Source organism: Methylotuvimicrobium sp. KM2 (genome assembly GCF_038051925.1).
GTDB lineage: Bacteria > Pseudomonadota > Gammaproteobacteria > Methylococcales > Methylomonadaceae > Methylotuvimicrobium.
On record NZ_CP150634.1, the window covers coordinates 2,594,557 to 2,652,227 of the forward strand.

Annotated in this window: 51 protein-coding genes (2 of these 51 only partly in view); 22 read left to right on the forward strand and 29 right to left on the reverse strand. The window is 47.6% G+C overall.

Annotated elements, in window-relative coordinates; genetic code table 11:
- The 6 genes from WJM45_RS11000 to WJM45_RS11025 form a co-directional block, all read left to right on the forward strand.
- Nucleotides 1-171, forward strand: the final stretch of a protein-coding gene (locus WJM45_RS11000; RefSeq protein ID WP_341325154.1) for an NAD(+) kinase. Its footprint begins 711 nt before the window's first position; 171 of the gene's 882 nt are visible here — the last part of the coding sequence; its start codon lies beyond the left edge, outside the window; its stop codon occupies nucleotides 169-171.
- A 9-nt stretch (nucleotides 172-180) separates the two neighbouring features.
- Nucleotides 181-1,872, forward strand: coding sequence for a DNA repair protein RecN (gene recN, locus WJM45_RS11005; RefSeq protein ID WP_341325155.1), 1,692 nt, complete (start codon nucleotides 181-183; stop codon nucleotides 1,870-1,872).
- Between the two features lie 17 nt (nucleotides 1,873-1,889).
- On the forward strand, nucleotides 1,890-2,915 hold the full coding sequence (locus WJM45_RS11010) for an agmatine deiminase family protein (protein WP_341325156.1): 1,026 nt from the start codon (nucleotides 1,890-1,892) through the stop codon (nucleotides 2,913-2,915).
- Between the two features lie 409 nt (nucleotides 2,916-3,324).
- On the forward strand, nucleotides 3,325-4,212 hold the full coding sequence (locus WJM45_RS11015) for a carbon-nitrogen hydrolase (RefSeq protein ID WP_341325157.1): 888 nt from the start codon (nucleotides 3,325-3,327) through the stop codon (nucleotides 4,210-4,212).
- 528 nt (nucleotides 4,213-4,740) lie between these two features.
- A complete protein-coding gene (locus WJM45_RS11020) occupies nucleotides 4,741-5,775 on the forward strand; it encodes an IS110 family transposase (protein WP_017841646.1) in 1,035 nt (344 codons plus the stop codon).
- Between the two features lie 399 nt (nucleotides 5,776-6,174).
- On the forward strand, nucleotides 6,175-9,636 hold the full coding sequence (locus WJM45_RS11025) for a mechanosensitive ion channel domain-containing protein (RefSeq protein ID WP_341325158.1): 3,462 nt from the start codon (nucleotides 6,175-6,177) through the stop codon (nucleotides 9,634-9,636).
- A gap of 193 nt (nucleotides 9,637-9,829) precedes the next feature.
- Here the strand turns inward: WJM45_RS11025 and WJM45_RS11030 are convergent, their stop codons facing one another.
- From WJM45_RS11030 to WJM45_RS11045, 4 genes are all read right to left on the reverse strand, one after another.
- Nucleotides 9,830-10,114, reverse strand: a complete 285-nt coding sequence (locus tag WJM45_RS11030) for a hypothetical protein (RefSeq protein ID WP_341325159.1) — start codon at nucleotides 10,112-10,114, stop codon at nucleotides 9,830-9,832.
- A 109-nt stretch (nucleotides 10,115-10,223) separates the two neighbouring features.
- A complete protein-coding gene (locus WJM45_RS11035) occupies nucleotides 10,224-11,522 on the reverse strand; it encodes a transposase (RefSeq protein WP_341325160.1) in 1,299 nt (432 codons plus the stop codon).
- Nucleotides 11,523-11,674: 152 nt separating this feature from the next.
- Nucleotides 11,675-12,865 carry an NnrS family protein gene (locus tag WJM45_RS11040; RefSeq protein WP_341325161.1) on the reverse strand — a complete coding sequence of 397 codons (1,191 nt, stop codon included), beginning with the start codon at nucleotides 12,863-12,865 and terminating at the stop codon, nucleotides 11,675-11,677.
- Nucleotides 12,849-13,652 carry a ferritin-like domain-containing protein gene (locus WJM45_RS11045; protein WP_341325162.1) on the reverse strand — a complete coding sequence of 268 codons (804 nt, stop codon included), beginning with the start codon at nucleotides 13,650-13,652 and terminating at the stop codon, nucleotides 12,849-12,851. Before WJM45_RS11045 ends, WJM45_RS11040 begins: the two co-directional genes overlap by 17 nt.
- Before the next feature lie 29 nt (nucleotides 13,653-13,681).
- Between WJM45_RS11045 and WJM45_RS11050 the strand changes: the two genes are divergently transcribed.
- From WJM45_RS11050 to WJM45_RS11060, 3 genes are read left to right on the forward strand one after another with little or no spacing between them, the layout of a single operon-like run.
- On the forward strand, nucleotides 13,682-14,047 hold the full coding sequence (locus WJM45_RS11050; RefSeq protein WP_341325163.1) for a VanZ family protein: 366 nt from the start codon (nucleotides 13,682-13,684) through the stop codon (nucleotides 14,045-14,047).
- 32 nt (nucleotides 14,048-14,079) lie between these two features.
- Nucleotides 14,080-14,679: a GNAT family N-acetyltransferase gene (locus WJM45_RS11055; RefSeq protein WP_341325164.1), complete on the forward strand. Its 600-nt coding sequence runs from the start codon at nucleotides 14,080-14,082 to the stop codon at nucleotides 14,677-14,679.
- Nucleotides 14,669-15,532: a carbon-nitrogen hydrolase family protein gene (locus tag WJM45_RS11060; protein WP_341325165.1), complete on the forward strand. Its 864-nt coding sequence runs from the start codon at nucleotides 14,669-14,671 to the stop codon at nucleotides 15,530-15,532. The genes WJM45_RS11055 and WJM45_RS11060 overlap by 11 nt, the downstream gene beginning before the upstream one ends.
- 10 nt (nucleotides 15,533-15,542) lie before the next feature.
- Here WJM45_RS11060 and rpoS read toward each other — a convergent pair whose 3' ends face one another.
- Genes rpoS through WJM45_RS11075 form a run of 3 tightly spaced genes read right to left on the reverse strand, consistent with a single transcriptional unit; the run spans nucleotide 15,543 to nucleotide 17,863 of the window.
- A complete protein-coding gene (gene rpoS, locus WJM45_RS11065; RefSeq protein ID WP_341325166.1) occupies nucleotides 15,543-16,526 on the reverse strand; it encodes an RNA polymerase sigma factor RpoS in 984 nt (327 codons plus the stop codon).
- Between the two features lie 45 nt (nucleotides 16,527-16,571).
- Entirely contained in the window at nucleotides 16,572-17,363 is a 792-nt protein-coding gene (locus WJM45_RS11070) for a peptidoglycan DD-metalloendopeptidase family protein (protein WP_341325167.1), read from the reverse strand.
- Entirely contained in the window at nucleotides 17,363-17,863 is a 501-nt protein-coding gene (locus tag WJM45_RS11075) for a DnaJ domain-containing protein (protein ID WP_341325168.1), read from the reverse strand. Before WJM45_RS11075 ends, WJM45_RS11070 begins: the two co-directional genes overlap by 1 nt.
- A 272-nt stretch (nucleotides 17,864-18,135) precedes the next feature.
- Between WJM45_RS11075 and mobB the strand changes: the two genes are divergently transcribed.
- Together mobB and glp are read left to right on the forward strand one after the other, a co-directional pair.
- Nucleotides 18,136-18,666, forward strand: a complete 531-nt coding sequence (gene mobB / locus WJM45_RS11080) for a molybdopterin-guanine dinucleotide biosynthesis protein B (RefSeq protein WP_341325169.1) — start codon at nucleotides 18,136-18,138, stop codon at nucleotides 18,664-18,666.
- A complete protein-coding gene (gene glp, locus WJM45_RS11085) occupies nucleotides 18,659-19,906 on the forward strand; it encodes a gephyrin-like molybdotransferase Glp (protein ID WP_341325170.1) in 1,248 nt (415 codons plus the stop codon). The genes mobB and glp overlap by 8 nt, the downstream gene beginning before the upstream one ends.
- Before the next feature lie 47 nt (nucleotides 19,907-19,953).
- Here the strand turns inward: glp and WJM45_RS11090 are convergent, their stop codons facing one another.
- Entirely contained in the window at nucleotides 19,954-20,277 is a 324-nt protein-coding gene (locus tag WJM45_RS11090) for a rhodanese-like domain-containing protein (RefSeq protein WP_341328933.1), read from the reverse strand.
- A gap of 665 nt (nucleotides 20,278-20,942) precedes the next feature.
- On the opposite strand from WJM45_RS11090, the gene WJM45_RS11095 reads away from it, so the two are divergent.
- Nucleotides 20,943-21,107, forward strand: a complete 165-nt coding sequence (locus WJM45_RS11095) for a hypothetical protein (protein ID WP_017839339.1) — start codon at nucleotides 20,943-20,945, stop codon at nucleotides 21,105-21,107.
- Nucleotides 21,108-21,391: 284 nt separating this feature from the next.
- Here WJM45_RS11095 and WJM45_RS11100 read toward each other — a convergent pair whose 3' ends face one another.
- Complete coding sequence (locus WJM45_RS11100) at nucleotides 21,392-21,709, reverse strand: H-NS histone family protein (protein ID WP_341325171.1); 318 nt, start codon at nucleotides 21,707-21,709, stop codon at nucleotides 21,392-21,394.
- A 1,003-nt stretch (nucleotides 21,710-22,712) separates the two neighbouring features.
- Nucleotides 22,713-23,402 (reverse strand): DUF2914 domain-containing protein, encoded by a 690-nt coding sequence (locus WJM45_RS11105; RefSeq protein ID WP_341325172.1) that lies wholly within the window; start codon nucleotides 23,400-23,402, stop codon nucleotides 22,713-22,715.
- Nucleotides 23,403-23,555: 153 nt separating this feature from the next.
- On the opposite strand from WJM45_RS11105, the gene WJM45_RS11110 reads away from it, so the two are divergent.
- The 9 genes from WJM45_RS11110 to WJM45_RS11150 all read left to right on the forward strand — a co-directional run bounded on the left by WJM45_RS11110 (nucleotide 23,556) and on the right by WJM45_RS11150 (nucleotide 36,670).
- Nucleotides 23,556-26,381 (forward strand): 2-oxoglutarate dehydrogenase E1 component, encoded by a 2,826-nt coding sequence (locus WJM45_RS11110; protein WP_341325173.1) that lies wholly within the window; start codon nucleotides 23,556-23,558, stop codon nucleotides 26,379-26,381.
- 1 nt (nucleotide 26,382) lies between these two features.
- Nucleotides 26,383-27,630, forward strand: a complete 1,248-nt coding sequence (odhB, locus tag WJM45_RS11115) for a 2-oxoglutarate dehydrogenase complex dihydrolipoyllysine-residue succinyltransferase (protein ID WP_341325174.1) — start codon at nucleotides 26,383-26,385, stop codon at nucleotides 27,628-27,630.
- Nucleotides 27,631-27,643: 13 nt separating this feature from the next.
- Nucleotides 27,644-29,080 (forward strand): dihydrolipoyl dehydrogenase, encoded by a 1,437-nt coding sequence (gene lpdA, locus WJM45_RS11120; RefSeq protein WP_341325175.1) that lies wholly within the window; start codon nucleotides 27,644-27,646, stop codon nucleotides 29,078-29,080.
- Between the two features lie 650 nt (nucleotides 29,081-29,730).
- Entirely contained in the window at nucleotides 29,731-31,314 is a 1,584-nt protein-coding gene (locus WJM45_RS11125) for an IS66 family transposase (protein ID WP_341325176.1), read from the forward strand.
- Between the two features lie 154 nt (nucleotides 31,315-31,468).
- On the forward strand, nucleotides 31,469-31,858 hold the full coding sequence (locus WJM45_RS11130) for a hypothetical protein (RefSeq protein ID WP_017839332.1): 390 nt from the start codon (nucleotides 31,469-31,471) through the stop codon (nucleotides 31,856-31,858).
- A 194-nt stretch (nucleotides 31,859-32,052) separates the two neighbouring features.
- A complete protein-coding gene (locus tag WJM45_RS11135) occupies nucleotides 32,053-33,417 on the forward strand; it encodes an NAD-dependent succinate-semialdehyde dehydrogenase (RefSeq protein ID WP_341325177.1) in 1,365 nt (454 codons plus the stop codon).
- A gap of 725 nt (nucleotides 33,418-34,142) precedes the next feature.
- Entirely contained in the window at nucleotides 34,143-35,441 is a 1,299-nt protein-coding gene (locus WJM45_RS11140; RefSeq protein WP_341325178.1) for a transposase, read from the forward strand.
- A 62-nt stretch (nucleotides 35,442-35,503) separates the two neighbouring features.
- Nucleotides 35,504-36,130 (forward strand): class I SAM-dependent methyltransferase, encoded by a 627-nt coding sequence (locus WJM45_RS11145; RefSeq protein WP_341325179.1) that lies wholly within the window; start codon nucleotides 35,504-35,506, stop codon nucleotides 36,128-36,130.
- Nucleotides 36,131-36,226: 96 nt separating this feature from the next.
- Nucleotides 36,227-36,670 carry a hypothetical protein gene (locus WJM45_RS11150; RefSeq protein ID WP_341325180.1) on the forward strand — a complete coding sequence of 148 codons (444 nt, stop codon included), beginning with the start codon at nucleotides 36,227-36,229 and terminating at the stop codon, nucleotides 36,668-36,670.
- Nucleotides 36,671-36,749: 79 nt separating this feature from the next.
- Here the strand turns inward: WJM45_RS11150 and WJM45_RS11155 are convergent, their stop codons facing one another.
- The 3 genes from WJM45_RS11155 to WJM45_RS11165 all read right to left on the reverse strand — a co-directional run bounded on the left by WJM45_RS11155 (nucleotide 36,750) and on the right by WJM45_RS11165 (nucleotide 38,081).
- A complete protein-coding gene (locus WJM45_RS11155) occupies nucleotides 36,750-37,022 on the reverse strand; it encodes a Txe/YoeB family addiction module toxin (RefSeq protein ID WP_341325181.1) in 273 nt (90 codons plus the stop codon).
- Nucleotides 37,003-37,275 (reverse strand): type II toxin-antitoxin system Phd/YefM family antitoxin, encoded by a 273-nt coding sequence (locus WJM45_RS11160; protein WP_026130013.1) that lies wholly within the window; start codon nucleotides 37,273-37,275, stop codon nucleotides 37,003-37,005. The genes WJM45_RS11155 and WJM45_RS11160 overlap by 20 nt, the downstream gene beginning before the upstream one ends.
- A 245-nt stretch (nucleotides 37,276-37,520) precedes the next feature.
- Nucleotides 37,521-38,081 carry a YigZ family protein gene (locus WJM45_RS11165; protein WP_341325182.1) on the reverse strand — a complete coding sequence of 187 codons (561 nt, stop codon included), beginning with the start codon at nucleotides 38,079-38,081 and terminating at the stop codon, nucleotides 37,521-37,523.
- A 140-nt stretch (nucleotides 38,082-38,221) separates the two neighbouring features.
- Here WJM45_RS11165 and WJM45_RS11170 point away from each other — a divergent pair, with 140 nt between their 5' ends.
- Complete coding sequence (locus WJM45_RS11170) at nucleotides 38,222-38,893, forward strand: DUF6655 family protein (protein ID WP_341325183.1); 672 nt, start codon at nucleotides 38,222-38,224, stop codon at nucleotides 38,891-38,893.
- Between the two features lie 195 nt (nucleotides 38,894-39,088).
- Here WJM45_RS11170 and ylqF read toward each other — a convergent pair whose 3' ends face one another.
- From ylqF to lpxK, 16 genes are all read right to left on the reverse strand, one after another.
- The gene (ylqF, locus tag WJM45_RS11175; RefSeq protein WP_341325184.1) at nucleotides 39,089-40,009 is read right to left on the reverse strand and encodes a ribosome biogenesis GTPase YlqF; all 921 of its coding nucleotides are present in this window, start codon (nucleotides 40,007-40,009) and stop codon (nucleotides 39,089-39,091) included.
- A gap of 53 nt (nucleotides 40,010-40,062) precedes the next feature.
- A complete protein-coding gene (locus tag WJM45_RS11180; protein ID WP_341325185.1) occupies nucleotides 40,063-40,383 on the reverse strand; it encodes a hypothetical protein in 321 nt (106 codons plus the stop codon).
- Nucleotides 40,380-41,168 (reverse strand): DUF2272 domain-containing protein, encoded by a 789-nt coding sequence (locus WJM45_RS11185; RefSeq protein WP_341325186.1) that lies wholly within the window; start codon nucleotides 41,166-41,168, stop codon nucleotides 40,380-40,382. Before WJM45_RS11185 ends, WJM45_RS11180 begins: the two co-directional genes overlap by 4 nt.
- A 63-nt stretch (nucleotides 41,169-41,231) precedes the next feature.
- On the reverse strand, nucleotides 41,232-42,191 hold the full coding sequence (gene miaA / locus WJM45_RS11190) for a tRNA (adenosine(37)-N6)-dimethylallyltransferase MiaA (protein WP_341325187.1): 960 nt from the start codon (nucleotides 42,189-42,191) through the stop codon (nucleotides 41,232-41,234).
- Between the two features lie 443 nt (nucleotides 42,192-42,634).
- Nucleotides 42,635-44,452 carry a DNA mismatch repair endonuclease MutL gene (gene mutL, locus WJM45_RS11195; protein ID WP_341325188.1) on the reverse strand — a complete coding sequence of 606 codons (1,818 nt, stop codon included), beginning with the start codon at nucleotides 44,450-44,452 and terminating at the stop codon, nucleotides 42,635-42,637.
- A 181-nt stretch (nucleotides 44,453-44,633) separates the two neighbouring features.
- Nucleotides 44,634-46,052: an N-acetylmuramoyl-L-alanine amidase gene (locus tag WJM45_RS11200; RefSeq protein WP_341325189.1), complete on the reverse strand. Its 1,419-nt coding sequence runs from the start codon at nucleotides 46,050-46,052 to the stop codon at nucleotides 44,634-44,636.
- Between the two features lie 536 nt (nucleotides 46,053-46,588).
- Nucleotides 46,589-47,062, reverse strand: coding sequence for a tRNA (adenosine(37)-N6)-threonylcarbamoyltransferase complex ATPase subunit type 1 TsaE (gene tsaE, locus WJM45_RS11205; RefSeq protein WP_341325190.1), 474 nt, complete (start codon nucleotides 47,060-47,062; stop codon nucleotides 46,589-46,591).
- Nucleotides 47,062-48,531: an NAD(P)H-hydrate dehydratase gene (locus tag WJM45_RS11210; RefSeq protein ID WP_341325191.1), complete on the reverse strand. Its 1,470-nt coding sequence runs from the start codon at nucleotides 48,529-48,531 to the stop codon at nucleotides 47,062-47,064. Before WJM45_RS11210 ends, tsaE begins: the two co-directional genes overlap by 1 nt.
- 34 nt (nucleotides 48,532-48,565) lie before the next feature.
- Nucleotides 48,566-49,726 carry an HD domain-containing phosphohydrolase gene (locus WJM45_RS11215; protein ID WP_341325192.1) on the reverse strand — a complete coding sequence of 387 codons (1,161 nt, stop codon included), beginning with the start codon at nucleotides 49,724-49,726 and terminating at the stop codon, nucleotides 48,566-48,568.
- 380 nt (nucleotides 49,727-50,106) lie between these two features.
- The gene (gene recJ, locus WJM45_RS11220; protein WP_341325193.1) at nucleotides 50,107-51,852 is read right to left on the reverse strand and encodes a single-stranded-DNA-specific exonuclease RecJ; all 1,746 of its coding nucleotides are present in this window, start codon (nucleotides 51,850-51,852) and stop codon (nucleotides 50,107-50,109) included.
- Nucleotides 51,853-52,342: 490 nt separating this feature from the next.
- Entirely contained in the window at nucleotides 52,343-53,437 is a 1,095-nt protein-coding gene (gene thrC, locus WJM45_RS11225) for a threonine synthase (protein ID WP_341325194.1), read from the reverse strand.
- 6 nt (nucleotides 53,438-53,443) lie between these two features.
- On the reverse strand, nucleotides 53,444-54,754 hold the full coding sequence (locus tag WJM45_RS11230; protein ID WP_341325195.1) for a homoserine dehydrogenase: 1,311 nt from the start codon (nucleotides 54,752-54,754) through the stop codon (nucleotides 53,444-53,446).
- 43 nt (nucleotides 54,755-54,797) lie between these two features.
- Nucleotides 54,798-55,982: an alanine transaminase gene (gene alaC, locus WJM45_RS11235; protein WP_341325196.1), complete on the reverse strand. Its 1,185-nt coding sequence runs from the start codon at nucleotides 55,980-55,982 to the stop codon at nucleotides 54,798-54,800.
- A gap of 692 nt (nucleotides 55,983-56,674) precedes the next feature.
- Nucleotides 56,675-57,451 carry a 3-deoxy-manno-octulosonate cytidylyltransferase gene (gene kdsB / locus WJM45_RS11240; protein WP_341325197.1) on the reverse strand — a complete coding sequence of 259 codons (777 nt, stop codon included), beginning with the start codon at nucleotides 57,449-57,451 and terminating at the stop codon, nucleotides 56,675-56,677.
- Nucleotides 57,448-57,639: a Trm112 family protein gene (locus WJM45_RS11245; protein ID WP_341328934.1), complete on the reverse strand. Its 192-nt coding sequence runs from the start codon at nucleotides 57,637-57,639 to the stop codon at nucleotides 57,448-57,450. Before WJM45_RS11245 ends, kdsB begins: the two co-directional genes overlap by 4 nt.
- Nucleotides 57,620-57,671 carry the 3' end of a tetraacyldisaccharide 4'-kinase gene (gene lpxK / locus WJM45_RS11250; RefSeq protein ID WP_341325198.1) on the reverse strand. It continues 956 nt past the right edge of the window, so only the last 52 of its 1,008 coding nucleotides appear in the window; its start codon lies beyond the right edge, outside the window; the stop codon is at nucleotides 57,620-57,622. The genes WJM45_RS11245 and lpxK overlap by 20 nt, the downstream gene beginning before the upstream one ends.

Genomic DNA, 57,671 nt, shown 5'->3' on the forward strand with positions numbered 1-57,671 from the left:
CAAATCAATGCTTTGGTCACCTGCGATCATCTTGAAATACCCGAAGTATTGATCAGTGATAAAATTTTGATAAAAAAAGACCCGAAACCGATTAGAATTCTCCATCCCGAAGGACACGATTTTTTTGAAATCCTCAGAAAAAAACTCAACTGGAGCGGCGGTTATCCTTAACCCATTCTCATGCTATTAAATCTTTCCATTAACGACCTAGCTGTCGTCAAAACATTAGACTTGGATGTGAACGCCGGAATGTCGGTTTTAACAGGCGAAACCGGCGCCGGAAAATCGATTTTACTGACCGCACTTGGCTTAGCACTGGGCGATCGAGCCGATTCCGGCTATATTCGACCGAACAGTAAACGTGCTGAAATCAATTTGGAATTCGATTTATCCGATGCCCCTCTGGCGAAAACATGGCTTGAAGAAAATGAACTGGATGATGATCAACACTGCTTGATTAGACGCATTATCAACCATGACGGTCGATCAAAAGCCTATATCAACAATCGCCCGGTTACATTACAAACTCTACAAGAACTGAGCGAAAAGCTAGTTGAAATACACGGACAACATGCGCATTTGACTTTACTTCATAGCGATGAACAACGCCGACTGCTAGATGTGTTTGCCGGCAATCAAGTCCTTTTGGAACAGGTCAATACCTATTTTCAACAATGGCAGCAAAACAATCGGGAGTTACAGGCCCTGAAAAAAGCCAGTGTCGATAGTATCGAGCGCGAGGAATTATTGCGCTACCAACTCGACGAATTGCAACAACTCGACTTGAACCACTTCAATTATGCCGAAATTGTGGATGAACATAGTAAACTAGCGCATTTGGAAGAAATTCTATCGACCGGACATCGGCAACTCGATTTGCTCTACGAAAACGACGAACAATCGCTCAATCGTCTGCTGCTGCAATCGACTCATGCTTTGAACGATTTAACGCGTTTTGCGCCGGATATCGAATCTATCAACGGCATTTTAAACGAAGCACAAATTCAGATTGAAGAAGCCGCTCACCAATTGCGTCGTTATTTGGACAACCTAGAAGCCGACCCATTGAGACTGGAAGTGCTGGAAAATCAAATCGGCATTATTCAAAGTCTCTGCCGTAAGCATCATGTTCAGCCGGAAGAATTGCCTGAGCTAGCTACCAATCTCGAACAAGAACTCAACAACCTGACGCACAGCGGCGAACGAATCGAAGAGTTGACCGATAAAGTTGAAAAGCTGCTCGCTAAATACGGCGAACTAGCGGATCAATTGACACGACAACGCCAACAAGGCGGCCGGCAGTTGCAAAGCCGAATTTCGGCGATGATCAAAGAGCTCGGCATGCCTCAAGGCGAATTTATCGTGAAAATTTCGCCGCTGGATAACTCGCTTCCGCGCGCCGATGGTCAAGATAAAGTGGAATTTTTAGTGAGCGCCAATCCGGGGCTTCCGGCCAAGCCCCTGGCAAAAGTCGCATCCGGAGGAGAGTTATCACGCATTAGTTTGGCGATTCAAGTCACGACTAGTCACGACAAAACCACGCCGACGATGATCTTCGACGAAGTCGACTCCGGAATCGGCGGCGGCATTGCCGAAATTGTCGGACAAAAGCTACGCGCCTTGAGCCTCAATCGACAAGTCATGTGCGTTACACATCTACCTCAAGTCGCATCGCAAGCCCATCATCATTTGTATGTCTCCAAAAATAACCGGAGCGATATCACGACATCCAATGTCAGGCCGCTAGCCCCCGAAGAACGCGTCGAAGAAATCGCTCGCATGCTCGGCGGCGTTAACATTACCGAAAACACCTTGGCCCATGCCCGAGAAATGCTTTTTCAATCGATCTCCGACACTTCGTCGACTTTATAACATAGGAAAAACAAAAAATGATCCGTTTTCCAGCAGAATGGGAAAAACAATCCGCCGTACTGATTGCATGGCCTGATCAATCCGGCGATTTCGGGGGGAATCTCAACGACGTCGAACAAAGCTATCGCTTCATCGCCGAAACGATCTGCCGTTATGAATCGTTGATCATCTTGTGCAAGAGCGCTGTTCAGCAACGACATATCGAAACGCTGTTACCAGTCGAAAAATCCGGTATCCGTTTCATACATGCCGATTACAACGACATCTGGGTTAGAGATACGGCATTTCTGACCGTCGAAAAAGACGGCAAGCCGCTATTGCTAAATTTCCGTTTCAACGGCTGGGGCGGCAAATACGAACATGCGGCCGACAATGCCTTGAATCGGAATCTACTGAAACACGCCCCGTTCGCAAGCAACCCGCATCTCGACATCGACATGGTACTCGAAGGCGGCAGCGTCGAAAGCGACGGCGAAGGCACGATATTGACGACCAAACAATGCCTGCTCAATCCGAACCGGAATCCGGAATTGAACAGGGATCAAATCGAGGCGCAATTACAAAAGCATTTCGGCGCCGAGCGCGTATTGTGGATCGATCAGGAAAATCTCGACGGCGATGACACCGATGCCCATATCGACACGCTCGCCCGCTTCTGCAGTTCCGACACAATCGCCTATACCAGCAGCAACGATCCGTCCGAGAAGCATTACCAAAGCCTAAAAAACATGGAGGCACAGCTTAAGGCCATGAAAATGATTAGCGGCGAACCGTACAAGTTGGTTGCGCTGGATTTGCCGAAACCGATTTTCGACGCAGACGGCAAGCGTTTACCCGCCAATTACTCGAACTTTCTGATCATTAATGATGCTGTCATGGTTCCAGTTTACGACGATCCAATGGATCAAACCGCCGTCGATAAACTAGCCGAATGTTTCCCTCAACACGAAATCATTGCCACGCCCTGCCGGCCGATCGTGCATCAATACGGCAGCCTGCATTGCATGACGATGCAGTTTCCGGCAACTATCTCGACAAATTAAGGAATAAGGATTTCGTGATAAATAACGTCGAGGAACTACGGGCTTTGCTGAGGGTATAACTGCGCCCGGTGATTGGCGATATATACCCATCGCAGATCAAAATTCGGCACCGGGGGCCCGTCAAAGGACGCCGTGAATACATCCATGTAGGCTCTATGCCAGCTCCATGCTGGCAAAGCCTTAGCCGAGCACCCCGGCGCCTCCTGAGGCACTGCCGAAACTTGAAGTGCGAAAGGTATAATATTGAATTTTTAGAACCGAAGTCATATCTCACAATCATGAAATAGAACATCATCGTCCCGTCAAGCTCTGCTTGTGTACACGCCAAGCAGAGCTTAGGCTATATACATTCCCAAGCTAGAGTTTGGGAATGAGAGATTTTTCCATACCGCATTCATACATCAAAATCATGAGCTCGAACATCATCGTCAGCGCGATTCAACAACCTTGTAACGCCGACAAAGCCGGCAACCTGAATCTTTCGATCGACTTAATCAAAGAGGCTAAACAATCCGGTGCTAACTTAGCCGTTTTGCCGGAATTACATTTAGGCCCGTATTTTTGCCAGAACGAAGATTTTAACCGCTTCGCCACGGCCGAACCGATTCCAGGGCCCAGTACCGAAATACTGTCTCAAGCCGCCAAGGATCAAGAAATCGTCATCGTATCGACAATATTCGAAAAGCGCGCACCTGGCCTTTATCATAACACTGCCGTGGTTTTCGACACAGACGGCAGCATTGCCGGCAAATACCGCAAGATGCATATTCCCGACGATCCCGGTTATTATGAAAAATATTACTTCACGCCCGGCGACATCGGTTTCAAACCTATAGAGACCTCGATCGGTAAATTAGGCGTGATGGTTTGCTGGGACCAGTGGTATCCGGAAGGCGCGCGTTTGATGGCACTGGCAGGCGCCGATATTTTGATTTATCCGACCGCGATCGGTTGGGATCCGGCCGATACTAACGAGGAAAAGCAGCGCCAACTCGATGCCTGGATCACGATTCAACGCGCGCACGCGGTCGCTAACGGACTACCGGTCGTTGCCTGCAACCGCATCGGATTCGAAGCATCGCCGGACGATGCCTCGACAGGTATCGATTTCTGGGGAAGCAGCTTCATTACCGGACCGCAAGGCGAATTTCTCGCGCAAGCCGGAGCTAGCGAGCAAATCATCTTAACCCAGGAATTGGACCGCGCGCGTAACGAGCGCGTCAGGCAAATATGGCCTTATCTGCGCGACAGAAGAATTGACGAGTACGGCAATTTAATTAAACGATTTATCGATTAATTTTCCTAGGAGCCTGTCCGAGAACAGACCGATCTTCTGCGGACAGGCTCCTAGAAAAAGCATTTCACCATGAAGGTAATTATTCACACCCCCTCGTTCCCACGCTCCAGCGTGGGAACGCATACCGATCTTGCCTCGGCAACCAAGGTGTGGGTTCCCACAGAGGACCGTAGTATACCTTTCGCACTTCAAATTTCGGCAGTGTCTTAGGAGGCGCCGGGGTGCTCGGTCCCTCACCTAACGCTAGGTGAGGGACCAGCATGGAGCTGGCATAGAGCCTTGTATGATTAATTTAAATGAATTTTAGCTAGGAAATACTTTAAGCTTTACCGAGTTCATTGGGAGGCCGCTTGAGCCTGAGGACTGGATTAAACCAGAGCCTGTCATGTAGATTGGCCCCCGCCCTATTCACCTATACCGCGGAGTATCTGAGGCTTAGAGCCTGCATTCACAAGGATGGTAGGTGCATACGCAGGGTCGGGAACCAATGACTAGTTTACTTTCCTTATCACAGAATAACAATTAAACATGGCAGATCAACAAATTAACAGCGCTTCACTTGACACACAAACCCGTATCTTCGCTGGCGTCGATGTAGGATCTAAAGAACTGGTTTTGGTGGTGCGCAAAAATGGCAAACCTTTCAATCCGCAGAAGTTCTCCAATACCCCAGCTGATCATGCCCGGATGGCCAAGAAACTGAACAAATTGTCCGGCATTATCGTGTGCATGGAAGCCACCGGCAGTTATCATTTCGATTTAGCCGTTGCGCTCCATGATGCCGGCGTCAAGGTAATGGTCATCAATCCCAAGGTCTCTCATAACTTTGCTAAAGTGTTGATGAACAATAGTAAAACAGATGATGTGGACGCGAATACTCTGGCGGTGTATGCCGAACGGATGGATTTTGTGCCTTGGTCCCGTCCTTCGAATGAAAAGATCGCTTTACGTTGTTTCTCACGCCGTATTAATGCGCTAACCGATCAAAAAACAGCAGCAAAGAATCAGTTGCATGCCTTAAGCGCAACAGTTGAAACACCCAAAGCCGTGCTAAAAGATGCACAAGCAGCCATCGATCAATTAGATAAGCGTATCGATCAGTTAACGGCTGGCGCCTTGGCATTGATCGAAAAACATCCGGAACTCAGTCGAGCATTAGTTTTGTTCACGAGCATTAAGGGTATTGCCAATACCAGTGCGATTGCCCTCATGGGAGAACTACTGATTTTGCCTGCGGATATGTCGCACCGTGAGTGGGTCAAGTTTGCGGGGCTCGATCCAAGAGCTTTTGATTCCGGCACGAGTGTCCACAAAAAAACGCGTATATCCAAGGCCGGTAACAGCCAGATTCGCGCCGCCCTGTATATGCCTGTCTGGAGCGCTGTGCAGCATGATCGCCATATTAAGGCGTATTACCAACATCTCCTGGATATGGGTAAATTACCGTTGCAAGCCTGTTGTGCGGTCATGCGTAAATTGTTACATGCGATTCACGGCATGCTCAAGCATGATAAACCATTCGATAACACGCGTTTTTATGCAATTCCGTCAATCGCTGAATAGCAGAAAAATGCCTATTTTTAACTTGATTTTAAACAGAGTATCTACATGGACGTATTCACCCAGCACCTAAATAAGCCAGGATTTTGAATCATTGTCAAAGACCTATGGAATTTAGGTGCTGGATTTAGGTGCAGGGTTCACGGCATCCTTTGACGGTCACCCCGGTGCCGAATTTTAATCTACGATGAGTATAATTATTTATACCCTATCTCGTTCCCACGCTCCAGCGTGGGAATGCATACCGATCTTGCCTCGGCAGCCAAGGTATGGGTTCCCACGGAGGACCGTGGGAACCAGAAATTCACGGCGTCCTGTCAAGCGAGTTACCAAACCGCCACAAAGCCTACTACTTGTATAAGTTATTTTGTGCATATTCCTTATTAAGACGTTCCATCATCAATGAAAAACATCTATTCGACAACCCATCCGATCTCTTCGGCTATTCTTGGCTTGCTCATTTTTACTTTACTAATTAGCTTAATGCCTCAAGCCGTTTTGGCTCAAAGCCAAAACGGCAAACCTATAACATCCGAATATGACCCGGAGAACCTACGCAACAAAATTGAAGCACTCACCGCCCGGGAAGGTCTCGACGAAGGCGTAAAAGCCAAAACGCTTAAATATTATCAGTCCGCTTTAGACAATCTTGCCAATACCGGAGAGTTTAATTTTCGCAGCGAAAACTATCAAAAAGCCCTGCAACAAGCGCCCGACAGAATTAAAACCTTACAAAATGAAATCAAACAAACCCAACAAAAACTGGAGAAACAAAAGCAAGAGGACTTCAGTCACATCCCCATCGAAGAACTCGAGCAACGCCTGATTATCGAAAAAGGCAAAATTAGCAACCTCGACCAACAAATCAAAAGACTCGACGCACTCTTAACCGAACAAAACAATCGTCCGCAGCAAATTCGCCAAGAAACGGTTGAGGCAAAACAAGACCTCGATGCCGCCCGAAATAAGCTCGAAATCCCGCCAACCGCTGTAGAATCGAAACTGGAAATCGAAGCCCGGCACATTTATTTAAAAACCTTGATCGAATCACGCACGGCCGAATTAAAAAAGCTGGAAATCGAGGCTGCCAGCAATCCGCTTAGGACCGAAGCCATCAAATCCGAACTGCAATTGTTGGATATACAGAAGAATTTGCTCGCCCCGGTTATCGCTGCAATAGAAAACACCCTGTCCGAACGCCGCCAACAAGAAGCCAAGGAAATGCAGGAAGCCCTCGACCAAGCCGAACGGGAATTGGCCGATAAACATCCGGTCATACAAGTCGTTACCCGTGACAACATTCAATACAGCCGCGATCTTCAGACCATCACAGCCAAGATAGAACAAAGCGGCGAACAGAAAAACAAAATCGATAGCAAATCCGCCGAAATTGAAACCGATTTCAAAAGTGCCGAACGTAAAATCAGCTTAGCCGGACTCAGTCCTGCACTCGGCAAAATACTTAGAGAACAACGGCGTAATGTACCTACCGCCGGGCAATTCTCATTTCAATCCCAGACCATCCAAGACGAAACCGCTCAAACCGGTCTTGCGCAATTCAAGGTTGAGGACCGACTGAAGCAATTGGCTGATATTGATCAGGAACTACATAGAATCATGGACTCGGAGGTCGACAGCAAGCTACCGGCCAATGAACGAATGATGATACAGGCCGAATTGCGCGTATTACTTAATAGCCAAAAAGATTTACTGAACCGATTATCGATTGCTTACACGACTTATTTGCGAAGCCTCGGCGATCTGGATTTCGCAAGACAACAAATGCTTAGTCAAGCTGAAAAATTTGCCGCTTATCTTGATGAACGTTTGTTGTGGGTACCGAGTTCAGCTCCGATCGATACCCATTACCTCATCGACTTATTCGGTTCATTTCAATGGCTGCTGTCGCCTCTAAACTGGTTAAGCTTTACAAAAGACATCGTTAAAGCCGCACTATCCAAATCGCTATTTAGCGCCTTTTCGATAATAATTCTGATCGCACTCATGACGATCAAGGCTAAAGTCAAACAGCAATTGACAGCCATTTCAAACCGAATCGGAAAAGTCTATACCGACAAATTTTCCTATACATTGATCGCGATGGGCGACATTTTCGTTTTAGCACTGCCTCTGCCCCTCCTGATTTTTTTAGTCGGCTGGTTATTGGTCGACAATCCTCATGTTGCCGACTTTAGTCAAGCAATCGGAGCAGGATTGCAAGCCGCTTCAATACCGTTATTAACGCTTTCGATTTTTTACCGACTGTTCGCACCGGAAGGCGTTGCTCAGCAACATTTTCAATGGAAGGCCAAAAATGCCGGGGTATTTCGCAAACAAATCGCTTGGGTACGATTTGTTGCCGTGCCGAGCGTGTTTCTGACCGAACTGAGCGGAAGCCCCGCTATAGCATCGCATAGCGATAATCTCGGACGACTGGCAGTCATTATCTTAATGCTTTCTTTAGCTGCGTTTTTATTTATTATCCTCAAGCCATCGAAAGGAGTGCTGCAGAATTACCTTGAAACGAATCCGAACGGATGGCTTTATCGATCGCGCTATATTTGGTATCCAGCGTCGGTCGTCATACCCCTAACCATTATCGGATTTGCGGCCGCCGGCTATTATCTAAGCGCTTTGGAATTGCAGCACAAATTGATCGTAACGCTGAGGATGATATTTATCAGTATTATTATTTATGACTTGGTGCTGCGTTGGCTAACTTTGGCTAACCGCCAACTAGCCCTGAAAAACGCACGACAAAAACGCAAGACTGCTGCCGCGCAAAGTTCGAAACCGACAACCACTGGCTCGGAAGATAATGTTGTAACCGCCGAAGAAGAACTGCTGGATATCCCTAAGATCAATGCCCAAACCAAAGCGCTACTGAATGTGTTTATCGGATTTACGCTTATTATCGGATCATGGATGATATGGCGAAATATTCTGCCGGCCTTCGCGTTTCTCGACAACATCACGTTGTGGCAACACCTCGTCATGATTGATAACCAAGAAGCCTATCAGCCTATAACCCTGACCAATTTGTTTCTAGCCGGCCTCTATGCCTTCATTGTCGGTGTTGCGATCCGCAATTTTCCGGGCGTTATGGAGTTGTTGATTTTTCGGCGCATAACGGTCGATGCCGGTTTTCGCTATGCGGTCAATCACTTGGCCAAATATTTATTGATTTCGATCGGCTTTATCGTGGTCGCGAATGAACTAGGCGGCAGTTGGTCTCAGGTGCAATGGTTAGTCGCCGCACTCAGTTTAGGCTTGGGTTTCGGTCTGCAAGAGATCTTCGCGAACATGGTTTCCGGTATTATTATTCTGTTCGAGCGGCCGATACGAGTCGGCGATACCGTGACTATCAGCGATATCAGCGGCAAAGTCAGTCGCATTCAAATGCGTGCCACAACCATCACCGATTGGGATCAAAAGGAATTGATCGTACCGAACAAAGCATTCATCACCGAGAAAATGATCAATTGGACCTTGACCGATCCGACGACACGGGTAGTGATCCCAATCGGTATAGCCTATGGTTCCGATATCGAGCTAGCCCATAAAGTCATGCTGGAAACGGTTAGATCTACACCATTGGTTTTGCAAGATCCAGAACCCAGTGTGTTGATGCTTGGCATCGGCGATAGTTCTTTAGATTTTTCTATACGGGTTTATGTTAGCGAATTGGGTCACCGACTGCCGGTTACCCATGATATTCATTTCCGAATTAATCATGCCTTCCGTGAGCATAATATAGAAATTCCATTCCCGCAGCGCGGCATACATGTCCGCTCGATCGTCGAAAGACCGACAAGCGAGCCGACTCCGATTTTTGAGCCTAATACGAACATTCCGAGCTACTGAAAGGACTTACTCTCTTTTGATCGAAAAACTGTCTAAGACCAAAAGGTATGGGATGCGTCTACCGAGGACCGCACCCTAACCTCCCCGAGTGCTTTCATCATACGAAGTTGATTGCCAGGCCTTCATGAAATGCTATGTACCGGGTCTTTGACAGGCACGCAGTCGGCCGATATTTGTTCTACGGTGGACTAGATCAATCTTCGGTCCATTCCTGCAATGCACCGATGATGCTTTTGGCTTGATCCTTACTGGAAATGTTGAATTTGGATTTTTGCTGGTATTCGCCGTTGCGTTTTTGATAGCGGCGAATCGTATATTTATCGGGGCCGTAGGCTTCTTTCTTGCGATCCCAATCTTGGTAACGATAAATCACCGTCGCCCAAGCGCCTTTACTCAAGACTCTTTTGTCCAATTCCTTAACCGTTTCAATGCCGCCATCTTCATAAGTAACGGTCAATTCATCTACAGTTTCAGCCATACAATCTCCAATAAGTTAATTTTTAAAAACATCCAACTTGCATCGTCTCTTTGTCATAAATGAGCCGGAATTGCCCCATAAGCGCCAACTTAAGCATCTAAGTTATTGATTAATAAGTGCTAACATCTAAAACTCGACTTTCAGTAATGAGCTCCAAAACGCGACCCGGCAAACTCTGAAGCTTTCTCTTGCGCGGACGTTCGCAGAGGCTTTTTATTTGGTCATCAATAAAGCGCTCATTTTTTGAAAAACAATTCGTGAGTCCTGCCTTGATCTCATTGGCGATCGTGCGCCATAAATGCCAATGGGTAATCGAACGATCGCCGGCCATCGTGGTGGCCGCTTGGCCGAAACGGCGTTGCGCGATTTTTTGGGTCACTGCGGCAAACAGTAACTTACCGTGCAAATATAAATCCGCCAGCTTGCTGTCTTTTCGGGCGCGTAGCCGGTCAATATCAAGCAAGCTTTTCAGGCGTTTTATGACCAGCTCCACTTGCCAGCGAACCCGGTAGAGCTCAGCGATTGATTTCGTGTCGAGCAGCGATTCGGGAATCGAGGTAAAAACCAATACCCAGCCGCTCAGCATCAAGGTCTTTTGGCTTGCCGTGCGGCCTTTCTTGCGCGCGTTTTGTTTCGCTTTGCGGCGTGCTTGCGCCGCCTGTTCCGGCGGTAACGGCATGGCATGCACCACGCCTTCGATACGTTTGTCTTGATGACACAGATAAACCGGTATCGCACCCGGCTGACCATTCAAATCGCGTATGCGCTGTTCCCAGTCGATTTTGACACCTTTCGGTTCGTTGCACCGTTCGTAAAGCGTCATGCTGTGCGGATTATAGCGCAGCACGACGTGGCCGCCGCGATCAATGAGCGGGACTAAAGACTTCGGTTGGTTGTAGCCTCGATCAACTAACGCGACATCACCTGCAGCCAACTGGTAATGATCCAAGCTTTCGCCGACTTTATCGGTCGTGACGTTGACCTCGCGAAGTGTCAAGCTCATCAAGTCGATCGCCACATGGAGGCGATACGTCGTTTCGTTCGCTCCCGGCTCTTGCACAGTCGAACCGTCAATCACAATGAAATTCAGCGCACCGTGATTGACCGCTTTATCCAACCCGAACACACTCTTCAGTAACGATTTAATCCACGACACGCAGGCCGCCAATCGCTTGATCACCGCCGTATCGCTCAAATAGCCTTGAAGCTTGGCGACTTCGCCGGCGCAGCTGCGCAACGACAAGTCCTGTCCGCAATACAACAGGACTAACTGCAATAACTGCAGCGGTGATCGGATTTTCCGCGCTCGTGCAAACGCCTGTAATTCATAGGCCCGCTCCTGAAAATCCGTTGGTAGCTCTTGCAAAAAGTCATCAAAAAGCGTATCTGTTAACTGTGGCTGCATCATAGGGATTTTCACTTTCGTCGGTAAAAATACTCTATGTTGTGGCCACATCTTGATTTTTCAACTGTGAATCAAGGCCTTGCGTCTTAAGTTGGCGCTTATGCGGAATTGCCCTATGCTGGTCGTACAATCCCGTAAATATTACCCACTCTTTTCTAATCCGGTTTTCCATCGATTCTAGGCGCCAATAAAATTGGCGCGTATACAAACACAAACAAGGCAAAAGCTGACAACCAAGCCAGTGTCGAAATATAAACAAATTGACCATACCAAGCAGGTAACAAAGCGGGAAGAATAACCCGAACAAAAGCGGATATATTTAATAGAACAAAAGCGCTGACAATGATATTCGAAACCTTCATAACTCGCCCCGTATGCCCTACTGACACTCTGACCATCATGCCCAAGGTCAACACACCAATTCCGCCAAGCGTAAATGCATGCAAAACCAAAGAATAGGAAATTATTGCATAAGCCGCCAAAACAGTTAAGCCGAACCCCAAAATGATCCATCCGTAACCGATATATAATATCCATAACAACGGCACATACCAAACTTGCCGCACATGCCAACCGGCAATACGCACAAGATTGACTACCAAAGCGGCAATTGCACTCACAGCAAGAATGTGCCCGGATATACCGGCCATTTGCAACAAGAAAACCGAGGCGGCCGAAACAATCGACAAAACGTCTAAAAGCGGATTCCGTATCGCGATGACGCCTTTTAACCCGCGCTCGGTAAAAAACGGAAAAACACGTCCGGCAACGACCAGAATCATCACGATGATAATCGCCAAGAGCATGTTGATCCCCAACATGGCCGTGCTTTCATAAATATCAAGCATTTCAAGGTGAACCAAGGCATTAGCCGCCGTCATCAACGCCAACAGAACTATGAAAACCAAGCTCTTGTTATGCCCGGATCGCAGAATCGGTTGACTGACCGAATAAGCCAACACAGGTAAAAATGCAAAATCGGTCAACGCAATCAAGAAATCCGGTAATAACTCGGCATAGAAAGGCAAAATCCGACCATACAACCAAAGTAAACAAAGTCCGGCCAAACGATCACCGCTTGCTGTTGCCTGTCCGGTCCAATTTTTCACGGCAGTTAACAAAAAGCCGGCAATGACAGCCACCGAATAACCAACCAGCATTTCATGAGCATGCCAGATATTTGGTGCATAATAATTTTGAACCGACAACTCGCCTTTATAGATGGCATTCCATAACAAAATCAGCAATAACGCGAATAAACCAGCCAATATAAAAAATGGCCTGAATCCCAAACCAAAGACCGGGTAATCAAATACAGGCGTCGAATTACTATTGTTTTTGTTCATATTCCAGCCAATCCAGTTCAGCATCCGAGAAGCCTGCGATTATACGCATTTCGCGATTAAATGGGCCTTTCGGTTTGCCTTTGAAGTAATGATTGATAAGTTTTTTATAGGTTTCACTAGGGGCGAGCGATTGTTGGCGGCACTGATATTCGAACCATTTCGAACCTAATTGCACATGACCGACTTCATCATTCAAAATTCGGGTTAAAATCGTCACGCCTTGAGCATGACCCAGCGCTTCAAGTTTTTCGATCATCGCCGGCGTTACATCCAGGCCGCGCGCTTCTAAGCAGCGCGGCACGATAGCCAATCTTGCTAACAAGTCGTTCCGGGTATCATGAGCATGATCCCATAAACCGCCATGTGCCGGCAAATCGCCATAATCGCAACCGAGTGTCGCAAGATGGTCGCTTAATAACGTGAAATGTTGCGCCTCTTCATTGGCTACCCGCAGCCAATCTCGATAAAACTCGTTGGGCAAACCGCGAAATCGGTAAATAATATCCCAGGCCAGATAAATTGCAACGAACTCGATATGCGCCAAGGCATGAAAAAATGCCGCAAGGCCTTCCGGAGTCGTCAATTGCCGGCGTGGCATTTGTTTCGGCGGCAGTAACCGAGGTTTATCGGGAAATTGCGTGGCTTCAATAGCTTTGGGCGTGTCTATCGGCTCATAGCCTAGCAAGCCCTCTTCGCAGAACCGCCAAGCCTGACGAGTGTGCAACAGTTTTTCCGGAATCGAGGCTTGAAACAAGCAGCTTTCGGCTATTTGAAATAGATTTTTCATCACTAAACGACTATCAAACGAACTTAACCATGAATAAAATTAGGGATTTTTCACTTTTGGCTTTCTACTGCGGATTTATTTTTTTGCTATCGCATCAACCCTCATTACCGACGCCAATGTGGTTCGAACACCAGGATAAACTCTATCATGCCGGCGCTTATTTTATTCTAGCTTTATTTGCCTGGCGTTTTTTAAAGCATTTTATTTCTAAACCTTGGCTCTTGGCAGTCGTTAGCCTTATTTTCTGCAGCTTATACGGAATCAGCGACGAATGGCATCAATCTTTCGTCGACGGACGTTCCTCGGATATTTATGACTGGATTGCCGATACGGTTGGCGCTGCAATTGCCCTATTCATTCTGTATAAATTCACAACGCGCGCCCGCTTCCGTTAAAATATCCGTTTTGTTAAAAGCAGGTTAACACGATGTCTAACAACATACGCATTGAAAGATGGAGCGGAAAAGATTTGGAGAAATACATCTCCGACCTTGCTCGCCTTCGTATCGAAGTCTTTCATGATTTCCCCTATCTTTACGATGGCGATTACGACTATGAGAAGAAATATTTGCAAACCTATATCGATTGCCCGGAAAGTGTCATCGTACTGGCCTTCGACGGCGATAAAATCATCGGCGCATCAACCGCGATTCCCATGAAATATGAAACCGACGAAGTCAAAAAGCCTTTTATCGAGCACGGCTATAACCCGGACGAAATCTTTTATTGCGGCGAGTCGGTTTTGAATAAAAATTATCGAGGCCTCGGCATCGGCGTCAAGTTTTTCGAACAACGCGAAGCGCATGCGAATGACTTGGGCGGTTTCAAGCATATTTGTTTTTGTTGCGTCGAGCGGCCTGCCGACCATCCCCGCCGCCCCGCCGATTATGTCCCACTCGACAAGTTCTGGAACAGGCGCGGCTATTTCAAGCACCCGGAACTACAAACCACCTACAGCTGGAAAGACCTGGACGATGAAACCGAAACCCCTAAGCTGATGACATTCTGGTTGAAACATGACGATTAAAATAGCGGCTGCGCAATACGATATCGGCTTTCTCGAAAACTGGGCCAATTATCAAAGCAAAATCGAACGCTGGGTTCAGAAAGCCGCCGATGAAGGCGCAAAAATTTTAGTTTTCCCGGAATACGGCAGCATGGAATTAGCTTCGCTTTTTTCGGAAGAAATATACAAGTCGCTGGAAAAACAACTGGATGCCATGCAAAGCCTGCATGACGACTATGTCGACTTATATCGCTCTCTGGCGCAACAATATTCTTGCTATATTCAGGCTGGAACGTTTCCAGTCAAAATCGAAAACGGAGACTATCGAAATCGAGCATACTTATTCTGGCCCGATGGTCGCTACGATTTTCAAGATAAATTGCAGATGACACGCTTCGAAAACGAGCAGTGGTTGATCAAAAGCGGTGAAGCATTAAAATGTTTCGACACCGACTACGGCAAAATCGCGATCAATGTTTGCTATGACAGCGAATTCCCACTGCTGGCTAGAAAACAAGTCGAAGCCGGGGCAAACCTGATTTTGGTACCGAGTTGTACCGATACCGTGGCGGGTTATCATCGTGTGAGAATCGGTTGCCAGGCAAGAGCCTTGGAAAATCAATGCTTTGTCGTACAGTCGCCGACAGTCGGCAACGCCCCATGGTCGGAGGCGGTCGATGTCAATGTGGGGGCGGCAGCGATTTATACGCCTGTCGATCGAGGGTTTCCAGACAACGGTATTGCGGCGATCGGTAAATTAAATGCCACGCAATGGGTCTATGCCGATATTTCATTGACCGGGATTGCAAAAGTCCGTGCAGAAGGCCAAGTCTTTAATTACAGAGATTGGCCTTTGCAAGAAAGATTCATTTAAATCAAATCCATTAGTGGAAAATAGACTCAAAGGAATAGCCGCCGAATTCCAATATTTCTTTGAGTCTTTTTAAACCGTCCATCTGAATCTGCCTGACTCTTTCCCGAGTGACCCCCAGCTCTTGGGCAACTTGCTCCAGAGTCGCCGACTCATGACCGCACAACCCATAGCGCCGACAAATGACTTCGCGTTGCTTTTCCGACAGCTGAAAGATCCAGTTCGTGACATTATCCTTGATACCTTCTTCTTGTAGGGTTTCGGTTGGAGACATACTCCATTCATCCGAAATCGAATCCACCAAGGGTTTATCGAAATCCTTCCCGGCCGGAACATCCACGGAGCTAACACGCTCGTTTAGTTTAAGCATTTTTTCGACGGTTTTGACGGGTTTATCAAGATGACGGGCGATATCTTCGGCATTCGGTTCATGATCAAGAGTTTGCGCTAATTGTCTTTGCGCCTTGAGATAAACGTTCATCTCTTTAACAATATGGATCGGAAGCCTAATCGTACGAGTCTGATTCATGATCGCTCGTTCAATGGTTTGTCTTATCCACCATGTGGCGTAAGTCGAAAACCTGAATCCTCGCTCGGGATCGAATTTTTCAACCGCCCTAATCAAGCCGAGATTGCCTTCTTCGATCAGATCCAGTAAAGGCAAGCCTCGATTTAAATAACGTCGAGAAATTTTTACGACTAGCCGAAGGTTGCTTTCGATCATGATTTTACGAGCCTCTTCATCGCCCCGTAAAACCCTTTTGCCGTACATTTTTTCTTGATCGGCAGTCAGTAATTTCGATCGACCCAGTTCATTCAAATAAAAACGTGTAGCATCGAATGTATAATCATTCTGGGAATCGTCAACGACTACATCTTCAATAACAGATACTTCCTCGAGACACAAACTTTGATCATCTTCATCTTCGAAAACGAGATCATCTGAGAACGCACCGTGCGGTTTAATGGAAGTAACCTCAACGAATTCTTCTTTCATTATTATTAACCCCCAGGTTAATCGGCTATTGCCGAAGTGGTTTCGTCAATTTTTCGGTAAATACTCGAGCGGATTCACCGGATTTCCGTTTTTTCTTATTTCGAAATGCAGCGCGGCTTGCCCCGACGCCGATTTACCAACTTCAGCTATTTTTTGGCCTTTTTCCACATATTCTCCCTCTTCGACCAGCAATAGACTGTTATTGGCATAAGCACTCATGTACGTTTCATTATGTTTAACGATGAGTAGATTTCCATAGCCAATTAAACCTGTACCGCTATAAACGACTTTACCTGTTTCCGTCGCCTTAACCGACTGACCTAAACGACCTGAGATATCTATTCCTTTTCCACCGGATTGAGAAAATTTTTTTAGTACTTTTCCGGTAATCGGCCACTGCCAGTGCAACTTTAACAGTTTTTTCTTATCATTTGAAACTATTGATTTTTTTTGTGACGAATTTCTCTTTTTAACTGGGGCCCGCACTAAGCTTCCCGGGTCATTTGAAGGTTTGACGATAGTAGGTTTTTCGGGACCTGGATCAAACATTTTGAGCGCCTGACCGACCAAAATTTTGTAGGGCGGTTTAATTCCGTTCCAGGCAGCAAGGACCTGATAACCATGCCCAGATCGAAACCCAATTGAATAAAGCGTATCGCCCGGTTGGACGACATAATAAGCGGAGTCAATCGTAGCTTTAGCCGGTTCGGGCCTTGATATGGAAGGGATCGTCGCAACTTCCGAATCCGGTAAAACAACCTGCCCGCAAGAAACAGCCCCCCCGGCAAGCATCAATACCCAGCAGTCACGACGTGCAACTAATTTAAATAAAAACATCAGGCTACATACTTTAATAACAAATCTTTTGCTTGATTGATCTTAGACGACAAATAACCCGACCCCCCTCGATCCGGGTGTAGTTTTTGCATTAACTTTCTATGCGCGGCGATAATATCCTGACGAGTTGCCCCTTGTTTTAGTCCTAAAATCTCGTAAGCTTCTTCGACCGACATCGAGGCATTGCTAGATCTCGAATAATGGCGTGCTTCGCTGCTTTGCTTGCCCGATTTAAACATAAACCAAAGTTTCTGTAATGCTGGGGCATAGTACAGCAAAGCAGGAACAAACCTAGTCAAGACAGCAACCAAGATACCCAAAAATGCTATCAACCAATTAAGCTTTCCTGTCGCGCCAAGATATAGCAAAACCAATCCGATGAAAACGGCGATTATCAGTTTTATATAACGAGCCACAACTTCAGGTGGACGGCTTAAAAACCCGCGTAATAACCAAAAAAAGACCGCTAGCGCCAATAACGCCAAATAGATCCGAATCAAAAATACTCTCCGATTAAAATGATCCGCTTATTGAAATAATTGTAATTATTCAGCATAAGTCATGTATGAGAAGGTGTCAGGCATTGATTTATAAAGCTGTCTGCAACAGGACGTTGCAGTCAGAGCTTACAGGGATGTATTCACGCGTCCTTAGAAATCAATGCCTGACACCAACCTACCGAATACGCTGAATAGCTACAAATAATTGCATATTAAACCTTAAGACCCTATCTTAGTTCCGAATTTTTCCAGATTACAGTAATTAGTCGACCATGCTACAAACTCATATTCCTATCCTCGGTTTCGCTGCATTCAGCGGAACCGGTAAGACCACCTTATTAACACAATTGATACCCATTCTCAAAAATCATAAGCTACGAATCGGTTTAATCAAACACAGCCATCATAATTTCGAGATCGACCAACCGGGCAAGGACAGTTATCGATTGCGCAAGGCGGGGGCCCTAACCGTGCTATTGGCATCAAAACACCGGCGCGCAATCATTACTGAAATCGAACCGGCACAAGAACCTAAGCTTGCCGACCAGCTACAAGTTATCGATCAAGTCAACCTGGATCTCATTTTAGTCGAAGGCTTCAAGGCTGAATTATTTCCAAAAATCGAAATCCATAGACCAGTGCTAAACAAACCACTAATGTATCCGAACGACCCTAGTATTATCGCCGTTGCATCGGATAGCCCGCTCGAATTACCAAAACATTTACTCGGTTTCGACTTAAACAATCCGAACATGATAGCCGACTACATTTTAAACCAATTCTTGGAGCACAAGCATGATTGATGCCTGCATTCAAAAAGAAAACCGTCTGCTGACTCTTGAGGAGACGTTGGCTCGAATCGAATCGTCAATAGAACCGATAATCGACGCTGAGAAGGTTAATTTACACGATGCGTTAGGCAGGGTTTTGGCGGAACCGGTCATGTCTCCTATCAATCTGCCTTATCACAATAATGCTTCAATGGATGGATATGCGCTAGCCAGCTCCGATATCAATCCCGACCACCCGTTCAGCTTAAACCTAATCGGTACTTCATGGGCCGGTCGTCCCTATGACGGAAGTATTTTACCCGGGCAATGCGTCAGAATTTTTACCGGCGGAGTTGTACCGGAAGCACTCGATACCGTTGTCATGCAAGAGCATGTGCAAAGAATCGGCGAAATCGTGCATTTTCCGGCCAAGGTTCAAGCCTTGCAACACGTCAGAATCGCCGGAGAAGATATCGCAAAAAATGCTCTCCTGATAACCGCACCGAAACGACTGTCCGCTATCGACCTTGGCTTGCTGGCATCGGCAGGCATTTATCAAGTCAACGTAAAACGCAAAATTAAAATCGCCTTCCTATCAACCGGCGACGAGTTGACACCGCTTGGTCAATCCTTGGCTCCCGGAAATATATACGACAGCAATCGCTATATGCTGAGCGCATTACTAAAAGAAGAAGCCTTCTCAACTACTGATTTGGGTGTTGTTCCGGACGATAAGGACCGGCTCGAAAATCTGTTGATCGAGGCTGCCGATACTCATGATGCGATTATAACCACCGGCGGCGCTTCAGTTGGCGAAGCCGACTATATCCAAGAAATACTGAACACAATCGGACAGGTTGAACTTTGGAAAATAGCGGTTAAACCCGGAAAACCGCTCGCGTTTGGTTCGATCGGCGATTGCCGACTTTTCGGATTACCCGGAAATCCGGTCTCGGTGGTTTTAGCTTTTCAGCGTATTGTCATACCGGGGCTTCGGCTCATGGCTGGATTATCAGCGGAAAAACCACTGCAATTAACTGCGATTTGTCAGGAATCTATTAAAAAATCCCCCGGCAGACTTGAGTTTATAAGAGGAATTTTATCGCAATCGGATAACGGAGAGCATCAGGTTTGCTCGGCGGGAAAACAAGGCTCGCATATTCTATCAAGCATGAGTCACGCCAATTGCTTTATTGTACTCCCCAGCGATTGCGAAGGCATAAAAAAAGGCGATAGAGTCGTCGTCGAGCCTTTATCAACTTGGATCGATTAAAGGGTGTGCAAAATAACTTCCCGAAAAAGTAAGCATTGCCTCAAATATCAATATCTCGGCACCGAGGCGTCACATTCACAAGACCATGCATCGATTCCGCCTCGTAGATTCAGCAATTTTCGAAACGAATGGCGCTCTAAAAAAGATGCCGCCTGCTGACTACGTATGCCATGATGACATATCACAACAATTTCTTGCTCTGCATCCAGCTCATCCAACCGTTCGGGAATTTGATGTAGCGGAATCAGCACACTGCCTGCAATCCGGGCATAAGCAAATTCATAGGGCTCCCTTACATCAAGCAAAAAAGGCGGGGTATCGCTTTGCAGCTTAACATTTAAGTCGGTGGGTGAAATTTGTTGTACCGGCATATTTATCTTGTATTTTTCAACTTTATTCAAAAAACGATCGCCATTGTAAGCCGTTTATCCTGAATTCGGCAGTTTAACCATGAAGCACATGAAGTTCATGAAGGATTCCAAGAACTTACCAAATCCTTCTCGCTAACCTTTTTGGTGAGCGAAAGTTCTATACAAACGCGTAATAAGCTATTGAATTAACTTCCTATTCTTCATGATCTTCATGGTGAAATGCTTTTTCTAGGTTTATACTTCTCATCAAATTTCTGATTAATGCAACGAAGCGCTGAGCGCGGCTTAAACGCCAATTAAGGGCACCGCGAAGGATTGACGAATACATACAGCGCCAGGAAAGCAAGCGTAGCTTTACATTCATGTAACCTGAATACCGGCAATCCATACCGACAAAACGAAAAATGCCGAAAATACACTAAGTGGTACTTATGACTGGGTACGATGCCCTAAGACGTCACTCTCCTGCACCGAAATTTTACTAGCAAAGTACAAAATCACCCAATTGCGATAACTATAATCGCCCTGTATGAAAAGTTCATTAAACATTAGTACTGCTTTGGTAAACAATCCGTCTATTTTTAATGGTATTGTTTACATCAATCCAGTTCAGTATAGTTAAACCGTAATTTAAACCTTTAACTAGATAAACGAGGATTCATCTAATGAGCGATTTTCAAAAAGACATTTTAACTGGCGCAGTATTTGTCACTGGCGTGCTTGGTTTTGTTTCCGGAGAATTCATACTCTCTTCTACTTTATTCGCCACGGCAGCTATTGCTGGAAACATTAACGCAACCCACAAACGTAATAAAAGTGAGCGTCTGTGATACATATGACTAATAGATGCAAAATCGACAATTCAACTTTTAACTCTAGAGCTTCCAAGGCTAGCTTCTTGGAAGCTCTTTCTCATTAAGCTATTGCGTTATCATTCCCGGCAACAAATAGATATTTTCTATTTCTGGACCCTACACCCCCCTACCGGCTTAGCAATTATTTATAACCATAATTAGCAGCCTCATCATAAAAAGCACAAAAAGCTTAACACCAAGCTTATAGTATTAAGTTATTTTATCGGCTTATAAACTAAGCAGTTTACGTTATAAATTACTTAATCAATTTCGAATTCCGAACGGTCATGACCTTGTTCAACTAAAGTCTGAAGCCATTTAGGCATAACCCCTCGTCCAGTCCATGTTTTGCTAGGGTCGTTTGGATGCCGATATTTAACAGGTACCTTAATGCCTTTTCTAGCGGATTTTTTTTGATCATCAATAAACTCAACCGCCACATTGATCGAGGCGGCAAGTTCTTTTATCTGATTCATAACTTCTTTACGTTTATCTGCTTGCTTAGCTTTAAGTGCTTTTTCAGCATTTAAAATAACTGCCTGCAATTCATCTTCTGAAAGATTTTGAAAATCGGTCATACGTAAATTCTCATTTAATGTAAAAGTTTCAATTAATTTTATTAGGACCTAATGCAACTCAATTAAAAAATAATAAATGCTTAAGTCGCCGGTTTAATAAAAATCACATGAGACAAATAATCATGCTTTTTTTAATAGGTTTTCCAGTGATCAAAGATTAATAGACCAAAAAAGAGATTTTTCTTTATTCAATGAAAAATAGCCGTTAATTGTAACTAAAAAAACATTAAATGAGCAACAATTCAAAACATTAACAAAAAAGAGAAATTATGCTCAACGAGTTTTAAATCAAACTTGGTCTGTTGATCAGATAATCTCGCCTTATTCCAAAAAACTGCATTCTTAGTTAGGCATATGCACAAGATAACTTCCCGAGAGTAATTATCCAGATCTCCTTATCGCTCCCACGCAGAGCGCTCATCGTTATACATATACCTTTCTCACTTCAAATTTCGGCAATGCCTTAGGAGGCTCCGGGATGTTCGGTCCCTCACCTAACGCTAGGTGAGGGACCAGCATGGGACTGACATAGAGCCTACACGGACGTATTTACGGCGTCCTTTGTCGGGCATCCCTGCGCCGAATTTTGATCTCCGACAGGTATAAATTGTAGGGTACACTGCGCGTACCAAAGCCGTGCCCTGGCGGATCGGTTGGCACATGAACATTGCGGGGTTACCATGGTACGCACAGCGTACCCTACGCGGATCGCCTTGCCGCGAGTGTTAAGTAACAGTAAATGGTATCGAGGCCTCATTGGCTAAGATTGCAAAACGGTAATTTTTGACTTATGTATAACGATGAGCGCAGAGCGTGGGAACAATAATTGCCGGGTGTTGAATAGTCACTCCTGAGACAGTAAGGTTTATGGAGGTTAGGTAATCTCGCTTGACATAATCCCTACTGCCGATACCTGTCAATCGAGCCACCTCCTTATAAGCGCAAAATCAGTATCTCTATGCGCATTTTCGGCTTTATTCGTCAGACAAGAAAAAAGTATAGCTTAGTCAGTCATGACCTCGAATTTAATTTCGTTATAAATTAATCCATTTTTATCTATTAACTGAACTATCCAATGCCCTGCATCCGTATAGGTCAATACTCTGTTAGTCGAGACTCTCCAACGATTGCCTTGCGGATTGATCGGTATTTTCCCAACAAGTACACCATCTTTAATCCACTGATGAAAAAAAGATTCGCCTTTCAAATCTTTGAGCTCAGTAAAATAATAGAGATGAATTGGCTTTTTATCTCCGATACTGAAGGGTGGAATCAACTCTTTTACCGGTTCTTTATTAACGATGGCATTAGTTAATAAGCCCCGAGTAATCTTATAATGATTGATTGTCTTAAATCGCCGGTCAACTGGAGCTTCTTTTGTCAACTCAGGAACAACCTCTTTAATCTGATGATTTTTTTCGGAAATCGGTTGATCTTTTTTTTCAATAAGAGAAGATTCTTTCTCTATGACTTCAGACGAAACCTGTTCGGCTTTTTTGTCGACTTTATCTTCTAATCCATTACTTAGATAAAAATAAGGAATTACTATAAATGCAATAGCAATAATCACAGCCAATACGATTCGCCTGACATTCCAAATAACAATTTCGGAAGGCGCCGAGTTTCTCGGCATATTACTTTGTTCGCTTCCGGATCGATTAATTTTGATTACAATTTTTTTTGCATTTGCCATAAACTTATCCCGGTCTTCGTAAGTCAGAACCTTGCGCCGCCACCATCAGTCATGTAGGCTGATTTTTTATAACAACGGCACTTTACTACTTGGTAATATAGCATTTTCCCCCTAAGATATCGGCATCAGCTTCAGATTAAACGGAAATCATCCATGAGCGACCTCCTCAAGTTATTTCAAGAATCTTCCGCACTTTATGGCGGAAACGCCGTATTTATCGAAGACTTATATGAAAAATATCTGCAAAACCCCGACTCGGTCGACCCGAGTTGGAGACACACATTTAAGAAGCTGCATAACGGCATGGCACAGGAAATCATCCATAGCCCGATTGTTGACAGATTCGCCAACCTAGCCCAGCAATCTCAAGGCCGTCTAGCTAAGCTGCAAGGCTTTACCGAAGAAAGCGTAAAAAAACAATCTGCGGTCGCGCGGCTTATCAATCATTACCGGGTTAGAGGCCATCAAATTGCCAACAATAATCCACTGAATAAATCGATTCCTTCCGTTCCGGATCTTGAGCCTGCATATTACGGACTGACCGAGCTCGATATGGATACGTTATTCGATACCGGTACCCTATATGGAGAAGACAGACTTCCGCTCAGAGAAATTCTAGGTAGATTAAAAGAAATTTATTGCGGAAGCATCGGAAGCGAGTACATGCATATCGTGGATACCGATGTCAAACGTTGGATCAAAAACCGTCTTGAAGGCACCCGCGCCAAGCCAAACTTAACAGCCGAAGAAAAACTCTCCATCCACAAGCAGCTGACCGCGGCGGAAGGCATCGAAAAATACTTGCACCGTACATTCGTAGGGCAAAAAAGATTTTCTCTGGAAGGGGGCGAGTCTCTGATCCCTTTTTTAGATAATATCGTGCAACGCGGCGGTGATAAGCAAATCAAAGAAGTCGTCATCGGCATGGCCCATCGCGGCCGCTTAAATGTCCTGGTCAACATCTTAGGAAAAAATCCGAGCGTTTTATTCGAGGAATTCAAAGGGATGCACACATCAACGCCCGGCATGAATTCCGGCGACGTTAAATATCACATGGGCTTTTCCTCGGATATCGCCACCCCCGGCGGACCCATTCATGTCACGTTGGCTTTCAACCCATCGCATTTGGAAATCATCAATCCGGTCGTCGAAGGCTCGGTTAAAGCACGCCAAGATCGTTACGGTCCCAATAGCTTCAACACCATCCTACCTATTTTAATCCACGGCGATGCCGCATTTTCCGGACAAGGTGTTGTCATGGAAACCTTAAACATGGCTGGGACCCGTGCCTATTCTACCGGCGGAACTATTCATGTCGTCATCAACAACCAGGTTGGCTTCACCACCAGCAACCCCCTTGATGCCCGTTCGACCTATTACTGCACCGATATTGCCAGCATGGCGCAAATCCCGGTCTTCCATGTCAATGGTGACGACCCGGAAGCCGTGTCGTTCGTCGCTCAGCTTGCCTTGGACTTCCGTATGACTTTTAATCGGGATATTGTCATCGATCTAATATGCTATCGGCGACTAGGCCACAATGAGGCGGATGAACCGGCAACGACCCAACCATTGATGTATCAAAAAATTCGCAAACATCCGACCACACGCCAAATCTATACCCAAAAACTTATATCCGAAGCATTGATCACACAGGAAGAAGATCAAAATATCGAAAACGACTACGTTTCGATGCTGGAAGCCGGGATGGTAGTCTCCAGGCCGGTTCTCAGTAACAAGGTGTATTCCTACTCGGCGCTATGGGAAAAATACCATCACGCCAAGTGGACGGCTTCTTGTAAAACCTCGGTATCGCTCGATGTACTTCGGTTCTGTAATAAAAAGTCACAGTGCCTGCCGACCGGTTTCGAATTACACCCCAGAGTTGCCAAAATCATGGACAGCCGAAATAAAATGGCCGCCGGCGCTCAACCGCTGGACTGGGGATTTGCCGAAAACATGGCTTATGCAACCTTGCTACTGGAAAAACGCAATGTCCGCTTGACCGGGCAAGATGTGGGGCGCGGTACTTTTTTTCACAGACATGCCGTTTTACATAACCAAATTGACGGCAAAACTTATCTGCCGATCAATCACCTGGATTCCGAACAAGGCCGAGCTTACATTTACGACTCGTTACTTTCCGAAGCAGGCGTATTGGGTTTTGAATACGGCTACAGTACTACCGCCCCTGAAACCCTGGTAATTTGGGAAGCACAGTTCGGCGATTTCGCCAATGGAGCCCAGGTGGTTATCGATCAATTTATTAGTTCCGGCGAAACCAAATGGGGGCGTTTGAGCGGTCTCGTGATGCTGCTGCCGCACGGTTACGAAGGACAAGGCCCCGAGCATTCCTCCGCCCGACTGGAGCGCTATCTTCAGCTTTGTGCCGAACAAAACATCCAGGTTTGCGCACCGACGACTCCGGCACAAATCTTTCATCTACTTCGCCGGCAATTACTCCGCCCTTATCGTAAACCGTTAATCGTCATGACTCCGAAAAGCTTATTGCGTCATAAGCTCGCCGTGTCGACACTGGAATGCCTCACTAAAGGGCGATTCCAAACGGTTATCAGCGAAATAGACCCTATTAAACCGGATAAAGTAACCCGACTGATATTATGTTCAGGCAAAGTATATTATGATCTTTTGGAAGCCAGACGGGAGCACGAACTCGACCATGTTGCCATTGTCAGGATAGAACAGCTGTACCCGTTTCCAAATAATCGGTTTAAACAAGAAATCGAACGCTTCCCGAATTTGGAACACTTGATTTGGTGTCAAGAAGAGCCTAAAAATCAAGGTGCTTGGTATCAGATCCGACACCATTTCGTCGATACGTTGGCAACCGAAATCAATCTGCAATACGCCGGGCGCCCCGCATCCGCAGCACCCGCCGTAGGCAATTTCAAGAAGCATCTTGAACAACAGCAACAAGTTGTTAACACCGCTTTATTTGGAAAACACACAGGAAAATAACATGAGCATTGAAGTCCTCGTTCCTAATCTGCCTGAATCCGTTTCCGATGCCACACTCATTAACTGGCAAAAAAAACCCGGGGATAGAGTCACAAAAAACGAAAATCTCGTCGATCTCGAAACCGATAAAGTCGTGCTCGAAGTGCCTGCGCCCGAATCAGGCGTTTTAACGAAAATCCTGAAAAATGACGGCGACATTGTTGTCGGCAGCGAAGTGCTGGCTATCATCGATCCGCAAGCGACCGCGACTGAAGAGACCGCCGCTCCGCCTGCAAGCGATGCCGACAATGAGCCGCAACAGACCGCCGAAAAAGAACCGGAAGCCGCATCGGCCAACATTCCTTTGAGCCCCGCGGTCCGAAGGCTCGTTGTTGAAAAAAATATCGACCCCTCGGCTATTAGCGGCTCGGGAAAACACGGTCGTATTACCAAAAACGATATTCTCGAATATTTGCAGGACGAACCGGTTCTCGAAACCTCGCCTCGGACAAAAACACCGCCGGAATCCGTGCAAACGGATTCAAAACCGGCCACGATTCCGGCTGCATTAAGACCCGAACAACGAGTCCCAATGACTCGACTTAGAGCAAAGATTGCCGAACGCTTGCTGCAAGCGCAACAAAACGCCGCGATGCTAACGACTTTCAACGAAGTCGACATGCATCATGTGATTGATTTACGAAACCAATATAAAAACCGCTTCGAGCAAACGCACAATATCAAATTGGGCTTCATGTCTTTTTTCGTCAAAGCATCGATCGAGGCCTTGAAAAAATTTCCGACTATCAATGCCTCAATTGACGGTAACGACATCATCTATCACGGCTACTATGACATCGGCATCGCGGTCAGTACACCGCGCGGATTGATTGTGCCGGTTCTTCGCGATGCCGATCAATTAGACTTTGCCGGTATCGAAAAAAATATCGCCGATTTCGGCAAAAAAGCCAAAGAAGGCAACATTAGTTTTGAAGACCTGACCGGCGGTACGTTTACGATAACCAATGGCGGCATTTTCGGCTCGATGCTATCGACCCCGATATTAAATCCGCCGCAATGCGCGATCTTAGGCATGCATGCAATCAAGGATCGACCCGTCGTTGAAAATGGACAAATAGTCGTCAGACCGATCATGTACCTTGCTTTATCTTACGATCATCGCTTGGTCGACGGCCGCGAAGCGGTGCAGTTTTTGGTCACCATCAAAGAATGCCTGGAATCTCCAGCGCACTTATTGCTAAACATATAAACGGTTCACTGTCATGTCAAAACCCGAATCAACTTATGATGTTATTGTCGTCGGTGCCGGCCCTGCCGGCTATGTCGCCGCGATCCGCGCCGCCCAATTAGGATTGAAAACAGCCTGTGTTGATCATTGGACCAATATCAATGGCGATCCAAGTCTGGGCGGGACTTATATCAACGCCGGTTGCGTTTCCTCGATGGCACTGCTCGAGTCGGCCAAGATCTTCGATTTAATGCGGCATGGGCTTGCCGATCATGGCATATCGGTCGAAAACATAAAACTGGACTTGCCGAAAATGATAGACCGCAAAAATGAAAAGATAGCGCGATTAAGCCGGCAGATCCTTAATGTTTTCGCCGAAAAAAAAATCAACTATTATCATGGGCAAGGAAAGCTGCTCAACGCCGACCAAGTCAGCGTGACTCCCGCCGACGGTGCCAAACCAATCAAACTCAATGCCCCCAATATAATACTAGCAACCGGCTCCACCTCCATCGATCTACCGTGCGCGCCGATCGACAACGAGTTTATCGTCGATACGACTTATGCGCTGAATATGACCAGCATCCCCAAAAGACTCGGAATCATCGGGTCGGGCGTCATCGGCCTAGAGCTTGCGGGAATATGGAATCGCTTGGGTTCCGAAGTAATTTTGTTAGAAGCGCAAGAATCTTTTTTACCAATCGTCGATCACCAAATTGCTGCGGAAGCCTATAAAATCTATTCCGAACAAGGCTTGGATTTACGTTTGGGAGCTCGCGTCACCTCGGCTAAAAAAACTAATAACAAGGTCGTCGTCGACTATCAAAATCCGGAAGGCAGCCATACGCTACGACTCGACAAACTGATCGTGGCCACGGGTAGAAAGCCTAATTCGGAAAATATTGCAGCCCCCGAAGCCGAACTGCTTTTGGATGAAAACGGATATATCCATGTCGACGAAAACTGCTGCACGACGGTTCCCGGCGTTTATGCGATCGGCGATTTGACCTTACTCGGGCCGATGCTGGCGCATAAAGGCTTAGAAGAAGGCGTATTCGTCGCCGAACACATCGCCAACCGGCACAATCCGATCAACTATAACATCATGCCGAGCGTCATCTACACCGATCCTGAAATCGCCTGGGTCGGACAAACCGAACAAGCCCTACAAGCCATTGGACAAAAATATCGGACCGGTACATTTACATTGAAATCGAATGGCCGCGCCGAATCGATCGACAAAACCGAAGGTTTGGTCAAAATCATCACGCATGCGGAAACCGATTTAATTCTAGGCATCCATATCATCGGAGCCAATGCTTCCGAATTAATTGCCGAAGCGGTTCTAGCGATGGAATTCTCAGCCAGCGGCGAAGACCTAGCCAGAACCATACACGCGCACCCGACCATCTCGGAAGTCTTGCACGAGGCGGCACTAGCGATAGAAAATCGGTCCTTGCATCTTCCTTGATATGGATTTTTAGCAAAATAATCTAAAAGCCAATAGCAAATAGGCAGGTCGCCCTTTCTTAGGCTATGTATTCGAACCTTTAACCTAACGTTCATGAAGGCCTCGCCATCGCCCCGGCAAATGAAAGTTCTCTGGTGGGGAGGGTGCGGTCACTCGCCCGACAGGACGCCGTGAACCCAGCACCTAAATCCAGCACCTAAATTCCATAGCCGATTGGCTATGTTTAATATCATGACTAATTTAGGTGCTGGATGAATTCCATAGGTCTTTGGCAATGATTTAAAATCATGACTTATTTAGGTGCTGGGTGAATACGTCCATGTAGGCTCGACGGCGGCTGTCCCTGCCGCCGACGCCTATCGATCGAGCAACCGCCCCCTCTCCGGAACCGGCATTACCAGAACGGAGTTTTGCATATCGAAAAATTAGATAATGAATCAAAATTTACGATCTTTCACAGTAAATTTGGCAGTCAATCCACGAAAATCAGGAGATACACAAAAAATAATCATACGGTTACATAAGTTTCTTGAATCACCCATTGGGTGAGTAACTTGGAAGTAACTATTCAGCCCCCCCCATTACAAAAATCATCCAATCAGTCACTAAAAAACTGTATTTTCAAGCCGCCAAGACGTATCCTGTGCACCATGCAACTGAGCGATCATGACCTAAACCAACTGGATGAAGACAGGCTTCTGGACTTACCGGAAGAGGATTTGCGTCGCCTTTCGATTCGCTTGCTCAACGATCTCAAGGAAGCACGCGAGCGCTTGAAGCAAAACTCGCGCAATAGCTCCCGGCCACCCAGTAGTGAAGCACCGTGGGATAAGGCGAACGATACAGCCAGTGATACCGATGCGATAGACGCTGGCGAAGACACGCCGGACCAGGAGGCAGATAACACATCTTCCGCCCCACCTGCTAAAGAATCCAAACAAGATTCTCAAACCGACTCGTCTCAAGCTTCGGATGATGTGCGTAAACCCGGTAAGCAGCCTGGTGCGCAAGGCTTCGGTAGACAGCAAGTCCTGCCGGTGACCGACTATCAAGACCATCGTCCCGAGCTTTGCGCGTGTTGCGGTACTGTGTTCACGACAAGTCAGCAAAAAGCGTATACCGCTTTTGATACCGTTGACCTCACCTGGGCTGACGCGAACGATCCGGGCTTGAGATTGATCACGACGCGGCATACCTATTATGAAGCGACGTGTCACTGCGGCCATGTGACGCGAGGCGAACCGTATCGTCATGTGCCCCACGGCAGTTTGCCGAACGTCGTGTGCAGCGAATGGCGCCTGGTCGGGCCGGGTTTAGCCGCCTTGATTGTGTGTCTGGCCTATCGCATGCGGCTATCCCGTGAGCGCATCCGCGAATTCTTGCAGGATTGGTTAGGGTTAAGTCTCAGTGTCGGCACCATCAACAACACCCTGCATGAAAGCGGCGCGGCGGCGCTGCCGATCGAAGACGAACTCATTGACGCCGTGGTCAATAGTCAATTACTGCATGTCGATGAAACGTCTTGGATGGAACTGACGACCTTCTTATGGCTGTGGGTGTTCAGTACGGATACCGTGACTGCTTACTGGATTGCCTACCGCAGTGCCGAATTGCTCGAGAACCTCTTGGGCTCGGATTACTTGGGCTGGCTCATGAGCGATGGCTACCAAGCCTATCGCAGATACCCGAATCGCGTGCGTTGCTGGGCGCATCTGCTGCGCAAAGCCCAAGGGCTGGAAGAGAGTTTCGACCCTGTGGCACGCCAGTTCGGCAAACAAACACTAGCGTTGCTGAATACACTGATGAACGCGATTCGAGAGGCCCGTGTCGACCCACCCGACAAACTGTTGACGGAAACCTTTCAAGAATCACTGGCGCTCTATCGAGCGCTATGCGAAAGCCTGCGCGAAGCAACGCATAAAAAGACGCGTGAGCTGGCCGGTGAAATGCTCAATGATTGGGAGGCGATCTTTCAGGTCGTTGCATCCTATCATTTGCCGTTGACCAACAACGAAGCCGAGCGGGCACTGCGGCACTGGGTGATTTTGAGACGCATCAGCTATGGCACTCGCACCGAACAAGGCTCGCGGGTATTCGCCATTTTAATCAGCGTGATCGAAACCTGTCGTAAAAGACAGCAATCCCCTTGGCTTTATTTGGCAGTAGTCATTGATCATCAGCGAACCGGTCGGCCGATTCCAAAATTGCCTCCAGTGGACTGGGGGTCTGAATAGTTACACTTGGAAAGTATAACTAATTGAATATTTTCGTGTGTTTCGTGGAAAAAATGCATTTATAGATTTAACAACCCCTATCCGCAAAACAGAAGCGGACCGAATAGTTTCGGCTACAAAAATTATATTTAACTTAAAACTAAAGAGCAATAACATGGAAATATTATTAATCGGAGCCGTGTTGATGATTTTCGCGGTATTGGCCTCGGCATGGCTCATGACCTTTGCCAAATGGTTTCCTATCGAAGGCATAGACGGCGGCTTTCTAAAAGACTATAAAACGATGGTCAGAGCCCATGTCGATTTTGTACTGATGGCATTGTTTTGTTTGGCTTTTTATGCGGTAAAAATTCCGCTGCCGGTTTTGGCCTGCTGGCTTGTCGTCATCGGCGGCATGACCAATCCCGGCGTTTTCGTTATCGCGGCTTTCGACCCCAATTTTTGGGATAAACCCATTTGGAAAGCTTATACGATTGTCAGTTTTGCGATAACAACGATCGGTTTCGTATGGGTCGGACTGACTCTTTTGAATTTTGCCTTGTAATGTTTCAGTTTTCCACGACTCTTAAACTTTGAAAGTATTGGCGAATACATCATGAAGACAATGAAGAAAAGGCTATAAAATCGACGATCTAATTCTTCGTGTCACGTTACTCTTCATGGTTATTTCGTAATATTGAATCCAAGTCCATTTAATAATGCAGCATAGGAAACTTTTATTGACTCAGGGAGCAGCCAATGGCCTTTCATGCAATCAACCCCGTTGACGGTAGCACTATACTAACCTTGGACAACTGGGAAGCATCCCGGTTGTCCAAGGCAATGGATGTTGCCGAACTGGCAGCCGGGCCGTGGGCCGACACGCCGATCAAAAAACGTTGTGCGCTGATGCATAAGGCAGCGGAGGTCTTGCTGGCACGTCAGGAAGAGTTGGCCACGATCATCACCCGGGAAATGGGTAAGCTGATCAAGGAATCGCGCGGTGAGATCGAGAAGTGTGCCTGGGTATGTGAGTACTATGCCGAACACGGGCCGGGGTTCCTCGAAGATGAACATATCGAAACCGACGCCGCCAAGAGCCTGGTCGCTTATCAGCCGTTGGGGATCATCCTGGCGGTGATGCCATGGAACTTCCCATTCTGGCAGGTCTTTCGCTTTGCGGCTCCGGCACTGGTGGCGGGTAATACCGGATTGTTGAAACACGCCTCGAATGTGCCGCAGTGTGCGCAGGCAATTGAATCTGTGTTTAAGGAGGCCGGCTTTCCCGAGGGGGTCTTCACGACACTGATGATCGGATCAGTTCAGGTCCGTGGTGTGATCGATGATCCACGGGTCAAGGCTGTAACCCTGACCGGCAGTGAGCCGGCCGGAAAATCGGTGGCGGAGGCAGCCGGTGCGAATATTAAAAAATCCGTTCTGGAATTGGGCGGGTCGGATGCCTTTATCGTGCTGGACGACGCCGATCTGGAACTGGCGGTAAAGCAGGGTGTGACCTCGCGTTATATGAATGCTGGCCAAAGTTGTATCGCGGCCAAGCGGTTTATCGTGGTGGATGCGATTGCCGATGCATTTCTGGAAAAATTCAAAGCCGCTGTGGAAGATCTGCGTACGGGTGATCCAATGAGTGTAGATACCACCCTAGCACCGATGGCGCGCCACGATCTGCGCGATGAATTACATAAGCAGGTGATTGAAAGCATCGAGGCGGGCGCGAAGATTGTCACCGGTTGTGCACCGGAAGCCGGCAGCGGTGCTTATTACCAAGCCTCCATTATTGATCATGTTAAACCCGGTATGCGTGCCTGGCACGAAGAACTGTTCGGCCCGGTCGCAATCGTGATTCGCGCCAAGAATGAAGATGATGCTGTGTCTATTGCCAACCGCAACGACTTCGGCCTAGGCGGCAGTGTCTGGACGCAAAGCAACGCGCGCGGTGAACGCGTGGCGCGGCAGCTAAAATGCGGTGCGGCATTTGTGAACGGCTTGGTAAAAAGCGATCCGCGGATGCCGTTTGGTGGTATCAAACGTTCCGGTTATGGGCGTGAGTTATCGCATCATGGTATTCGCGAGTTTGTGAATGCCAAAACGATCTGGATTAAATGATTACTACTGTCATTGCGAGGAGCCTTGGAAAGGCGACGCAAAACGGTACCAGGACTTGCAATCAAGCATCTATACTCAAACTAACAGCAGCAATTCCCAATTTGGGGATCAAAAAGGGTTTGGGGTGTGCTTGGCGAGGATGTCGGCAGCAGGGAGCTGCCGCCAAGCCCCCATGGATGGGTTTACGGCGTTCCTCGACAGGCATACCCCATACCCTAAGATCGGCGAAAATGCTCAAACTGGGAATTGCTGAACTAACAGGCAGCTATCCCGAAACCTTCCGCCGGTCGGCGCTTTGCTAAACCTTACAGCAACTCCTATGTGGATGGTTACTTGCTTTATGTGCCGAGGGTTCGCATACGACCCAAACCGGTCTCTTAATTTAGATGTTTGACTGTCGCTTGAGTTGGTAATTGCGGTCATTCAAAACGTGGCTTTGGAATTATCCCGATCGGTTTATCATGAATGAAAAATAGGGTATACCGTTTAGAACATCTAGCGTTGAAGCAGCATTCTTGACAATAAAGCAGAAAAAGCCGTATGTTAGCCCGGTCGGGACAATAATTTGTTATACACAATCGGAATCATCGTGGAGTTATTAGAAGTAGTACCTTGGGGAAGATCCCATAAGCGCCAACTTAAGACGCAAGGCATTGATTCACAGTTGAAAAATCAAGATGTGGCCACAACATAGAGTATTTTTACCGACGAAAGTGAAAATCCCTATGAAGCAGCCACAGCTAACAGATACCCTTTTTGATGACTTTTTGCAAGAGCTTCCAGCAGATTTCCAGGAGCAGGCCTATGAATTACAGGCGTTTGCACGGGCACGGAAAATCCGATCACCGTTGCAATTATTGCAGTTAGTCCTGTTGTATTGCGGACTGGACTTGTCGTTGCGCAGCTGTGCCGGCGAAGTTGCCAAGCTTCAAGGCTATTTGAGCGACACGGCGGTGACCAAGCGACTGGCGGCCTGCGTGGCGTGGATCAAGTCGTTACTGAAGCGTGTGTTCGGATTGGATAAACAGATTAACAATGGCTCCTTGAATTTCATTGTGATTGACGGTTCGACCGTGCAAGAACCCGGCGCGAAAGAAACAACGTATCGCTTGCATGTGGCGATCGACTTGATGAGCTTGACACTCCGCGAGGTCAACGTCACGACCGATAAAGTTGGCGAGAGCTTGGATCACTATCAGTTGACTGCAGGTGATGTCGCGTTGCTGGATCGAGGCTACAACCAACCGAAGTCTTTAGTCCCGCTCATTGATCGCGGCGGCCACGTCGTACTGCGCTACAATCCACACAGCATGACGCTTTACGAACGGTGCAACGAACCGAAAGGTGTTAAAATCGATTGGGAACAGCGCATACGCGATTTGAATGGTCAGCCGGGTGCGATACCGGTTTATCTGTGCCATCAAGACAAACGTATTGAAGGCGTGGTGCATGCGATGCCGTTACCGCCGGAACAGGCGGCGCAAGCACGCCGCAAAGCGAAACAACGCGCGCGTGATAAAGGTCGCACGGCGAGCCAAAAGACCTTGATGCTGAGCGGCTGGGTGTTGATTTTTACTTCGCTCCCCGAAGCGCTGCTCGACACGAAATCAATCGCTGAGCTCTACCGGGTTCGCTGGCAAGTGGAGTTGGTCATAAAGCGGCTAAAGAGCTTGCTTGATATCGACCGGCTACGCGCCCGAAAAGACAGCAAGCTGGCGGATTTATATTTGCACGGCAAGTTACTGTTTGCTGCAGTGACTCAAAAAATAGCGCAGCGCCGATTCGGCCGGGCGGCTACCACAATGGACGGTGATCGTTCGATTACCCATTGGCGTTTATGGCGCACGATCGCCAATGAGATCAAGGCAGGACTTACGGCTTGTTTTCCAAAAAATGAGCGCTTTATTGACGACTGCATAAAAAGCCTCTGTGAACGTCCGCGCAAGAAAAAGCTTCAGGGTTTACCGGATCGTGTTTTGGAACTCATTATTGAAGGTCGGGGAGGTGGCGTTAGTCTTGCTTAATCAAATACTTAGATTCTTAAGTTGGCGCTTATGGGGGAAGATCCTTCAGCGAGTACAAAGAAATGTTCTCGCTCTCAAGTGATGATCTTAGAAAGAAGATACTTGGCTGTGGAGATGGGCCAGCTTGTTTTAATGCAGAATTATCTACCAACGGTGGCAATGTAATATCAATTGACCCAATATATCAATTTAGCGCTGTTCAAATCCAATCAAGGATTGAAGAGGTTTATCCTCGGATAATGGATCAAGTGTCAAGAAACAAAGAGGACTATGTCTGGGCGAACATTCGCGACGTTAAAGAGCTTGGAGAAGTTAGAATGGAGGCAATGAAGACCTTCCTGAGTGACTATGAAAATGCACAAGAAACTGGGAGGTATCTGAACGCCTCATTGCCAACACTACCATTTGAGAATGCCGAGTTCGATTTAGCTTTGTGTTCACATTATTTGTTCTTGTATAGCGACCATGTAAATCAGGAACAACACGTCGCATCCATGAAAGAGTTGTGCCTCGTTGCCAAAGAAGTGCGCGTTTACCCGCTGTTATCCATTAGCAACAACAAAATGTCTCCGCATCTCGCGCCAGTCATGGAGGCGCTAGAGGAAGGAGGCGTTAACGTCTCTTTGGTATCTGTAAAATATGAATTCCAAAAAGGTGCTACTGAAATGCTGGTGGCCAAATGTGTATAACACGGAGCTCCACCCGACCAAAAACCGCGATGCGGTTTTCGTCGGGTGATCTTGATCGTTATGCCTATTACACCATCGTCAACAAAAGGAGGTTTTATGAAAGTCAACACTGAATCAAATCACTTTTACACCACGCAGCGTGCACAGACCTCCACTGCGACAAGCACCAACTCCGCATCGTTTTCGTCAATGCTAACAGCAGCCACTGCCGAAACATCTACCGTTAAGCAAGCAGATTTCACCAGCATGACGCGCAAGGAAATGTTCGATTGGATGAATGATCAAATCCGTGGAGGGAAAATGTCGCTTGATGAAAGCTCACCTTTCCTAGGGATGACGATGAAAATATCGGCGGCGACCGGTCAACCAGTCGATATGGCCACAGACGCTACACGCATTAATTTCGTTGAGAAGGCTCGTTTGGGTATTGAAGGCGCCCGCTCAAACAACGATCCGGATTTAGCCAAGCGGTTACAGGCTGCGATAGAGATTATGATCCGGCAGCAAGGACAAGCGTTTGGAGTTGATACACGTGCATAAGGTGTGGTCACACACATTGGCATAACCCGGCGCTCAACCGGACCTGCGCAAAAAGCCGCGCAGTCCGGTTAGCTCTACGTTAGAGCTGATCGTAGTGACCACCAATAGCGAAGATATAAATGGACCTTTCGTCAAACCGATATATCAAACGATCTCTTCGTGATATCCGCTTGGACCAAAGGCCAGAGAGGTTGTGCTTAAGTGGCTCAGGCTTCCCTAAACCTGAAGCAGGGTCGTTTGAACGCAGCATTTCCTTGAGTAATTTACACAAAGCCTTGTGCAATTGTTTGTCCTTCTCGCGCATAGTTTCATACGCTTCCCAGGTGTTGCCTTCAAATACCTGTGATCTCATTCATTTGCTCTTCAGTCGGTATATAGCCTTTACCACGGTTGTGGGTTTCAAGGGAGTAGGCAATCTGTTGCATGAGGCTCTGGCTTTGGAGAACATGAAGCGTTTCTTGCTCTCGCTCCCAGTCGTCGGCGCTCATTACAACGAATGCCTCTCCGGCTCGTCGAGTTACCTTGAGTGGTTCATGCCTGCTAACCACTTGTTCTACAACGCTCTTCAGGTTGTCTCTAAATTTGTTTACACTGATTGTATCCATGATGGCACCTTGATGTACGGAGTTTCCGTACAAGTATACGTCAAGTGCCCTAACAAGGCCAAGCACAGCGACAGCTTTTTCGTTGCGGCTTCGCCTTCACTTCTAAGCTGCGCGTGTTGGCGGCGTTAAGAATAGGGAAGTTATTTATGACCGAATCCATAGCTACTATTGCCCATTCTCGCGCGAATCCTTAAGGTCAACCTATGCCACGCAAAAGCGGGAACTATAGAAAGAAGCAGACCTAGTCAAGCTAAAAACTTGAACAAAGCCTCTTGATTGGCTGCGGGCAATTCAACCAGCAAATCGATCTGCTCGGAAAAATCCTGCTGTATAATTCGCCCGTCCAACTTTTTGAGTTGATACTCGATCTGCTGCATTTGAGGATAGGCGAGCGTTAATCTGACTCTTGTCAGCTCCACATAATCTATGATTTCCGCCGACTCGATGACATGCTTCGCGGCGTTGCCGTAAGCCCGCGTCAACCCGCCGGCGCCGAGTTTCACGCCACCGAAATAACGAATCACCGCGACTAACACATTGATAAGATCCTTACCCTCCAAATGCTGAAAAATCGGTTTTCCGGCCGTACCGGACGGCTCGCCGGCATCATGAAAACGGCAAATGAATGCTTGCTCCGTTCGAATTCGATAAGCGAAGGCGATATGACTGGCATCCGGATATTCGACCGCCAACTGCCTGAGATTTTGCAAAGCCTCTTGCTCATCGGCAGCCGGTATAATGACTCCGATAAAACGCGATTTTTTGATGATGTCTTCAATCGTATGACGCGACTTGATTAACTGCATTTTTACTTTCAATTTTTAGTGTAATTATTCAGCATGAGTTATGTACAAAAATAAGCTGCATATATACCCATACTGAATAATTACGATTTATTTAGGATTTAATAACGAATCGTCACCTGGCGATCAACTATTGTTCAATTATGACTAACCCTTTTAATTATTGCCTACGCTATTATTGTACTGTCATTAGTATTTTTGCCTTAACTTTAACAGGATGTTCGACGGTAAAGGAATCGTTGCCGGCGCGAACCGCAACCGAACAACTGTTACTCTCTACCGCGGCCGATCACGCCGCGCAAAAAATGACGATCGATTTACCTAAACAACATAAAATTTTCCTAGACACTCAATATTTCGATACCGTCAGCATCGATGCCAAATATGCCATCGGTGCGATCAAGAACCAATTATTGACTCTTGGATACCCTGTTGTAAGTGATAGAAAAGAGGCTGACTCCATCGTCGAAATTCGTTTGGGCGCTTTATCGATCAATCAACACAAAAGCCGCTGGTTAGGACTTCCGCACCTGAACGTCCCCATTCCACTAACGGGGACTCTTGAAATACCTGAAATTGTTTTGCTGGGTAACAATAAACTGGAAGGTATCGCGAAAATAGGCTTGTCTGTTTATGATGCTAATGTAGGTAAGCTGGAAAGTGTTATTGAGCCAAGCTATGGTTTTTCCCGATTCGTTGAATGGACGGTGTTATTAGTCAGCTGGACAGATTCCGATTTGGTACCGGAAAATGCCCGCAATGAACATGAAAGTCCCAGGCTTCATGAACGTTTGTTGATCAATGGCGAAATTTAGGCCTTAAGATAGCCAAGGCTTTTTTAAACTTAGTCAAAAGCATTTTGCCCACGAATCACAAAAAAATCACTTAAATATTCAACTAGTTATGCTTTCCAAGTTGCTCACCTAAATGCTGATATAAGAGATTTATGTAACCCGATGATTGCTTTCATGTATTTCGTGATTTTCGTGGACTGACTGCAGAATTTAAGCTTAAAGAGCACCTTTACGTTTTTGCTTTCGTGTCAGCTTTTTCGCGGCCTTCTGCTGCCTGATCACGGCCAACTCGGTCAATTCTTGCTCCATCATCGCTGGTGTTTCCAGCGTGAGTCTTCCCAATATTCCCGAACGAAGTTCGGACAACAAGATCTTCGCGGTCTTGTCGATATCGATCCGACCGCCTGAGCGCAAACAGCCTCGACTTTTTCCGATGGCAAGCATCAATTCGTGTTCGTTGTTAGGAAGAGGGTCTATTTTGAATCGATCAACTAGACAATCAGGATAAAGTTTAAGCAGAAATTCGGCGGCAAAATACGCAATATCGTCATGCTTGATCGCTGTATCCTTGATTGCGCCGGTTACCGCGAGCCGGTAGCCGGTGTTTTTATTTTCCAAATTCGGCCAGAGCATACCAGGCGTATCGAGTAGAGCAATATTGTTTCCGATCGAAATGCGCTGTTGGGCTTTAGTAACAGCCGGTTCATTGCCGGTCTTAGCGATGACTCGTCCAGCCAATGCATTGATCAATGTAGATTTCCCGACATTCGGAATCCCCATGATCAACGCATGAATCAAGCGATTATCCGACTCATCGACGGCCAGCAATTTTCGGCATAATTCTGTTAACTGCCTGATTTTTTCCGGCTGTTCGATACTCAGCGCGAGCGTTTTCACGCCTTGTTCGCGCTCCAAATAGTCTTGCCATTGCCGCGTTGCTTCAGGGTCGGCCAAATCGCTTTTATTCAATACCTTGATACAAGGCTTAGAACCACGAAGTTGCGCCAACAGCGGATTTTCACTGCTGAATGGAATGCGCGCGTCGAGAATTTCAATGAACAAATCGACCTGAGGCGCAATCTCCCTGATTTCCTTCCCAGCCTTGTGCATGTGCCCCGGATACCATTGTATATGCATAATAAATCGTCAAATTCCAATAAAAATCATAAACCAAGCCCATCTTTCACCTTTCAAGCGCCGAACGGGGGGTATAAAACCGTTCGCAACGTTACTGGACGCTGGAGCGTGGCAACGAAGAATGTCGCGGTACATGCGATGATACACATATAGCACCACTTTATGCCTCTATATCGCGAAGCTAGAGCTTCGATTATGGCTTTCCCAAGCAAGGAGCTTGGGAAACAGCGGAATCTTTCTCCTTTCTCCTTTCTCCTTTCTCCTTTCTCCTTTCTCCTTTCTCCTTTCTCCTTTCTCCTTTCTCCTTTCTCCTTTCTCCTTTCTCCTTTCTCCTTTCCCCTTTCCCCTTTCCCCTTTCCCCTTTCATCTTTCATCTTTCATCTTTATTCCCTTCCCTCTGTTCCAAAACAATCAACCAAGGGCGATGAGCAGTCGGTTGCACAATTCCGTTACTATCCAAGGAAACGCGCGTCATCGATACGGCATCGAGCACATTGCCGCCGATCACGTCGAGCGCATCGTTTTTTTTGGCAACGACCAAATCGCAATGATAAGGCCCTCGGCGTAATTGTCTGAATGCCTGGACTTGTTGCGTAAAAATTTCGCTGCGCGGCGCGCATAATAAATCGCCGGGATTAGGGCTGAAAAAGTGCGCATCGCGGGCGATAAACCGGGCATTTTTTCCGGCATATAGCGCATGTTCGATATAATCCCAATGCAGTACGGTCGAAGGCAAATCCTGTTCCGGCACACCGGCGCTACGCGCCAACCAAACGATGAAGGCGGCCGACCAGGGCCGAACTTCACCTTCGTGATTCAGTAACGGCAAATGCGTCGCGTTGTACCAATAAAGAATGACTCGGGAGAAATAAGGTGCTTGGGTTTCATGCGTCGTTACCTTGTCTTCCGGAAAGATCAATTCGGGTTCGCCGCCGTTATAGTCGGCTATCGGGCATCCGAATAGTGTCCATTCCTGTTGCGCCAAATAAATCATGCGCTCCCGAACCGAAGGAATCTTGAAAGCCGGAGCGATACCGCTTTGATGCATGATCCGAAACGCCTCGTCCTTGACCTGTGCGGTGCAAGCGGCTACCAACAATATCGGCACCCAAAATAGCGAGCGTAAAAAAAAACCGCGTTCCCTTTCCAAATTAAGCATTGCAACTCAATGTGCACCCTACAAGCTATCGATAGTCTACACACGGCTCCTCCGGAAAACGACTCAACCCGACTCGGCAATATACCGCAACGCTCGGTCCAACGCTTTAGGATCGCCGCTAATCAAAGCTTGTGCCTCGGTTTCACGACGCAACCAAGTGAACTGCCGCTTCGCCAATTGCCTCGTAGCGACAATGGCTTTCTCGGTCATATCCGCATGATCGTATTCGCCTTGTAAATACGACCACACTTGCCGGTAGCCTACCGCGCGTATCGACGGCATTTTTTCCGATAAATCTCCGCGTCGATAAAGCCTTTCCACTTCTTCGACCAGTCCTTTGTCCAACATCTGATGAAACCGTCTTGCGATAATTTCGTGCAGTAGTTTTCGGTCCGACGGCGCGATGACCAATTTGACCGCGCGAAAAGAAAGCGGCTGTGTCTCAGCCTCGCTGAACAATTCAGTCAAGGTTTTGCCGGTCAATCGATACACCTCGAGCGCACGTTGCACCCGCTGCGGATCGTTCGGATGAATACGCACGGCGGAGTCCGGATCGATTTGCGCCAATCGCCGATGCATCGCTTCCTTGCCGATGTGTTCGAGCTCATTATCCAGCTCGGCCCTAAGCGCCGCGTCGGCGGACGGCAGTTGCGCCAAGCCGTGATTGAGCGCATTGAAATACAGCATCGTGCCGCCGGTCAGCAAGGGCAGTTTGCCGCGAACGCTGATATCCGCGATCAATTCCAGCGCTCGTGCTCTGAATTGCCCGGTCGAAAATGCCTCGCTCGGATCGAGAATATCGATTAAATGATGCACAATGCCGCCTCTTTCAGCCGACGTGGGTTTGGCTGTGCCGATATCCATGCCGCGATAGACGAGCGCCGAATCGACACTAACAATCTCAGCATCAAGCGCTTCGGCCAATTGCACCGATAAAGCAGTCTTACCGGAAGCGGTCGGTCCCATCAAAAACACCGCCGTGGGCTTGGTTGATTGGGGCGCGATACACTTAGGAACTAACATAAAATAACTTCGACAAATGCTGAAAGGGGGTTCGGTGGCTCGATTGACAGGCATCGGCGGCAGGGCAGATTTTTGCTCCTCGGCAATTGCTCCTGCATTGCCCTAATACACGCCATCCATGGCGTAATGCAAAATCTGCATTCATGCCATCCATGGCAATCTGATAGCTGCCGTCGAGCCTACATGGATGTATTCACGGCGTCCTGTCAAGCGAGTCGCCGAACCACCAGCAATTCCCAGTTTGAGCAGTTTCGCCGATTTTAGGGTGTGGGGTATGCCTGTCGAGGAACGCCGTAAACCCATCCATGGGGGCTTGGCGACAGCTCCCTGCTGCCGACATCCTCGCCAAGCATACCCCACACCCTTTTTGATCTCCAAATTGGGAATTGCTGCCGAACCACCACACTGCCAAAAACTTGTAGAAGTAAATTTGTGCATATTCCTTACCGTCCACGCAGGAAAAATTTATCCAGTTCCTGAGTCGATAGTTCGACCCAAGTCGGGCGTCCATGATTACATTGCCCGATGCGTTCGGTCCGTTCCATGTCGCGCAACAAGGCATTCATTTCATCGATCGACAAACGGCGGCGCGCACGAACCGAGCCGTGACAAGCGACCGTCGCGAGAACTTCATTGGCTTTTTCTTGAATCCGCGTACTCAAGCCGTGCTCGATGATATCGGCCAACACGTCCCGAATCAACGATTCGCTATCGCCGCCGGCCAACAATACCGGAACCGAGCGCAACACGATCGTTTCAGGACCCGAGCGGCTCAATTCGAATCCGAGCGCATTGAAAAATTCCTGGTGCTGTTCGGCCAAGTCGGCCTCGCCGGCGCTGACCGCGATCTTAATCGGCAACAGCAACGGCTGGCTAGGCACGCTACCATTGTTGAATTGTTGCTTCAAGCGCTCATAAGTCACGCGTTCATGCGCGGCATGCGTATCGACCAGAATGATCCCTTTCGGCGTTTCGGCAAGAATATAGATATTATGCAGATGCGCGACAGCATACCCCAATGGATGATACGGCTCTTCGCCGGCTGTTGATGGCTCGGGGCTTTTACTTTCAGGTTCCGGCTCGACCGCCGGATACAGTGAGGCGTAAGCGCGAATATCCTCCTCGACATGCAGCGGCAGCGTATTTTGCTTCGGCTTGGCTTGAAATTGGACTTGTGGCTTGACGAGCGGCTGCTCCGGAGATTGCGGCGGCATCGGAACGAATTCTTCGATCGGATTGGACCGTTGCTCTTGACTCCCCGGCCTTAAATCGGCCAACGACCGATGCAGCGCCCGATACAGAAAATCATGGACCAGACGGCCTTCCCTGAAACGAACCTCGAGTTTAGCAGGATGCGCGTTGACATCGACCAAGGCCGGATCGAGATTCAAATACAGCACGAATACCGGATGGCGACCGTGATAAAGCACATCCTGATAAGCCTGTTTCACCGCATGCGAGACCAGCTTGTCCTTGATCAAACGACCGTTGACATAAAAAAACTGCATGTCCTGCTGGCTTCGCGAGAAAGTCGGTAAACCGACCCACCCGGTCAATTGCAAACCCGAAGCCTCGAAATCGATTTTGACCGAATTGTTGATAAACTCCGAACCGCAAATACCGGCAATACGCTGTTCGCGCTGTACCTCGGTCGTGACCGGTTTCAGATTCAACACTTCGCGTTGATTATGCGTCAAGGCAAATCCGATATCGAAACGGCTCAACGCCATGCGTTTAATCAGCGTTTCGATATGACCGAATTCGGTTTTTTCGGTTTTGAGAAATTTTCGGCGCGCTGGGGTGTTGTAAAACAAATCGCGCACATCGACTGTCGTGCCTTGAGGATGCGGGTCCGGCTGCGGATCAAAATTCTGCTCGGAACCGTCCGCATCGACTCGCCAAGCGCAATCGGCACTCTCGATTCTGGAAATCAATGTCAGCCGGGCGACCGAGCTGATGCTGGGCAAGGCTTCGCCGCGAAAACCCATTGTCGAAACATGCTCCAAATCATCGAGCGTTGCGATTTTGCTGGTGGCATGGCGAGATAAAGCCAACGGCAGGTCATCCTTGTCGATACCACAGCCATCATCTCGGATTTTGATCCGGCGCATGCCTCCCTGCTCGATTTCGATGGCAACAGACGAAGCCCCGGCATCGAAGCAATTTTCGACCAACTCCTTAACGACCGAAGAAGGCCTTTCGACGACTTCGCCTGCGGCGATCTGATTGACGAGTTGAGTCGGAAGAGAATGAATACGCATGGAACAGCCTGAAACCAAATCGACTATTTTAGCCGATCAGTCAAAGCCATGTCAGTTTGAATTACAACAAGCAAAAAACTGCGTGTTTCGTGAGAAAAATGCTTTTTATAGATATAAAGATTGGCAAACCAAACCCCGATTCACCTTTCACCTTTCACCTTTCCTCTTTCACCTTTAAAAATCACCCATCAACAGGAATACTCAAAACTTGACCGATCCTAACCTGATTATCATTCATTGCATTAGTCGTTTTAATTTTCTGCATGCTAATTCCATATTGCTGCGCTATACCTGACAAAGTTTCGCCACGGCTGATGACGTGTTGTCGACCTTGTTCGGCGATATAAGTTCCGGCTGGAGCCGCCTGCTGAAAGTAACTGTCGATACCATTGAAAATAGCTCGGGCCATTTTGCTCTGATGAGCAACACTGCGCAGTTTACTTTCTTCGTCCGGGTTCGAAATAAACGCGGTTTCGACCAAAATTGCCGGTACATCGGGCGATTTAAGCACCAAAAAGCCTGCTTTTTGCACCGACCGAGAATGTAAATGACCAACTTGCTTTAAGCTTCCGAGTATCTTTGACGCTGCATTTTGACTGGCTTCTTGAGTGGCGGTCATCGATAGATCGAGTAGCACGGACGCCAATACGTCGTCTTTATCGACTAAGCTGACGCCTCCAACCAGATCGGCGGAATTTTCATGATTGGCCAACCATCGCGCCATTTCGGTCGTCGCACCTTTGTTAGATAAGGTAAATACCGACGCACCTTTAACACTTGGATTATCGTAGGCATCGGCATGGATCGATACAAATAAATCGGCCTTTGACTCTCGAGCAATTTTCATGCGCTTTTTCAGGTCGATGTAGTAGTCGCCTTGACGAACCATCACGGCTCTCATTCCCGGCTTTCTGTCGATCAATGCCGCTAATTTTTTTGCGATCGCAAAAGTCACGTCTTTTTCATGAGTGCCGTGCGGGCCTTTTGCTCCAGGGTCTTGACCGCCATGACCGGCATCGATCGCTATTACAACGTCTTTGCTGCGTTGCGGCGCTTTTTTCACCGATTTATTATGTGATACAGCTAACGCTTCGGAACTCGCGGAAGGCCTTTTAGCAGGATTAGGCGAAGCGTTTCGCTTTGAAACCAATGGATGCGATGCAACCGAAAGTGAAACGGGAGGCTTGGCAGCAAGAACATCCTGTTTGGCAAAAAAATCAATCATCAATTGATAGCCACCGGATTGATTAACCGGAATCGTCAAATTCTTAGCTATTCCGTTCTTTTTCAAATCGACGACAACTCGCAAATCTTTATCGTTACGAACCGCGCTTCGAATTTTTTTAAACAACGGATGATTGGAAGACGGTTGCTCAAGTTTTCCGTTTAAACGAGCATCACGGATGTCGATAACTAAACGCGGGGGATTATCCAGTTGAAATACTTTATGTGAAAATTTCGCCGACAGATCGAAAATCAACCGGGAGTGATCGGAAGAAATTTGATGCTTCAAGGAATTAACCGCCGTTTGTTGCGCAAACGCCGATCCTGCCCAGAAATGCAACACCGCAATAAATAACATATTGATAAAACTACGCATGACCCAACCCAAGCTTGCTATTTTACCGACGGTAAATCCCCGTCATTGAAAGTTTGCCGCTAAATTTCCGGACTTAATTTCAATAAGTATCCAGTTCAATTAAAATTAGCAGACATTATCTTTTTAACTTTTCTAGTAACTATTCAGAGCATGCGGTAGGTTGGCGTCAGGCATTGATTTCTAAGGACGCGTGAACCCAGCACCTAAATAATCCAAAATTGTTTATCATAGCAAATGGATTATGGTATTTAGTTGCTGGGTGAATACATCCCTGTAAACTCTGACTGCAACGTCCTGTTGCAGACAGCCTTATAAATCAATGCCTGACACCTTCTCATACATGACCTATGCTGAATAATTACCTTTTCTATAACTTTAAGACTTGAGCACCGAAATTAGACGTTAAGGAACGGGCATTTTATATCTTTCGCAACCGTCAGTTTTTTTGTCCTTCCCTAAGCAATTGAAAATACAAGCACTTCAATGAATCGCTTAGTTTTTTCTCTATTTCAAAAGCCTTCAAGTTATAAATTCGTTTAAAGTATAGCAGTATGTCTTTGTTTTATCACGCTAGATAAAAAGTTTTTTAAGCTTAAATTGCTGGTCTCCACTTTTAGGTTTCGCTCTTGCCCGACAACGCTCAATGTCAAGACTAAATCAGGCTCCGGCAGAAAACCTTCGCCCATTTCCGGCCACTCGATTAAACAAACCGCATCTTGATCCAAATAATCATTAATCCCGATCCACTCCAGTTCTTCCGGGTCGGAGAGGCGATACAAATCAAAATGAATAACTGCTCGACCACTCGGCATATACTCCTCAACGAGCGTATACGTCGGACTTTTAACCGCACCCTGATGACCCAAAGCCCTCAACAAGCCCCGAACCAACGTAGTTTTTCCGGCACCTAATTGGCCTTTTAAAAAGATCAAGCATTTATGCGGCAACTGCCTCGACAGCTCGGCGCCGAATGCTTCGGTAGTCTCGGCATTTCTCAGTTTTATTTGCATTAATTTACCAAACGCCTCAAATAAGGCATCAAATCGGTCGCTAAAAGACCCCGCTCACCGCCATCGACAGCAGCCGCATCGGCAGCCGAACCATGAATATAAACACCATACTCGGCGCTTTCCCAGTTGCTGAATCCCTGAGCCAATAGTCCGGCAATCACTCCGGTCAGAACATCCCCCATGCCTCCGGTTGCCATGCCCGGATTACCGACATCGGCAACTGCGACATGATGGTGACTAGCAATCAATGTACCCGCCCCTTTCAGCACACAAATACCGCCATATTGCCGCCTGATCGAATTTACTGCGGCGAAACGATCATGTTCGACTTCGGATACCGAGCATTTCAACAAACGCGAAGCCTCGCCCGGATGCGGCGTCAATATGAAATGGTCACCGTATTGGCCCGAATCCGCCAGCCAGTTCAAGCCGTCAGCATCGATCACCGTTGGCTTAGCGAATCGGATCGTGGCATCGAATAAACCTTTCGACCAATCGCTTCGTCCCAACCCGGGTCCTAATACAAGAACATCTGCACAATCGATGATCGTCTCTATGCTCTCCGGATCGAGGTCACCTCGACACATCAATTCCGGCCGCGAGCTATTGATCAATATAGCGTGCTCAGGATGCGTCAACACGGTAACGAGCCCCGCACCAACTCGTAACGCGGCTTCACCTGCCATGCGAATCGCTCCCGAATAACCGACATCACCGCCAATCACTAAGACACGGCCAAAATGACCTTTGTGCGCACAGCGACTTCTTCGCGGTGGTTGCAGAAAACGAATGCGTTGCGCGGCACAATCGACCCTGTCAAAAACCGCGTTAGGAATATCGAGCGATGCATAATAAACTTTTCCGCAATAATCCGGCGCATCTCCGGTAAACAAGCCTTTTTTCAACCCGATAAAAGACACGGTCAAATCCGCTTTGACCGCACAACCCATGATTTTTCCTGTATCGGCATTCAATCCGCTTGGAATATCGACCGCAATGACGAAAGCCCGACTGGCATTGATGGCCGCTATCGCATCGGCATGTAAACCTTCGACTTCACGATCCAAGCCGGTACCTAATAGCGCATCGATGATCACTTCTTCGCTAAGTAAAGCTTTCGTATCATAGCCCGCAACTTTACAGCCGCTATCGATGCAATCTCGATATGCCGTGAGCGCATCGCCCTTAAGCCTAGAAACCTCGACAACAGAATAAACCGTTACCTCCATTCCGGCAGCAATTGCTAAACGCGCTATCACATAGCCATCTCCGGCATTGTTACCGCCGCCACAAAAAATCGTGCAACTTGTCGCTTCCGGACAGAACGCCTTGACCCGCTCAAATACCGATTGACCTGCCCTGCACATCAATTCATAACCGGGAATGTAAAATTCATCGATAGCCGTTCGGTCCAGTTCTCTTACTTGATCGGCGGAATATAGTTCGAGTGGAAGATCTTGCCTGCTCATTGCTTCATCGAAAATAATTGTATTTAAGTTCAGCTTAATAGCCCCAAAACTTATTGGCTTGATCAACGTTAAATCCCTTTGGCGCCGAACAAGGCTTGCTAATTTTATACAGCGCAATGCCGCAATCGCGTTTTTGAGGCTCTCGATAAAAGGCACCACGAGGGCTTATAAGAGCGTGCGCGTAAGGCCCCGATGTTTTACTGCCCTTAACTGTGGCGCGCTTAGTAATCAAAGCAATTTCGCCGTTTTGCAAATCGACGAATGTACCGGGGGGATAAATACCGGTTTCGCGGATGAATTGATTTGCCAATTGCTCATCGATTTCATTGCCGCGTTTCGAAAATAGCGATTTGATCGCATCATGCGCCAAAACCGGAGCTCGATATTTGCGGCCGGTGATCAACGATGTATAGATATCGGCCAGAGAGATGACTTTGGCCCCCTCGCTGATAGCATCTCCGCTGAGCTTATTGGGATAACCGCTACCGTCGTTTTTTTCATGATGCTGTAAAACCATCGCCAGCCAATCTCTTGATTCTATACCGGCTTTTTTTAACAACATGACGCTTTGTTTAGGGTGTTCTATGATTTGCTGACGCTGCTCACTTGTCAACGGAGAATCTTGTTGATAAAGCTGATCCTGTAATTTCAGCATGCCTAAATTCATCGTCAGCGCCGCGCTAATGATCAGTTCGTTATCCTCATCGGTTAACTGCCTGCGCCGACCGAGTAAGCCGGACAATACTGCAGTATATATCGAATGAATGACGGCATAATTATCAGCGCAGCCCAGTAAATGAATCGCGCCTAATGCGGCATTAGGATCGAATACGATTATTATCCGTAAAAGCTCGGCAATTTTCGCTATTCGCGATTGTACATTCTCGGCTTTTTGATCTGCCAAATCTTGAAACAATGGATACAACTTCTGGTTGCAATAAGCAATAGCAGTAAACGGATTGGTTTGTAGTTTTTTTTGATCCGGCTCTTGCTTTAAAGCTTCTCTTAGCTCGATTTCTTGTTCCGTAAGATTCCTATAAACCCCTTTTTCAAGCAACACGTTAAGTTGCTTTTCAGTGGTAACAATCGTATTTTTCTTCAATAACAACGATTGTTCGAAGGTAAAAATGGAAAAAGGCAGCGGCGTATTTAATTCGATATCGCTGGGCTGTACTTTGACTAACTCTATTTCCATGACACACCTAAAGCTTAGGAATTTTTCGTACCATTCAGTATAGCCTGAAGACTACAAATTTTGCGAAAAGCTGAACTTTAACGTTTCAGCCTGTCTTGCACGCTTACTCCCTTTACTCGCTTTATACTCAAAAAATGGCTAACATTATGAAGGGAGTATACCTATCGCACATCAAGTTTCGGCATTAACGTATGGAGGCGCCGGGGTGTCGGCAAAGGCTTTGACAGCATGGATGCTGTCACAGAGCCTACATGGACGTATTCACGGCGTCCTTTGACGAACATCCCGACGCCGAAATTTGACTAGCAAAGAGTATAGTAGTAATGCTCCTAATAGATCAGCACTGATCGGAAAAATCAGCCGCGTTCGCGCTCCATTCTTTAATTCAGCTTTTCCAGATACTGAATCACAAATTGTAGCGTTCGATTGCCTCGGTATTCATTGATATCCAGCTTGTAAGCAGCATGGATTGTTCGAATTCCCAGCCATTGTTCCGGCTTTTCGATAAAGAAAGCAATCGCGTCGATCAACTGCTTGTTTTCGGCCTGACGCAACACCAATTTTAAATGATGCTGCCCAACGATACGGGCCTGAATGACCTCGAACACACCATCGAAAACCGGCTCCGGAAACTCCTGCCCCCAAGTGCCCGAACGCTGCAATAACTCGGCGAATTCCAACGTCAACTCGTTTTCCGACAATTCCCCGTCGGAATACACCTTCTGTTCTAGGTCCATATTCGCTATACGCCGACCGACCATCTCATCGAAGGCTAACGCAAAAGGCGGATAATCGTGCATTTGTATGCTCATTCCGGCCGCCATCGCATGACCGCCGAACTTATTAAGAATATTGGGATGAGCCGAGGCTATGTCGCTCAGAACGTCGCGGATATGCACACCGGGAATCGATCGCGCCGAACCTTTGATTTCGCCGTTACCGGCCGGAGCGAAAGCCACGACCGGCCGGTGCAGTCTATCCTTGATTCTCGATGCCAGAATACCGATTACGCCTTGATGCCAATTTTCATCAAACAGGCAAACGCCGGCCGGCAGATGTTTTTCATCTAAGGCTTTCATTTCGTTCAACAGACTCATCGCTTCGACCTTCATCTGACCTTCGATGTCCCGGCGATCCTTATTCATTTCATCAAGCTGCTGTGCGATATCTTTGGCCAAAGAAACATCATCGGTTAGCAGGCATTGAATGCCCAGCGCCATATCGTCCATGCGCCCGGCAGCGTTGAGCCTGGGTCCCAACGCAAAGCCTAGGTCGGATGAGGATAGATACCGATGATTCCGCCCCGATACTTCGACCAAGGCCAGTATTCCCGGATGACAACGACCCGAACGAATTCGCTGCAGGCCTTGATGAATCAATATCCGATTGGTCTGATCAAGCGGCACGACATCGGCGACCGTGCCCAAAGCAACCAAATCCAGTAATTGTGCTAGATTCGGTTCGGGTATGGCTTGTTGTTGAAACCAATCGACTTCACGAAGGCGACTTCTCAATGCGGTTAGTACATAAAACATGACGCCGACGCCTGCCAATGATCGACTAGGAAACGGTTCGTCCGGCAAATTCGGATTGACGATTGCATCGGCCTCAGGCAATGTCTCGCCGGGCAAATGGTGATCGGTGACCAAAACTTTGATACCTAGCGCCTTAGCCGCGTCAACGCCGGCTATGCTCGATATGCCATTATCGACGGTGATAATCAATTCGGGCTCTTGGCGTTTGACCAACTCGACTATCTCCGGCGTCAACCCGTATCCGTATTCAAAACGATTCGGCACGATGAAGTCGACATTGACCGCACCGAACATGCGTAAGCCTCTAATAGCAAGGGCACAACTGGTCGCCCCGTCGGCATCGAAATCGGCCACAATAGTGATTCGCTGCTGCTTGCTTAGCGCTTCGATCAAATGAGCAACCATGGCCTTCATCCCGGACAACAGCCACGGCGAAGGCAATCCAGCCAACGAACGGTCTAATTCATCCGCGGATTTAATACCCCGGCTTAGAAATATGCGCTGCAAAACCGGGTGCATATCACCCAAATCCAGCTTTTTCTTACCCGGAGGACGGGGAATAATGGTTTTTTTAACGCCTTGGGAGTACATAGGGGTCAGGTGCAAGGGGAAAGGATCAAGGAACAAGGGGCGAGTGAAAATTGCCCAACCCAGTTTTGTTGGTATAACCGTCAGCCACATGACTGTCTTACCAGATGGCACGACATTACCGCCCTCAAACCCTCGTTTTTTCGCACTACTGGTCTATTGGTGCTTATGGATGACGGCGATCGCGGAGAATGGGAATCATACAATCCTCACCATTTATTGTGTCACATAACACTCGCGAATTACCTAACGCTAGGTGATCCGCGTGGGGTACGCTGTGCGTACCCTGGTAACCCCGCGATGTTCATGTGCCAACCGAACCGCCAAGGCACGGCTTTGGTACGCGCAGCGTACCCTACAATTTATGTATAACGATGAGACCTCTGCGTGGAAACGCCCGAGCACCGCTCCAGCGGTACGAGACGCTAGCGCGTCTCGGTCTGCATTCCCACGCTAGAGCGTGGGAACGATAAAAGGGAGTAACAATCAGTTTTTATAGACTATCGAGTATCGCTTTCTTGACTGCGTCCAAATCGGCTTCGATCGTGACCGGATGCGCGTCTTGGCATTGCTTGATCGCAATATCGGGATCTTTGATGCCGTTGCCGGTCAATGTACAAACGATCGTGCTGCCTTCGGGAATATTACCCAGCTCGATGTCATGCAGCGCGCCGGCCAAGGATGCTGCCGAAGCAGGCTCGCAAAAAACACCTTCGTTCGAGCTCAACAATTTTTGCGCGGCTAAAATTTGCTCGTCGGTCATCGCGTCAAACCAACCTTCCGATTCGCGTTGCGCGGCCCAAGCCAAATCCCAGGATTGCGGGCGTCCGATGCGTATCGCGGTTGCTACCGTTTCGGGATGATCGATCATTTCCCTAGCGATGAAAGGCGCGGCGCCGGCCGCTTGATAACCGCACATCACGGGACGCTTATTCGTCACGGCTTTCAGCGAGCCGATATCGGTCGAATATTCCTTATAGCCTTTCCAATAGGCCGAAATATTGCCGGCATTACCGACCGGCAGACAGTGATAATCGGGTGCGGTACCCAGTTCGTCGATGATTTCGAATGCAGCGGTTTTTTGTCCTTCAAGACGGAACGGATTGATCGAATTGACAATCGAAACCGGTGCATGATCGACGATTTCCTTAACCAAAGCCATGCCCTGATCGAAGTTACCGTTGATCTGAATGATCTTGGCTCCGTACATCAAAGTTTGCGCTAATTTACCCAACGCGATCTTGCCTTCCGGAATCAACACGAATGCTTTGATGCCCGCGCGTACCGCATAGGCCGCCGCGGAAGCCGAAGTATTGCCGGTCGATGCACAGATAATGGCTTGACTGCCTTCATCGACCGCTTTGGTCACAGCCATTGTCATGCCGCGATCCTTAAACGAGCCGGTCGGATTCAAGCCCTCGAATTTAACATAAATATCGACGTCCTTGCCGATCAATCTTGGAATGTTTTGCAGCTGTATTAAAGGTGTATTGCCTTCGCCTAGACTGATCAAGCGAGTATCATCAGCGACCGGTAGGCGATCTCTATAAGTTTCGATTAAACCTGTATAGCGTTTACGAATTGTCATTATGTTTTATCCCAGAGTTTCCAGTCGAATGCGACACACTTTGCCGGTTACGGTCGTTAATTGTTCGATCACGGTAATCGCCGCATTCATTTCCGATTCCAGTGTATTTTGAGTCAACATGATAATCGGCACCGATTTTTCATTTTCATGCGGTTCTTTTTGAATAATCGCTTCGATACTGATGTCGTGCAAAGCCAAGATGCGAGTAATATCGGCCAATACACCCGGCCTATCTTCGGCATTCAGCCTTAAATAATAAGCCGTATGAATTTGCTCGGCCGAAAGCATCGGAATATCGGCTAGCGCGTTCGGTTGAAAGGCCAAGTGCGGTACGCGGTTTTCGGGGTCGCTCGTTAATGCGCGAACGACATCGATCACATCGGCAACGACTGATGAAGCCGTAGGCTCGGCGCCCGCGCCTGCGCCATAATATAGCGTCGGCCCGACCGCATCGCCTTTAACCAATACCGCATTCATCACACCATCGACGTTGGCGATCAATCGACGTGCGGGAATCAAAGTCGGATGCACGCGCAGTTCGATGCCTTCGGAGGTTTTTCGCGCGATGCCCAGATGCTTGATGCGATAACCCAAGGTATCGGCATAATCAACATCGTCGCGCGTGATTTGCGTAATGCCTTCGGTATAGACCTTATCGAATTGCAAGGGGATACCGAATGCGATTGAAGCCAAAATCGTCAATTTATGCGCCGCATCGATCCCCTCAACGTCGAAAGTCGGATCGGCTTCGGCATAACCTAAAGCTTGAGCCTCAGCCAAGACATCCGCGAAATCGCGGCCTTTGTCACGCATTTCGGTCAAAATGAAATTGCCGGTGCCGTTGATAATGCCCGCCACCCACTCGATTTGATTGCCGCTCAAGCCTTCACGAATCGCCTTGATAATAGGAATTCCGCCGGCAACGGCGGCTTCGAACGCAACCATGACACCTTTGTCGCCGGCTTTCGCAAAAATTTCATTACCATGCAGCGCAATCAAGGCTTTATTCGCGGTCACAACATGCTTAGCGTTTTCAATCGCTTTAAGCACTAAGTCTTTCGCAATCGTTTCACCGCCGATCAACTCCACAACGATTTCAATCTCGGGATCGTTGACGATCTCATAAGGATCGGTCGTCAACGCGATGCCTTGCGTATCGCAAATCCGGCTTCGCTCAAGATCGCGAGCACTGGCGCGCGTTACGATAATTTCACGCCCTGCCCGGCGCGCAATTTCGGCGGCGTTGCGCTTCAAGACATTGACGGTGCCGCCGCCGACGGTACCTAGACCTAAGACCCCTACTTTGACCGGCTTCAAATTCGACTCCTACTAATTTCCCATAACCCGAACAAATCGCTCATTATACAACTTTGTCTTTCTTGAGCATATGTCGAATGCCGCGAATCGCTTGTCGGGTTCTGTGTTCGTTTTCGATCAAACCGAAACGAACGTGATCGTCCCCGTATTGTCCGAAACCGATACCCGGCGACACGGCTACTTTCGCATCGGCGAGCAATTTTTTCGAAAACTCGAGCGAGCCCATTTCTTTATAGGGTTCGGGAATCGGCGCCCAAACGAACATCGTCGCTTTCGGCTTCGGCACCGGCCAACCGGCGGCCGTCAAACCTTCGCATAAGACATCGCGCCTTTTCCGGTACATCTCGGCAATTTCAGTCACGCAATCCTGCGGACCCTCCAAAGCGCTAATCGCTGCAATCTGAATCGGTGTAAACGTACCGTAATCAAGATACGATTTGATCCTTGCCAATGCCGCAACGAGCTCTTTATTGCCGCACATGAAACCGACCCGCCAACCGGGCATGTTGTAACTTTTCGATAACGAAAAAAATTCGACCGCAATATCGGTCGCCCCCTTAACCTGAAGAATCGACGGTGCTTTGTAACCGTCGAACACGATATCGGCGTAAGCGACATCCTGGACAACCCAAATGTTATGCTCTTTGGCCATTTCGACGATTTTTTCGAAAAATTCCAGATCGACGCATTGTGTGGTCGGATTACCCGGAAAATTGAGAATCAGCATTTTCGGTTTCGGCCATGAATCGACGATGGCTTTATGCAGTTCCTCGAAAAAATCCACACCGGCAACCATTGCCACATGACGAATATCGGCGCCAGCGATCACGACACCGTAGGGATGGATCGGATAGGCCGGATTCGGAACCAATACGACATCGCCCGGCCCCAACGTAGCTAGAGCCAAATGCGCAAGCCCCTCCTTGGAACCGATCGTAACGATCGCCTCGGTATCCGGGTCCAAATCCACGTCGAAGCGATGCTTATACCAATTACATATCGCTCTTCGTAAACGAGGGATACCCTTGGAAACGGAATAACGGTGAGTGTCCTCTCGTTGAGCCGCCTCGACCAGCTTTTTGACGATGTGATCGGGTGTCGGCTGATCGGGATTACCCATTCCGAAGTCGATGATATCTTCCCCGGCCGCTCGGGCTTTCGCTTTTAGCTCGTTGACAATATTGAAAACATAGGGAGGCAAGCGACTGATTCGATGAAATTGTTCCATTTGCGGCTCTGAAGAAAGATTTGTTAGTCGGTAAGTTTAAAAAGCCGTCTAAATTACTGTTAATCAAAGGCTCTGTCAATTATGCATCAGCGGAAAGATGAAAGAAGAAAGAGGAAAGATGTAGGCTGTCGAAATAAAATATTAATCATTATAATTCAATTGTTTATTATTTTTTTGAGGTGAAAAGCAAACAGTCAACCTACTTTTGTTTGCTTCCTAGATCCAAAAATCAACGACTTAGCAGGAGGCATCAAAATGAAAATTGAACTTATTAAAGAATTTATCAATACTTTTTTACCGGGTTATCGCCGGAACTCAAGGGTATGTTGCGCGTATCAAAGCCGTACCCGCCAATATTAGCCAAAGTCCTTAGTGCGCCTTGCGCCCGTCAAGCCTGTTTACCATTAACGTTTATGAAGGTCCGGCCATCGCCTCGGCAAATTAACGTTTAACCGCGTAGCCCGGATGCAGCGCAAGCGCAATCCGGGACGTTCGAGGCTACGCAAGCCCCGCATTCCACTTACGCTCCATACGGGCTACGCGCTGTTAATGATTAGTCACCACTCATTTAAATTGAAAACGCTGTATCTTCAAGTCCTTCATGCTCTTCATGGTAAAAAGATGATATTACTTGGAACCAACACTCGTATACGAACTGCATGTGCCTCATGGTTAAACTGCCGAATTTAGGATTATTTGTCACGAATTACTAAGCACCTTTCCACGCGTTTTAAATCGTCCTCGGTATCAACACCGGCTTCCGGTGTTTTGGCAACGGTGTTAACAAGGATCGACTCGCCGTGCCAGAGTATTCGAAGCTGCTCCAATGACTCGACCGCCTCAAGCGGTGAAGCTTCCCAGCCGCAATAACGCCGCAAGAAATCGACTCGGTATGCATACATGCCGATATGACGCAAATAATCGATTTTTCCGGAAAAGTCCCTGCTACCCTGCCGACTGAAATGATCTCGGTCCCACGGAATCGGCGCACGACTGAAATAAAGCGCATAACCGTCTTTGTTCAGCACCGTTTTGACGGAGTTGGGATTGAAGACTTCTTCCGGATCGGTAATGCGTGCCGCCAGCGTTGCGATACCTGCACGATGCTGCCCAGCCAATGCTTCCGCGACATTCCGGATATAAACCGGCGGAATTAACGGTTCATCGCCTTGAAGATTGACGATAATCGTATCATCGCTCCATCCATGTAATTCGGCGACTTCCGCGATGCGCTCGGTACCGCTTTGATGATCTTCGCGCGTCATCACGGCTTGAATACCGAGCCCCAACACTTTATCCAAAATCCGCGCATCGTCGGTTGCCACGACGATGTCTTCGGCGTCGGCTTCCCTTGCCCGTTCGCAGACATGCGCAACCATCGGTTTTCCGGCGATGGTCAGCAACGGCTTGCCCGGCAGCCGAGTCGATCCGTAGCGGGCCGGAATCACAACTTTGAAGGGAATACTCATTTACGCAGGGCATCGGCTTCTTCTTGACTCAATTCGCGGGCTTCGTCTTCAAGCATGACCGGTATGCCGTCGCGTATCGGGAACGCCAAGCGATCGGCAATAGAAATTAATTCCTGATTTTCTTTGTCGTAAATCAATGGCCCTTTACTGACCGGACTGACCAGAATTTCAAGTAATTTTGTATCCATCATATTTTTCTCTCAATAAAGTTAAAAATCGA

Bases quoted from the DNA above. Each gene is read 5' to 3' on its own strand.
- recN (WP_341325155.1), top strand. From the start codon at position 181: ATGCTATTAAATCTTTCCATTAACGACCTAGCTGTCGTCAAAACATTA.
- WJM45_RS11010 (WP_341325156.1), top strand. From the start codon at position 1,890: ATGATCCGTTTTCCAGCAGAATGGGAAAAACAATCCGCCGTACTGATT.
- WJM45_RS11015 (WP_341325157.1), top strand. From the start codon at position 3,325: ATGAGCTCGAACATCATCGTCAGCGCGATTCAACAACCTTGTAACGCC.
- WJM45_RS11020 (WP_017841646.1), top strand. From the start codon at position 4,741: ATGGCAGATCAACAAATTAACAGCGCTTCACTTGACACACAAACCCGT.
- WJM45_RS11025 (WP_341325158.1), top strand. From the start codon at position 6,175: ATGAAAAACATCTATTCGACAACCCATCCGATCTCTTCGGCTATTCTT.
- WJM45_RS11030 (WP_341325159.1), bottom strand. From the start codon at position 10,114: ATGGCTGAAACTGTAGATGAATTGACCGTTACTTATGAAGATGGCGGC.
- WJM45_RS11035 (WP_341325160.1), bottom strand. From the start codon at position 11,522: ATGATGCAGCCACAGTTAACAGATACGCTTTTTGATGACTTTTTGCAA.
- WJM45_RS11040 (WP_341325161.1), bottom strand. From the start codon at position 12,865: ATGAACAAAAACAATAGTAATTCGACGCCTGTATTTGATTACCCGGTC.
- WJM45_RS11045 (WP_341325162.1), bottom strand. From the start codon at position 13,652: ATGAAAAATCTATTTCAAATAGCCGAAAGCTGCTTGTTTCAAGCCTCG.
- WJM45_RS11050 (WP_341325163.1), top strand. From the start codon at position 13,682: ATGAATAAAATTAGGGATTTTTCACTTTTGGCTTTCTACTGCGGATTT.
- WJM45_RS11055 (WP_341325164.1), top strand. From the start codon at position 14,080: ATGTCTAACAACATACGCATTGAAAGATGGAGCGGAAAAGATTTGGAG.
- WJM45_RS11060 (WP_341325165.1), top strand. From the start codon at position 14,669: ATGACGATTAAAATAGCGGCTGCGCAATACGATATCGGCTTTCTCGAA.
- rpoS (WP_341325166.1), bottom strand. From the start codon at position 16,526: ATGAAAGAAGAATTCGTTGAGGTTACTTCCATTAAACCGCACGGTGCG.
- WJM45_RS11070 (WP_341325167.1), bottom strand. From the start codon at position 17,363: ATGTTTTTATTTAAATTAGTTGCACGTCGTGACTGCTGGGTATTGATG.
- mobB (WP_341325169.1), top strand. From the start codon at position 18,136: ATGCTACAAACTCATATTCCTATCCTCGGTTTCGCTGCATTCAGCGGA.
- glp (WP_341325170.1), top strand. From the start codon at position 18,659: ATGATTGATGCCTGCATTCAAAAAGAAAACCGTCTGCTGACTCTTGAG.
- WJM45_RS11090 (WP_341328933.1), bottom strand. From the start codon at position 20,277: ATGCCGGTACAACAAATTTCACCCACCGACTTAAATGTTAAGCTGCAA.
- WJM45_RS11095 (WP_017839339.1), top strand. From the start codon at position 20,943: ATGAGCGATTTTCAAAAAGACATTTTAACTGGCGCAGTATTTGTCACT.
- WJM45_RS11100 (WP_341325171.1), bottom strand. From the start codon at position 21,709: ATGACCGATTTTCAAAATCTTTCAGAAGATGAATTGCAGGCAGTTATT.
- WJM45_RS11105 (WP_341325172.1), bottom strand. From the start codon at position 23,402: ATGGCAAATGCAAAAAAAATTGTAATCAAAATTAATCGATCCGGAAGC.
- WJM45_RS11110 (WP_341325173.1), top strand. From the start codon at position 23,556: ATGAGCGACCTCCTCAAGTTATTTCAAGAATCTTCCGCACTTTATGGC.
- odhB (WP_341325174.1), top strand. From the start codon at position 26,383: ATGAGCATTGAAGTCCTCGTTCCTAATCTGCCTGAATCCGTTTCCGAT.
- lpdA (WP_341325175.1), top strand. From the start codon at position 27,644: ATGTCAAAACCCGAATCAACTTATGATGTTATTGTCGTCGGTGCCGGC.
- WJM45_RS11125 (WP_341325176.1), top strand. From the start codon at position 29,731: ATGCAACTGAGCGATCATGACCTAAACCAACTGGATGAAGACAGGCTT.
- WJM45_RS11130 (WP_017839332.1), top strand. From the start codon at position 31,469: ATGGAAATATTATTAATCGGAGCCGTGTTGATGATTTTCGCGGTATTG.
- WJM45_RS11135 (WP_341325177.1), top strand. From the start codon at position 32,053: ATGGCCTTTCATGCAATCAACCCCGTTGACGGTAGCACTATACTAACC.
- WJM45_RS11140 (WP_341325178.1), top strand. From the start codon at position 34,143: ATGAAGCAGCCACAGCTAACAGATACCCTTTTTGATGACTTTTTGCAA.
- WJM45_RS11145 (WP_341325179.1), top strand. From the start codon at position 35,504: ATGTTCTCGCTCTCAAGTGATGATCTTAGAAAGAAGATACTTGGCTGT.
- WJM45_RS11150 (WP_341325180.1), top strand. From the start codon at position 36,227: ATGAAAGTCAACACTGAATCAAATCACTTTTACACCACGCAGCGTGCA.
- WJM45_RS11155 (WP_341325181.1), bottom strand. From the start codon at position 37,022: ATGAGATCACAGGTATTTGAAGGCAACACCTGGGAAGCGTATGAAACT.
- WJM45_RS11160 (WP_026130013.1), bottom strand. From the start codon at position 37,275: ATGGATACAATCAGTGTAAACAAATTTAGAGACAACCTGAAGAGCGTT.
- WJM45_RS11165 (WP_341325182.1), bottom strand. From the start codon at position 38,081: ATGCAGTTAATCAAGTCGCGTCATACGATTGAAGACATCATCAAAAAA.
- WJM45_RS11170 (WP_341325183.1), top strand. From the start codon at position 38,222: ATGACTAACCCTTTTAATTATTGCCTACGCTATTATTGTACTGTCATT.
- ylqF (WP_341325184.1), bottom strand. From the start codon at position 40,009: ATGCATATACAATGGTATCCGGGGCACATGCACAAGGCTGGGAAGGAA.
- WJM45_RS11180 (WP_341325185.1), bottom strand. From the start codon at position 40,383: ATGAAAGATGAAAGGGGAAAGGGGAAAGGGGAAAGGGGAAAGGAGAAA.
- WJM45_RS11185 (WP_341325186.1), bottom strand. From the start codon at position 41,168: ATGCTTAATTTGGAAAGGGAACGCGGTTTTTTTTTACGCTCGCTATTT.
- miaA (WP_341325187.1), bottom strand. From the start codon at position 42,191: ATGTTAGTTCCTAAGTGTATCGCGCCCCAATCAACCAAGCCCACGGCG.
- mutL (WP_341325188.1), bottom strand. From the start codon at position 44,452: ATGCGTATTCATTCTCTTCCGACTCAACTCGTCAATCAGATCGCCGCA.
- WJM45_RS11200 (WP_341325189.1), bottom strand. From the start codon at position 46,052: ATGCGTAGTTTTATCAATATGTTATTTATTGCGGTGTTGCATTTCTGG.
- tsaE (WP_341325190.1), bottom strand. From the start codon at position 47,062: ATGCAAATAAAACTGAGAAATGCCGAGACTACCGAAGCATTCGGCGCC.
- WJM45_RS11210 (WP_341325191.1), bottom strand. From the start codon at position 48,531: ATGAGCAGGCAAGATCTTCCACTCGAACTATATTCCGCCGATCAAGTA.
- WJM45_RS11215 (WP_341325192.1), bottom strand. From the start codon at position 49,726: ATGGAAATAGAGTTAGTCAAAGTACAGCCCAGCGATATCGAATTAAAT.
- recJ (WP_341325193.1), bottom strand. From the start codon at position 51,852: ATGTACTCCCAAGGCGTTAAAAAAACCATTATTCCCCGTCCTCCGGGT.
- thrC (WP_341325194.1), bottom strand. From the start codon at position 53,437: ATGACAATTCGTAAACGCTATACAGGTTTAATCGAAACTTATAGAGAT.
- alaC (WP_341325196.1), bottom strand. From the start codon at position 55,982: ATGGAACAATTTCATCGAATCAGTCGCTTGCCTCCCTATGTTTTCAAT.
- kdsB (WP_341325197.1), bottom strand. From the start codon at position 57,451: ATGAGTATTCCCTTCAAAGTTGTGATTCCGGCCCGCTACGGATCGACT.
- WJM45_RS11245 (WP_341328934.1), bottom strand. From the start codon at position 57,639: ATGGATACAAAATTACTTGAAATTCTGGTCAGTCCGGTCAGTAAAGGG.